General features: G+C 73.4%; 54 protein-coding genes (2 of these 54 running past the window's edge). 26 read left to right on the top strand and 28 right to left on the bottom strand.

Annotation, left to right across the window (positions count from 1 at the left end; all coding sequences use genetic code 11):
- The 5 genes from ACFYUV_RS40590 to ACFYUV_RS40570 form a co-directional block, all read left to right on the top strand.
- Positions 1-373, top strand: the end of a protein-coding gene (locus ACFYUV_RS40590) for a phospholipase D family protein (RefSeq protein WP_387678856.1). The gene continues 1187 nt to the left of window position 1, outside the view; only the last 373 of its 1560 coding nucleotides appear in the window; the start codon falls outside the window, past its left edge; it ends in the stop codon at positions 371-373.
- Entirely contained in the window at positions 373-1098 is a 726-nt protein-coding gene (locus tag ACFYUV_RS40585) for a phosphatase PAP2 family protein (RefSeq protein ID WP_357980818.1), read from the top strand. The genes ACFYUV_RS40590 and ACFYUV_RS40585 overlap by 1 nt, the downstream gene beginning before the upstream one ends.
- Positions 1085-1783: a phosphatase PAP2 family protein gene (locus ACFYUV_RS40580; protein ID WP_387678853.1), complete on the top strand. Its 699-nt coding sequence runs from the start codon at positions 1085-1087 to the stop codon at positions 1781-1783. The genes ACFYUV_RS40585 and ACFYUV_RS40580 overlap by 14 nt, the downstream gene beginning before the upstream one ends.
- A gap of 110 nt (positions 1784-1893) precedes the next feature.
- Positions 1894-2775 carry a DNA-3-methyladenine glycosylase family protein gene (locus ACFYUV_RS40575; protein WP_387678852.1) on the top strand — a complete coding sequence of 294 codons (882 nt, stop codon included), beginning with the start codon at positions 1894-1896 and terminating at the stop codon, positions 2773-2775.
- A gap of 49 nt (positions 2776-2824) precedes the next feature.
- Positions 2825-3388 (top strand): DUF1707 domain-containing protein, encoded by a 564-nt coding sequence (locus tag ACFYUV_RS40570; protein WP_387678849.1) that lies wholly within the window; start codon positions 2825-2827, stop codon positions 3386-3388.
- A 233-nt stretch (positions 3389-3621) separates the two neighbouring features.
- Here the strand turns inward: ACFYUV_RS40570 and ACFYUV_RS40565 are convergent, their stop codons facing one another.
- Positions 3622-4530 (bottom strand): TIGR03620 family F420-dependent LLM class oxidoreductase, encoded by a 909-nt coding sequence (locus ACFYUV_RS40565; protein ID WP_387678846.1) that lies wholly within the window; start codon positions 4528-4530, stop codon positions 3622-3624.
- 92 nt (positions 4531-4622) lie between these two features.
- On the opposite strand from ACFYUV_RS40565, the gene ACFYUV_RS40560 reads away from it, so the two are divergent.
- Positions 4623-5168, top strand: a complete 546-nt coding sequence (locus ACFYUV_RS40560; protein ID WP_387678844.1) for a TetR/AcrR family transcriptional regulator — start codon at positions 4623-4625, stop codon at positions 5166-5168.
- 14 nt (positions 5169-5182) lie between these two features.
- Here ACFYUV_RS40560 and ACFYUV_RS40555 read toward each other — a convergent pair whose 3' ends face one another.
- Together ACFYUV_RS40555 and ACFYUV_RS40550 are read right to left on the bottom strand one after the other, a co-directional pair.
- Positions 5183-5710, bottom strand: a complete 528-nt coding sequence (locus tag ACFYUV_RS40555) for a TetR/AcrR family transcriptional regulator (protein WP_387678841.1) — start codon at positions 5708-5710, stop codon at positions 5183-5185.
- A complete protein-coding gene (locus tag ACFYUV_RS40550) occupies positions 5703-6041 on the bottom strand; it encodes a hypothetical protein (RefSeq protein ID WP_387678838.1) in 339 nt (112 codons plus the stop codon). Before ACFYUV_RS40550 ends, ACFYUV_RS40555 begins: the two co-directional genes overlap by 8 nt.
- Positions 6042-6125: 84 nt before the next feature.
- Here ACFYUV_RS40550 and ACFYUV_RS40545 point away from each other — a divergent pair, with 84 nt between their 5' ends.
- Positions 6126-6590 (top strand): AAA family ATPase, encoded by a 465-nt coding sequence (locus tag ACFYUV_RS40545; RefSeq protein WP_352360690.1) that lies wholly within the window; start codon positions 6126-6128, stop codon positions 6588-6590.
- Positions 6591-6602: 12 nt separating this feature from the next.
- On the opposite strand, the gene ACFYUV_RS40540 is transcribed toward ACFYUV_RS40545, so the two are convergent.
- Both ACFYUV_RS40540 and ACFYUV_RS40535 read right to left on the bottom strand, forming a co-directional pair.
- A complete protein-coding gene (locus ACFYUV_RS40540) occupies positions 6603-7352 on the bottom strand; it encodes an SDR family oxidoreductase (RefSeq protein WP_387678835.1) in 750 nt (249 codons plus the stop codon).
- Positions 7349-7801 (bottom strand): MarR family transcriptional regulator, encoded by a 453-nt coding sequence (locus ACFYUV_RS40535; protein WP_358294878.1) that lies wholly within the window; start codon positions 7799-7801, stop codon positions 7349-7351. The genes ACFYUV_RS40540 and ACFYUV_RS40535 overlap by 4 nt, the downstream gene beginning before the upstream one ends.
- 21 nt (positions 7802-7822) lie before the next feature.
- On the opposite strand from ACFYUV_RS40535, the gene ACFYUV_RS40530 reads away from it, so the two are divergent.
- Complete coding sequence (locus ACFYUV_RS40530; RefSeq protein ID WP_387678831.1) at positions 7823-8866, top strand: hypothetical protein; 1044 nt, start codon at positions 7823-7825, stop codon at positions 8864-8866.
- Here ACFYUV_RS40530 and ACFYUV_RS40525 read toward each other — a convergent pair.
- The 5 genes from ACFYUV_RS40525 to ACFYUV_RS40505 all read right to left on the bottom strand — a co-directional run bounded on the left by ACFYUV_RS40525 (position 8823) and on the right by ACFYUV_RS40505 (position 16396).
- Complete coding sequence (locus ACFYUV_RS40525) at positions 8823-9950, bottom strand: HupE/UreJ family protein (RefSeq protein WP_387678828.1); 1128 nt, start codon at positions 9948-9950, stop codon at positions 8823-8825. The genes ACFYUV_RS40530 and ACFYUV_RS40525 overlap by 44 nt on opposite strands.
- A 71-nt stretch (positions 9951-10021) precedes the next feature.
- Positions 10022-13975: a metallophosphoesterase gene (locus ACFYUV_RS40520; RefSeq protein ID WP_387678825.1), complete on the bottom strand. Its 3954-nt coding sequence runs from the start codon at positions 13973-13975 to the stop codon at positions 10022-10024.
- Between the two features lie 231 nt (positions 13976-14206).
- Entirely contained in the window at positions 14207-14359 is a 153-nt protein-coding gene (locus ACFYUV_RS40515; RefSeq protein WP_387678823.1) for a hypothetical protein, read from the bottom strand.
- Positions 14360-14500: 141 nt separating this feature from the next.
- Positions 14501-15409: an NADP-dependent oxidoreductase gene (locus tag ACFYUV_RS40510; RefSeq protein WP_387678820.1), complete on the bottom strand. Its 909-nt coding sequence runs from the start codon at positions 15407-15409 to the stop codon at positions 14501-14503.
- 78 nt (positions 15410-15487) lie between these two features.
- Positions 15488-16396, bottom strand: a complete 909-nt coding sequence (locus tag ACFYUV_RS40505; RefSeq protein ID WP_358294890.1) for a hypothetical protein — start codon at positions 16394-16396, stop codon at positions 15488-15490.
- A 161-nt stretch (positions 16397-16557) separates the two neighbouring features.
- Between ACFYUV_RS40505 and ACFYUV_RS40500 the strand changes: the two genes are divergently transcribed.
- The 4 genes from ACFYUV_RS40500 to ACFYUV_RS40485 all read left to right on the top strand — a co-directional run bounded on the left by ACFYUV_RS40500 (position 16558) and on the right by ACFYUV_RS40485 (position 21546).
- A complete protein-coding gene (locus ACFYUV_RS40500; protein ID WP_352360710.1) occupies positions 16558-17112 on the top strand; it encodes a papain-like cysteine protease family protein in 555 nt (184 codons plus the stop codon).
- A gap of 14 nt (positions 17113-17126) precedes the next feature.
- Positions 17127-17843 (top strand): hypothetical protein, encoded by a 717-nt coding sequence (locus ACFYUV_RS40495; RefSeq protein WP_387678817.1) that lies wholly within the window; start codon positions 17127-17129, stop codon positions 17841-17843.
- 147 nt (positions 17844-17990) lie between these two features.
- Positions 17991-20651, top strand: coding sequence for a hypothetical protein (locus ACFYUV_RS40490; protein ID WP_387678814.1), 2661 nt, complete (start codon positions 17991-17993; stop codon positions 20649-20651).
- Positions 20652-20667: 16 nt separating this feature from the next.
- Positions 20668-21546 (top strand): hypothetical protein, encoded by an 879-nt coding sequence (locus ACFYUV_RS40485; RefSeq protein ID WP_387678811.1) that lies wholly within the window; start codon positions 20668-20670, stop codon positions 21544-21546.
- Between the two features lie 22 nt (positions 21547-21568).
- On the opposite strand, the gene ACFYUV_RS40480 is transcribed toward ACFYUV_RS40485, so the two are convergent.
- The 3 genes from ACFYUV_RS40480 to ACFYUV_RS40470 all read right to left on the bottom strand — a co-directional run bounded on the left by ACFYUV_RS40480 (position 21569) and on the right by ACFYUV_RS40470 (position 24675).
- Positions 21569-23236, bottom strand: a complete 1668-nt coding sequence (locus tag ACFYUV_RS40480; protein ID WP_387678809.1) for a serine/threonine-protein kinase — start codon at positions 23234-23236, stop codon at positions 21569-21571.
- Between the two features lie 147 nt (positions 23237-23383).
- A complete protein-coding gene (locus ACFYUV_RS40475) occupies positions 23384-23809 on the bottom strand; it encodes a carboxymuconolactone decarboxylase family protein (RefSeq protein ID WP_358294901.1) in 426 nt (141 codons plus the stop codon).
- A gap of 335 nt (positions 23810-24144) precedes the next feature.
- Entirely contained in the window at positions 24145-24675 is a 531-nt protein-coding gene (locus ACFYUV_RS40470) for a GNAT family N-acetyltransferase (RefSeq protein ID WP_387678805.1), read from the bottom strand.
- A gap of 360 nt (positions 24676-25035) precedes the next feature.
- Here ACFYUV_RS40470 and ACFYUV_RS40465 point away from each other — a divergent pair, with 360 nt between their 5' ends.
- The 7 genes from ACFYUV_RS40465 to ACFYUV_RS40435 all read left to right on the top strand — a co-directional run bounded on the left by ACFYUV_RS40465 (position 25036) and on the right by ACFYUV_RS40435 (position 31111).
- Positions 25036-25464 (top strand): hypothetical protein, encoded by a 429-nt coding sequence (locus ACFYUV_RS40465; RefSeq protein ID WP_387678803.1) that lies wholly within the window; start codon positions 25036-25038, stop codon positions 25462-25464.
- Positions 25465-25852: 388 nt separating this feature from the next.
- The gene (locus ACFYUV_RS40460) at positions 25853-26173 is read left to right on the top strand and encodes a hypothetical protein (RefSeq protein WP_387678800.1); all 321 of its coding nucleotides are present in this window, start codon (positions 25853-25855) and stop codon (positions 26171-26173) included.
- Positions 26174-26491: 318 nt separating this feature from the next.
- Positions 26492-27250, top strand: coding sequence for a rod shape-determining protein (locus tag ACFYUV_RS40455; RefSeq protein WP_387678798.1), 759 nt, complete (start codon positions 26492-26494; stop codon positions 27248-27250).
- Between the two features lie 34 nt (positions 27251-27284).
- Positions 27285-27611 carry a TraR/DksA family transcriptional regulator gene (locus ACFYUV_RS40450; RefSeq protein ID WP_387678795.1) on the top strand — a complete coding sequence of 109 codons (327 nt, stop codon included), beginning with the start codon at positions 27285-27287 and terminating at the stop codon, positions 27609-27611.
- 95 nt (positions 27612-27706) lie between these two features.
- Positions 27707-28339, top strand: coding sequence for a TetR/AcrR family transcriptional regulator (locus ACFYUV_RS40445; RefSeq protein ID WP_387678792.1), 633 nt, complete (start codon positions 27707-27709; stop codon positions 28337-28339).
- A 55-nt stretch (positions 28340-28394) separates the two neighbouring features.
- A complete protein-coding gene (locus ACFYUV_RS40440) occupies positions 28395-30266 on the top strand; it encodes an alpha/beta fold hydrolase (RefSeq protein WP_387678789.1) in 1872 nt (623 codons plus the stop codon).
- Entirely contained in the window at positions 30263-31111 is an 849-nt protein-coding gene (locus ACFYUV_RS40435) for a phosphotransferase (RefSeq protein ID WP_387678786.1), read from the top strand. The genes ACFYUV_RS40440 and ACFYUV_RS40435 overlap by 4 nt, the downstream gene beginning before the upstream one ends.
- A 28-nt stretch (positions 31112-31139) precedes the next feature.
- Here ACFYUV_RS40435 and ACFYUV_RS40430 read toward each other — a convergent pair whose 3' ends face one another.
- The 6 genes from ACFYUV_RS40430 to ACFYUV_RS40405 form a co-directional block, all read right to left on the bottom strand.
- A complete protein-coding gene (locus ACFYUV_RS40430; protein WP_387678783.1) occupies positions 31140-32888 on the bottom strand; it encodes a SpoIIE family protein phosphatase in 1749 nt (582 codons plus the stop codon).
- Positions 32889-32964: 76 nt separating this feature from the next.
- Complete coding sequence (locus ACFYUV_RS40425) at positions 32965-33420, bottom strand: ATP-binding protein (protein WP_358294920.1); 456 nt, start codon at positions 33418-33420, stop codon at positions 32965-32967.
- A 110-nt stretch (positions 33421-33530) separates the two neighbouring features.
- A complete protein-coding gene (gene crcB / locus ACFYUV_RS40420) occupies positions 33531-33896 on the bottom strand; it encodes a fluoride efflux transporter CrcB (protein ID WP_387678780.1) in 366 nt (121 codons plus the stop codon).
- Entirely contained in the window at positions 33893-34630 is a 738-nt protein-coding gene (locus ACFYUV_RS40415; RefSeq protein ID WP_387678777.1) for a fluoride efflux transporter FluC, read from the bottom strand. The genes crcB and ACFYUV_RS40415 overlap by 4 nt, the downstream gene beginning before the upstream one ends.
- A 203-nt stretch (positions 34631-34833) precedes the next feature.
- Entirely contained in the window at positions 34834-35412 is a 579-nt protein-coding gene (locus tag ACFYUV_RS40410) for a TetR/AcrR family transcriptional regulator (RefSeq protein ID WP_387678774.1), read from the bottom strand.
- On the bottom strand, positions 35409-36197 hold the full coding sequence (locus tag ACFYUV_RS40405) for an SDR family NAD(P)-dependent oxidoreductase (RefSeq protein ID WP_387678772.1): 789 nt from the start codon (positions 36195-36197) through the stop codon (positions 35409-35411). Before ACFYUV_RS40405 ends, ACFYUV_RS40410 begins: the two co-directional genes overlap by 4 nt.
- Positions 36198-36329: 132 nt before the next feature.
- Here ACFYUV_RS40405 and ACFYUV_RS40400 point away from each other — a divergent pair, with 132 nt between their 5' ends.
- From ACFYUV_RS40400 to ACFYUV_RS40390, 3 genes are all read left to right on the top strand, one after another.
- The gene (locus ACFYUV_RS40400; protein WP_387678770.1) at positions 36330-37316 is read left to right on the top strand and encodes an aldo/keto reductase; all 987 of its coding nucleotides are present in this window, start codon (positions 36330-36332) and stop codon (positions 37314-37316) included.
- Between the two features lie 88 nt (positions 37317-37404).
- Complete coding sequence (locus ACFYUV_RS40395) at positions 37405-38142, top strand: 3-keto-5-aminohexanoate cleavage protein (RefSeq protein WP_387678767.1); 738 nt, start codon at positions 37405-37407, stop codon at positions 38140-38142.
- A gap of 122 nt (positions 38143-38264) precedes the next feature.
- A complete protein-coding gene (locus tag ACFYUV_RS40390) occupies positions 38265-39353 on the top strand; it encodes a serine hydrolase domain-containing protein (protein ID WP_387678764.1) in 1089 nt (362 codons plus the stop codon).
- 17 nt (positions 39354-39370) lie between these two features.
- Here ACFYUV_RS40390 and ACFYUV_RS40385 read toward each other — a convergent pair whose 3' ends face one another.
- The 3 genes from ACFYUV_RS40385 to ACFYUV_RS40375 form a co-directional block, all read right to left on the bottom strand.
- Entirely contained in the window at positions 39371-39736 is a 366-nt protein-coding gene (locus ACFYUV_RS40385; protein ID WP_387678762.1) for a hypothetical protein, read from the bottom strand.
- A 66-nt stretch (positions 39737-39802) separates the two neighbouring features.
- Positions 39803-40924 carry a CU044_5270 family protein gene (locus ACFYUV_RS40380; protein ID WP_387678760.1) on the bottom strand — a complete coding sequence of 374 codons (1122 nt, stop codon included), beginning with the start codon at positions 40922-40924 and terminating at the stop codon, positions 39803-39805.
- Positions 40917-41501 (bottom strand): RNA polymerase sigma factor, encoded by a 585-nt coding sequence (locus ACFYUV_RS40375; protein ID WP_387678758.1) that lies wholly within the window; start codon positions 41499-41501, stop codon positions 40917-40919. The genes ACFYUV_RS40380 and ACFYUV_RS40375 overlap by 8 nt, the downstream gene beginning before the upstream one ends.
- Positions 41502-41623: 122 nt before the next feature.
- Here ACFYUV_RS40375 and ACFYUV_RS40370 point away from each other — a divergent pair, with 122 nt between their 5' ends.
- The 3 genes from ACFYUV_RS40370 (at position 41624) to ACFYUV_RS40360 (ending at position 46915) form a co-directional block, all read left to right on the top strand.
- Entirely contained in the window at positions 41624-44734 is a 3111-nt protein-coding gene (locus ACFYUV_RS40370; RefSeq protein ID WP_387678755.1) for a S8 family serine peptidase, read from the top strand.
- Between the two features lie 154 nt (positions 44735-44888).
- A complete protein-coding gene (locus ACFYUV_RS40365) occupies positions 44889-46427 on the top strand; it encodes an alpha/beta fold hydrolase (protein WP_387678752.1) in 1539 nt (512 codons plus the stop codon).
- 125 nt (positions 46428-46552) lie between these two features.
- A complete protein-coding gene (locus ACFYUV_RS40360) occupies positions 46553-46915 on the top strand; it encodes a cupin domain-containing protein (RefSeq protein WP_352360762.1) in 363 nt (120 codons plus the stop codon).
- 27 nt (positions 46916-46942) lie between these two features.
- Here ACFYUV_RS40360 and ACFYUV_RS40355 read toward each other — a convergent pair whose 3' ends face one another.
- Positions 46943-47314 carry an STAS domain-containing protein gene (locus ACFYUV_RS40355; RefSeq protein WP_352330347.1) on the bottom strand — a complete coding sequence of 124 codons (372 nt, stop codon included), beginning with the start codon at positions 47312-47314 and terminating at the stop codon, positions 46943-46945.
- A gap of 250 nt (positions 47315-47564) precedes the next feature.
- Between ACFYUV_RS40355 and ACFYUV_RS40350 the strand changes: the two genes are divergently transcribed.
- Positions 47565-47939 carry a hypothetical protein gene (locus ACFYUV_RS40350; protein ID WP_387678749.1) on the top strand — a complete coding sequence of 125 codons (375 nt, stop codon included), beginning with the start codon at positions 47565-47567 and terminating at the stop codon, positions 47937-47939.
- Positions 47940-47974: 35 nt separating this feature from the next.
- On the opposite strand, the gene ACFYUV_RS40345 is transcribed toward ACFYUV_RS40350, so the two are convergent.
- The 5 genes from ACFYUV_RS40345 to ACFYUV_RS40325 form a co-directional block, all read right to left on the bottom strand.
- Entirely contained in the window at positions 47975-48583 is a 609-nt protein-coding gene (locus ACFYUV_RS40345) for a cysteine hydrolase family protein (protein ID WP_387678746.1), read from the bottom strand.
- Between the two features lie 70 nt (positions 48584-48653).
- Positions 48654-49637: a GlxA family transcriptional regulator gene (locus ACFYUV_RS40340; RefSeq protein WP_387678743.1), complete on the bottom strand. Its 984-nt coding sequence runs from the start codon at positions 49635-49637 to the stop codon at positions 48654-48656.
- Positions 49638-49719: 82 nt separating this feature from the next.
- Entirely contained in the window at positions 49720-51057 is a 1338-nt protein-coding gene (locus tag ACFYUV_RS40335; RefSeq protein ID WP_387678740.1) for a PP2C family protein-serine/threonine phosphatase, read from the bottom strand.
- A gap of 107 nt (positions 51058-51164) precedes the next feature.
- Positions 51165-53465, bottom strand: coding sequence for a penicillin acylase family protein (locus ACFYUV_RS40330; RefSeq protein ID WP_387678737.1), 2301 nt, complete (start codon positions 53463-53465; stop codon positions 51165-51167).
- Between the two features lie 7 nt (positions 53466-53472).
- Positions 53473-55635, bottom strand: the 3' portion of a protein-coding gene (locus tag ACFYUV_RS40325; RefSeq protein ID WP_387678734.1) for an FtsX-like permease family protein. The gene runs 57 nt beyond the window's last position; only the last 2163 of its 2220 coding nucleotides appear in the window; its start codon lies off the right edge, out of view; its stop codon occupies positions 53473-53475.

Below are 55635 nucleotides of genomic sequence, written 5' to 3'. Positions count from 1 at the left end.
GACCTACGACTCGGAGCTGAGCTGCGCCGTCCTGGACGAGCGGGAGGACCCGAGGCCGCCGCACGGCGCCCTGCGGTTCGCCCGCGACCTGCGGCTGGCGCTCATGGCCGAGCACCTGGACGAGGAGTCGGAGTCCGGCCGGGACGAGCTGTGCGACCCGGTCGCCGCGTTCGACGCGTTCGCCGAGTCGGCGGCCCGGCTGGAGGGTTGGCACTCGGCCGGCTGCCGGGGCCCGCGCCCGTCCGGCCGGTTACGCCCGCACCCGGCCCCCACGCTGTCCCGGGTGCGCAGGGCGATGGCCATGCCGCTCTACCGGTTCGCCGTCGACCCCGACGGCCGGCCGCCGGAGCTGCGGAGATCGCGGAGGTTCTGATGAAGACATTCCTGCTCGACAGGCTGGGACCACGGATGACGGTCGCGGCGTTCGCCGTCGCGCTCATCATGATCCCGTTCTCCCTGCTGCTCGTCGTGGCCAAGATGCCGCTCAACCGGCTGGACGCCGGGGTGGCCCATGAACTGCACGAGTACGCGCTCGCCCATCCCGGCGTGACCAGGGTGCTCATCGTCTGGACCGACCTGTTCGGGCCGTGGCCGTGGCGCGTCGCGGTGGCGGCGTTCACCGTCTGGCTGCTGATGCACGGCAGGCGCCGGCTGGCCCTGTGGGCGATCACGACCGTGACCGCGGGCGGCCTGATCGGGCTCGGCCTGAAGATCCTCGTCGCGCGGGTGCGGCCGCACCTGCCCGACCCCGTCGCGCTGGCGCCCGGCGACTCCTTCCCCTCCGGCCACGCGGTCAACGTGACGCTCGGGGCCGGGGTCGTCACCCTGCTCCTGCTGCCGATGCTGCCCCGGTGGGGGCGCCGGCTCGCCTGGGTGCTGGCCTGTTTCGTGGTGGTCTCGGTGGGCTTCACCAGGATCGCCCTCGGCGTGCACTGGGTGAGCGACGTCGTGGCGGGGGTCGTGCTGGGCGTGGCGGTGATCGCCGCGACCGCGGCGGCGTTCGAGACGTGGCGGCGCGACACGGGCCGCCGGCCCACCGCGCCGCTGACCGAAGGTATGGAACCCGAACCGGTGAAGGTGCCCGATGAGCAAAGCTGAGCATGTCCGGTACTACGCGCTGTCGCTGGTGTTACCTCTGGTGCTGATGGGCGCCGTCACGTACGGCATGGGGCTGCTCATCGTCGGCGTCCCGCAGCCCGGCGACGTGGCGGTGAGCAAGGACTTCGCCTCCATCCGCACGTCGCTGTGGAACACGCTCACCGACTACGGCACCAGCCTGTCGGACACGCCCTACGTCGTGGCGTTCACGGCGGTGGCGGTGATCCTGTTCCGGCTGGTCTACAAGCGCTGGCGGGAGTCGATCTTCATGATCGCGGCGGTCTGGGGCCAGTCGCTGGTCTTCCTGGCCACCACCGAGCCCGTCGGCCGCAGCCGTCCGCCGGTGCCCCACCTCGACCCCGCGCCGCCCACCTCCAGCTTCCCCTCGGGGCACGTCAGCGCCGCCGTCGCCTTCTACTGCGGGCTGGCGCTGGTGCTGACGACGCACGTGCGCAACCGGGCGCTGCAGGTGGTGATCTGGACGATCGGGATCGCCGCCCCGCTGATCGTCGCCTTCTCCCGGCTCTACCGCGGCATGCACTTCTTCTCGGACGTGACGTGGGGGCTGCTGCTCGGGGTGTTCTGCGTGGTGGTGGCCGCGCGGTCCATCCTCTACCGCACCTGGGACAGACGCCCGGCGGCCGCGGAGGGCGACCGCCGGCGTCCCGCCTCCGTGCGGGACTAGCGGCGGTGGTGGGCGGGCCCGCGGCCCGCCCGCTGCCCCCGCCGGGCCCCATGATGCGCAGGCCCGGCCCCACCAGGGACCATGCCGCCGCGGCGCCTACCATACGGCCCATGACCACGCACGGATTCACGCTCACCGCGAGGGGCCCGTTCGACTTCGGCGCCGCGCTGCGCTTCGTCGAGGACTGGCCGGCCACCAGCGCGCTGCCCTCCGACGGCCGGACGCTGCGCTTCGCCTACTGCGCCGAGTCCGACTGGCTGCCGATCGGCGTGAGCGTCACCGCCGCCCCCGGCGGCGTCGCCGTCACCACCACCCGCGCGGCCGGCCCGGCGATCCGGGGCGAGATCGCGCGCATCCTCTCCCTCGACGTGGACGCCACCGGCTTCGCCGAGCTCGGCGAAGCCGACCCGGTGCTCGGCGACGTGCAGCGGGACCGCCCCGGGCTGCGGCCGGTGTGCTTCTGGAGCCCGTGGGAGGCGGCCTGCTGGGCGGTGATCGTGCAGCGCTCGTCGATGCTGATCGCCTCGCGCGTCAAGCAGCGCATCGCCGACCGGTACGGCGCCGCCGTCACCGTGGACGGGCAGGCGTACCAGGCGTTCCCGCCGCCCGTGAGCCTGGTGGACGCGGGCGGTCTCGGCCTGCCCGCGCAGAAGGAGGAGTGGCTGCGCGGCCTGGCGCGGGCGGCGCTCGACGGCGTGCTCACCACCGAGCACCTGCGCTCGCTCACCCCCGAGGACGCCCTGGCCGAACTGCGCGCGCTGCCCGGCGTGGGACCGTTCTCGGCCGGGCTGATCCTGATCCGCGGAGCCGGCGCGCCCGACGCGTTCCCCGGCGACGAACCCCGGCTGTTCGGCATCCTGCGCGAGGCGTACGGGCTGCCCGAGGACGCCCCCGCGAGCGCCTACCGCAAGCTCGCCGAGTCGTGGCGGCCCTACCGGTCGTGGGCGTCGTTCCTGTTCCGCGCCACCGGCTACCGGGCCGCCGCAGACTGACCGAGCCCGCGCATGGCCCGCGCGCCCGATGATCCTTAGAGTGGTCGCCATGACGGACGACGCCGACATCCGGGCCGGCGACCACGACCGCGACCAGGTGGCCGACAGGCTGCGGCAGGCGGTCGCCGAAGGCCGCATCAGCCTCGACGAGTTACGCGAACGCATCGACCGCACGTACGCCGCCAGGACCGTAGGCGAGCTCAGTGCCCTCGTCGCCGACCTGCCCGCCCTCTCCCCCGTCCCCGCCTCCCCCTCCGACGTGCTGAGGATGCACACCGCGCACTGGCGGGTGAGCCGGACCGGGCGGTGGGTGGTGCCGCCGCGCATCGACGTCCGGCTGGGCGTCTGGGGGACCGCGAAGCTCGACTTCCTCGCCGCCGAGTGTCCCCATCCCGAGGTGCTGGTGCAGGTGACGATCACCTCGTGGTTCGGCGACCTGCATCTGAAGGTGCCGCACGGCTGGCGGGTGCGCGCAGACGAGGTGGTCTCCCCCGGGCTCGGCCGGGTCCACAACAAACCAGTCGAACCGCCCGCCGCCGACGCTGTGGTGCTCCGCCTCTCCGGCCACAGCCAGGGCGACATCTGGATCCGCTACCAGGCCCCGACAACTTGACGGCTTCTCACCTGACCACTCAGCTTCCGATCATCTGATCGTTTCGTGTTGATCACTTCGCGGTCCGCCCCGTCTGAACAGGCTCTCCCGCCGTCCGGTTTTTTTCGGGAACCCCCTCGGGCCGCCGCCGTCATGCGTGCCGGAGGCCCGCGGCGCTCGCCGCAGCCCACGCACCCGTCCCCGCCGCACCGACGGCGGGCCGCCGCCCGTGCCGGGGCGTGGTCGTCACGTCGTCACAGGGAGGTCAGGGCGGCGAGTTCGCGCCACTCCGGGAGGGGCACGTCGCCGGGGCGGTCGGTGAGGACCTGGAGGCACACGTGGTCGGCGCCCGCGTCGAGGTGGGCCCGTACGCGCTTCTCGATCGCCGCCGCGTCGCCGTGGGCCACGATCGCGTCCACCAGCCTGTCGCTGCCGTGCTCGATCTCGTCCTCGCCGAAGCCGAGCCTGCGCAGGCTGGCGGCCTGGTGGGGCGCCGCCGTCCGGTAGAAGGAGACGTGCTCCGCGGCCACCTCGCGGGCCCTGGCCGGGTCGCGGTGCAGCACGACGGCCTGCTCGACGGCCAGCAACGCGCCCGGCCCCATCGCCTCCCTGGCCCGCGCGGTGTGCTCGACGGGCACGAAGTACGTGTGGGCGCCGAGCGTACGCCGGGCCGCCAGGCCCAGCATCTTCGGGCCGAGCGCGGCCAGCATGCGGCGCGGCGCGTGCGCCGGGGCCGCCGATTCCAGCGGGACGGCGTCCATGGCGTCGAGGTAGCCGCCCATCGTGGTCACCGCCCGGCCCAGGCTGGGGATCTTGTAGCCGTCCATCTGGATCGGCTCGTCGCTGATGCGGTGGCCGCCGAGGCCGAGGAGGTACCGGCCGGGATGGGCCTCGTTGAGCGCCCGTTCGGCGGCGGCCATGGTGATCGGGTCGCGCAGGGCGATGTTGGCGATGCCGGCGGCCACCGTGATCCGCCTGGTCGCCGAGAGCAGCAGCCACGACTGGCTCACCGAGTCGCGGCCGAACCCCTCGCCGAACCACAGGGCGCCGTACCCCAGCTCCTCGATCTCCGCCGCGGCCTCTTGCGCCACCCCGGCGGGGTGGGCCTCGAGGGCGAACGTCCACAGGCCCACCTTGCCCAGGCGGGGTCCGTCGTCGGTCATGGGTCACCGTCCCGTCTATGCGGAGAACTTCTCCGGTTACGTCGGGGACTATAATCGGAGACGTTCTCCGATTCAACCCGCGGGAGGGTCCAGTGCCGGCACGGACCATGCGCGCCGACGCGCGCCGCAACTACGAGCAGCTGGTGGCGGCGGCCATCGCCGTGGTCGCCGAGGAGGGGCCCGACGCCTCGCTCAACGAGATCGCCAGACGGGCCGGCGTCGGGGCGGGCACGCTCTACCGGCACTTCCCCACCCGCGAGGCGCTGCTCGCGGCCGTGTTCGAGGGGCGGCTGACCCGGCTGTGCGCACGGGCGGAGGAGGCGGGCGAGACGCTGCCGCCCGGCGAGGCGCTGGTGGCCTGGCTGCGGTCGCTGGTCGCGCACGCCATGACCGACCGGGGGCTCGGGGCACGGATGATGCTCACGCAGGACGGGGCGGGGGTCGACTGCTGGGCGATGTTGCGCGCCGCCGCCACCCGGCTGCTGCTGCCCGCCCAGGAGGCGGGGGCCGTGCGCGCGGACGTCGAGGTCGCCGACCTGGTCGAGCTGGCGGCGGGCATCGCCCAGGCCACCCCCGACCCGGCCCGCGCCGACCGCCTCCTCACCCTCACCCTGGACGGCCTCCACCCCCGCCCCTGACCCCATGCGGCCCCTCAGCGGGCCGCCGTCGCGAACGCCGACATCCCGGCGGTCCAGGCGGCCTCGATGTCGGCGCCGGGCGGGAAGCGGCCGTCGAGTTCGAGCATGACCAGGCCGTGGGCCAGCCCCCAGACCGCGCGGGCGGCGGCCTCGCCCCGCACGATCCGGACCAGCGGCAGCGCCGCCCGCTCCTCCACCCCGGCGGGCAGCAGGTCACGCGGCAGCGGCCCCGCGCTCATCAGCCGGTACAGATGCGGATGGCCCAGCGCGTACGCCCGGTAGGCCCGTCCGAGCGCCGCCAGCCCGCCCCCGCCACCGTCGTGCTCGGCGCATTCCAGGGCGGCGGCCAGTTCGGCGAGGGCGATGGCGATGAGTTCGGCCTCCACGGCGGACTTGTCGGGAAAGTGCTTGTAGAGCGACGGCGCGCGGATCCCCAGCCGCGCGGCCAGCGCGCGCATGGTCAGCGCGTCCGCCCCGCCCGCTTCGACCAACTCCCGCGCCGCCTCGACGATCTGCCCCGCGCGCGGCGACAGCTCAGCCACGGGCGCTCCTCGGACCGTGGCCGAGGAGCCGGGCGACGGCGACGTACGTCAGCCAGGCCAGCCCCGCCGTGAAGACCGGCACCCAGCCCAGCGGCGAGACCGAGTAACCGACCAGGGCGGCCAGCGGGATCCACGGACGGTGGGCGAGGTCGTGCACCACCGCAGGCCCGCCGAACCTGGTCGCGTACGGCGCCAGCACGAACAACGCCGAGCTGACCGGCGTGGCGCCCCCGTGCTTGACCACCTCGAAGACGAGGAACGCCAGACAGAAGGCGGCCAGCACGGCCCACCCGGAACGGCCGGCCACCCGCCTGACGGTCACCGCGGTCATGATGCCCTCCCTCAGAAGCCAACGCTGTTGGCCAGACTCTAGGCTAACGACGTTAGCCTGTCCAGGAGCAAATAGGGTGGAACCATGATCGATCGGGAGGTGGCCGTGCTCATCGGCCTGCAGGCCTCCGGCAAGTCCACCTTCTACCGGCGCTGCCTGGCCACCACGCACGCGCACGTGAGCAAGGACGACTTCCCCAACGCGCGCCGCCGTCAGCACCGCCAGCTCCGGCTGATCCGCGAGGCGCTGGAGGAGGACCGGAACGTGGCCGTGGACAACACCAACGCCTCGCCCGAGGAGTGGCAGCCGCTCATCGTGGCCGGCCGCGAGCACGGCGCGCGGGTGGTGGCCTACTGGTTCCCGCCCAACGTCAAAGCCTCGCTCCAGCGCAACGCCGAACGGACGGGCCGGGCCAGGGTCCCCGAGGTGGGCGTCTTCGCCACCCTCAGACGGCTGCGCCGGCCCCGCGCCTCCGACGGCTTCGACGCGGTGTACGCGGTGGAGTTCGACGGCCGCGGCGGCTTCCTCGTCCGCAGGCAGGACGGCTGAACCGAGGCCGCGTCAGGGGCGGCGGGTGGCGAAGCGGTAGGCGATCTTGGCGGGGGTCAGCCAGCGCACGTGGGCGCCGTTCCGCGCCCGGCTGACCAGCCGCTCGGCCAGCCACGGCGCCACCGTCTCCACCGGGTCGGCCAGGATCGCGAAGATGCGGGCCGACCGTTCCCGCTCGGCCGCCGAGTAGCCGTGCGTCAGCAGGTCGGTGACCACCATGCCGGGGCTGAGCAGGCCCGCCGTCACCCCGTCGGGGGCCTCCTTGGCCAGCGCCCTGGTCAGGTACGTCACGGCCCGCTTGGTGGCGCCGTAGACGGCGAGTCCGGGCACCGTCCGGCCGTCGCCGCCCAGCCCCTCCATGTTCCAGACGTGGCCGCCGCCATCCTGCGCCGCCATGCCCGCCACCGCCACCGCGCAGCCGTTGACCGTGCCCAGCAGGTTGACCTCGGTCACCGCGCGGGCCTCGGCGGCCGGCAGCCGCCACAGCGGGAGGCGGTCGTGGGAGATCCCGGCGTTGTTGACCCAGATGTCCACCCGGCCGTGCCGCCGTACGGCCTCGTCCCACAGGTCCTGGAGGCGGGCGCGGTCGGTGACGTCGGCCACGACGGCCGGCACGCCGAGCTCGGCCCCCGCCGCGGCCACGCGGTCCGGGTCGGTGCCGCACACGGTGACCCGGTGGCCGCGGGCGGTCAGCGAGCGGGCGAGGCCGAACCCGAGGCCGCGGGTGCCGCCGGTGATCACGATCGACCGGGACGCGCTCACGCCTCGTGCTCCTTCCTGGCCGCCACGGTCGCCTCGATCGCGTCCGCGAGGAACCTGCCGACGACCTCCCGCTCCGCCGGGGTGAACGCGTCGATCGCCGCGGTGAGCCGCCGGACCAGCGGCGCGAAGAAGGCGCCCGCCAGCTCCACGGCCTGCTCGTTCAGAACGACCTCGACCTTGCGGCGGTCGCCCTCGTCGCGCCGCCGCACGACGTGGCCGGCCTGCTCCAGCCGGCCGAGGAGGGCGGTCGTGGCGGGGGCGGAGAGGTTCAGCGCGGCCCCCAGCCCGCCGGGCGAGAGCGGCCGGCCGGCGAGGTGGGCGTCGAGGATGACCACCAGGGCGTTCATGTCGGTCCTGTGCAGCCGGTGCCCGACCGCGAAGCCCTCCACGAACCGGTCGCTCTCCACGTTGAGCCGGCGGATGAGGACCATCAGGTCATAGGCCGTCATGTCACCCCTTATATTTCTATCGTGGAAGTATTCCATCGCGGAAAGAAAACGTTAGCCGCGATCCGTCCCGAGACGGTACTCGTCGCCGGGGTGGTCGCGAGCGCCGTCCTGACCGGGCTGATCTGGTTCCTGGGCCGGTGGCTGGACGACGTCGTGCTGCTGCCCGACCAGGGCGCGTCCTGGTACTACTGGAAGCTGCCCGAGCCCACCGTGTGGACCAGGCTGTCGGCCTGGGCCGGTTACGCCGCCCACCAGCTCGTGTTCTGGCGGCTCATCCACCACGCCCAGACCCGGGTCCGGCGCTACTCCGCCGGCCTCCACCGGGTCAACGTCGTCGCGCTGGCGGCGAACGCCGGGTTCGTCGCCCTGCACACCGTGCAGACCCACCTGTTCTACGACGGCCTGGCCCAGGACGTGTCGATCTACAGCTCCCAGGGCTCGGTCGTCCTCCTGCTGGTGGTCGTCCTGATCATGGAGAACCGGCGGCGCGGCCTGTTCCTCGGCCGGCCCGCGCCCATCAGGCGGGAGATCGTCGACTTCGCCCGCCGGTACCACGGCTACCTGTTCAGCTGGGCGGCGGTCTACACCTTCTGGTACCACCCGGCCGAGTCCACGCCCGGCCACCTGATCGGCTTCTTCTACATGTTCCTGCTGCTGCTCCAGGGCAGCCTCTTCCTCACCAGGGCGCACACCAACCGCTACTGGACGGTGACGCTGGAGCTGGCCGTCGTGGTCCACGGCACCCTGGTGGCCGTCATGACCTCGGGCCCGGACGGATTGTGGCCGATGTTCCTGTTCGGCTTCCTCGGCGTCTTCGTGATCACCCAGATGCACGGCCTGGGCCTGTCCCGCGCCGCCCGCTGGGCGCTGACCGGCTGCTACGCGGCGGCCCTGCTCGCCGTGTACGCCCTGCGCGGCGACCTGGCCGGCACGAACGAGGCGATCAGGATCCCGGCCATCGAATACCTGCTGGTCGGCGTGCTGGCCCTGCTCGCCTGGGGAGCCGGCCGCCTGTGGGCGCTCAGAGCGGGAGCGGGATCCGGCCGAGGAACCAGTACAGGCTGACCGCCACGATGGACAGCGACACCGCGGCCACCGTCCAGCGGGCCGCGGCCGTCCGCCGCAGCAGCACCAGCAGCGGGAAGAGCACGGCGATGATCGCGAGCTGGGTCACCTCGATCCCGACGTTGAAGCTCAGCAGCGACAGCAGCAGCTCCCACGACCCGCTCTCGCGGATGTCGAGCGCGCCCGCGAACCCCAGCCCGTGCATCAGGCCGAAGGCGAAGACGACGGGCAGCCGCCAGGCCCCCGGCCGGTCGCGGCCCAGCAGGTTCGCCAGCGCGACGACGACGATCGAGGCGGCGATCACCGGCTCGACCACCGCCGCCGGCACGTTCACCACGCCCATGGCGGCCAGCAGGAACGTGATGCTGTGGGCGACCGTGAAGGCCGAGGCGGTGACCACGACGTCACGCGCGCCGCGGGCGCCGATGATCAGGGTGAGCAGGAAGAAGACGTGGTCCAGCCCGAACACGAGGTGCTCGACGCCGAGCAGGAAGAACTCCCCGATCTGGCCGGCCGCCGCCCGTTCGGCCAGGCGCAGGGTCGGGCTCGCGGCGGTCAGGACAGCCGAGCCCCGCTCGCCGGCGAGGTCGTAGCGCAGGAGCGTCTGGGTGCTGTGGACGAACGTCTCGGCGTCGGGGAACAGGGCGCTGGAAATCGTGTGCTCGCCCCCGTCCACCGCCGGGCAGGCGTAGGCGAGGGTCAGCGTCGCGAAGGCGGCCTTGCCGCGCGGGTGCACGTCCGCCCCGCCCACCTGCCGGGGGACGCACGGCCGGTCGGCGCGGGCGACGGCGAAGCGGCGGGTGACGTAGCCGAACACGGCGTCGCGGTTGGCCGCGAGCTGCCGCAGCTGCTCGGCCCGCTCCTTGGCCTCATACGCCTCGGCGTAGAGCCAGGCGGACTTCATCAGCAGGTCGTACTCCAGGTCGAGCACGACCCTGACGTCGGTGGCCGTGCCGGTCACCTCGGCGTGGGCCTTCGTGGTCGCGTCGTGCGCCGCCGCGGGGGCGGGATGCAGCAGGTCGGCCAGCGCCGCGCAGAGGATGACGGCCAGGACGACGGCGTACGGCCAGCGCCAGCGAGGCATGTCTCGGGTCTCCAGGATCAGGGGAAAGGGCGCCGCCCCGGGCGCGGGCCCGGGGCGGCTTGGGGGGCGGATCAGCGGGTGAACCAGCGGTACATGGGCGAGTCCTTGTCCCACTTGCCGGGACGGCCGTGCTCGTCCTTGGTGACGAAGACACTGGGCTCGGACGCGGTGACGCCGCCGCCCGCGGAACGGGCCGTGACGAACCAGGCGTAGGCCGTGTCGTCCTTGAGGTGCTGCCACGTCACCGAGGCGACCTGGCCGGAGGCCGCGGTGCTCGTGCCGATGATCTTCGTCGGCTTGTAGAGCGCCAGGGAGTCGGTCCTGAAGCTCGTCGTGCGGGTGGTGAGGTCGACGGGCAGGACCATGTTGTCCTCGCGCCCGTCGTAGCGGCGCAGCGGGTCGAACTCGCCGGCGCCGAAGTCGCCGAGCAGCGGCGAGTAGGTGTCCACGCTCAGCTCGGCCCGCTTGACGTCGAACTGCAGCAGCCGGAAGTAGCTGGCCCCGAACTGGAGCTGGTCCTCCGGCTTGTAGCCGCCGACCTCGGTGAGCCCGAGCCGGTCGGCCGAGACCGTGTAGAACTGGTAGTCGGCCAGCAGCTCGACCACGCCGTTGCCGACCTGGCCGACCTTCGGCTTCACGTTGGTGCCCACGCCGTGCTCATGACCGGCCAGGATGAGGAAGACGTTCGGGTTCTTCTCCACCACCGTCTTGTAGAGCATCGAGCCGTCGGGGGCGGAGAAGGCGGCGCCGCGGCCGTCGGGGCTGGCGCTCGGCACGAGGTAGTCGTGGGAGAGCAGGATGCCGTTGCGGTCCGGGAACTTCTTGAAGACCGAGTCGGCCCACTCGGCCTCCTCCCTGGTCACGCCGTACGACAGGCCGACGACCACGAAGTCCAGGCCGCCCGCGGAGAACAGGTCGTAGTGGTTCTGGTTGTCGCCCTCCTTCCACGGGCCGCCGTACTTCGCGTGCCGCCAGCCCTGGGAGGCGTCCTGGTAGCGGGACGGGCCGTAGTACTTGTTGTAGATCGCGCCGGGACCGTCCTCGGTGCCCGACTGGTTGTCGTGGTTGCCGGCGATGACGCCGTTCGGGATGTTCGCCTGGTCCAGCACGCGCTGCTGCTTCGACGACACCTCGAACTCGCCGACGACCTCGCGCTGCGTGGCCTCGTCGGCGGGCTTGCGGATGTTGTTCTCGATGATGTCGCCGGTGTGGGCGACGTAGGAGATCTTGCGCTGGTCCTTGTTGGCGGTGATCCAGTTGACGATGCCGGCGTAGGCCGACTCCCACACCGCGCGCTCCTGCGGGGTCTCCTGCTCCACCGCGCCCTCGGAGATGTACTGGGTGTCGGTGAAGTGCACGATCGAGAAGTCGTACGTGGCGGGGTCGGCGAAGCCGTTCGGGTCACCGGGGTCGATGTCGTCGGCGAACGGGTCCTCGCCGGTCACCATGACGTGCACCTGCTGCCGGTCCACGTACTCGGGGCCGACGACGGCGGTCAGGACGGTCCTGCCGTCGGCCCCGCCGCGGGCGCTGGTCAGCAGGTCCCACGCCTTGGCCTCGGTGTTCCAGGCCCGCAGCGAGGCCAGCCGCTCGGGGTCGACGACGCCCTCCCAGCGCAGCACGGGCGCGTCCACGTGGCCCTGCACCTTGACGTCGAAGCGCTGGTAGACGAGGTCGCGGCCGGTGGGGGCGTCGAGCGTGCGGCCGTCGCCGGGTTCGAGCCCGTCGGCCGTGATCCGCTGCTCGCCCCGCACCTTGAGCGTCGTGGGCAGCGTCGTGGCCGTGCCCTGGTACGCCTCGTCCGGGGTGAGGATCCTGGCCTCGGAGAACGTGGCCGTCACCGGGCCGCCGCCGGGCTCGCCGACCTTGGCCGACAGCGTGACGGGGTCGGTCACGTCGGCCGTCCCGGAGGCCGGGGTGAGCTCGGCGGGGGCGTCCGGGATGCCGGCCGACTCGAAGACGATCTCCCGGACCGCGGTGTTGCCGAGCCCGTCGGCGCCGGTGACCGACAGCGTGTGCCGGCCCGCCTTGAGCCCGGGGCCGATCCGGGCGCCCAGCTCCACGGCCTGGCCGTCGAGCTTGACGTCCGGCCCGGACACCACGCCGGAGGCGTCTTCGAGCTTGACGTCCAGGACGACCGTCGCGGTGATCTTCTCGTCCGCGGCGGGGACGCTCCGGGCGACCTTCGGCGCGGAGTTGTCGGTGATCAGGACGCGTTCGGCGGTCTGGCCGGAGGTGGACCTGGCCGCCAGGGTGTGCCGGCCGTCCTTGATCGCGGTGGTGTCCAGGTCGGCGCGCAGACCGCGAGCCGGAGCGTCCACCAGGAACTCCAGGTCGATCTCGGTCAGCGGGTTCGCCGTGTCGCCGCAGTTGCCGTCGCCCATGCCGTAGGACGGCTTGATCATCTGTCCGGCCGCGGTGCCCTGCGCCGGGGTGAGGACGATGTTCGAGATCGCGAAGTCGTCCCGGTTGGCGCCGCAGGACGTGGGGTACGTGCCGGCCACGAAGTCGATCGTGTTCCAGCCGGGCACGAGGTACTCGTTCGGGATCGGCAGGTCCACCCGGCGGCTTGCGAAGTCGCCGTCGAGCACCACCTTCTGGCCGTTGACCAGCACGAAGTTCTGGTAGCGGGCCTCGATCGAGTTGCTGCCCACGGTGAACCCGAGCGTCGCCTGGCCCGCCCCGAGCGTCTCGGTGACGTGCACGGCGGGGGCGTCGATCGTGTAGCGCAGCTCGGCCTCGCGCGGGAGGGCCTGGTCGCTGCCGCAGTCGCCGTCGCCCAGCGCGTACGAGGGCTTGACGTCCGTCCCGGTCACCGTGGCGCCGTCGAGGGTCAGGGCGAGGTTCGCGATCGTGAAGTCGTCGCGGTTGACGCCGCAGGCGTCCTTGTAGTCGCCGGTGACGACCTTGATCGTGTTCTCGCCCGGCGTCAGGAACCTGGCCGGGACCGCGACGGTCACGCGCCGGCTCGCATAGGTGCCGCCCAGGTCGATGCGCTTGCCGTTGACCAGCAGGAAGTCGTCGTACTTGTCGTCGATCGAGTCCGCGCCGACGTCGAAGGCGAGCATGGCGGCGCCGTTGCCGAGCGTGGCCCTGGTGACCGGCTTGCCGCCGTCCACGGTCAGCGACTCGACGCCGCCCGCGCCGGCCGCCGGGACGGTCGCGTTCACCGTCCTGACGCCGGCCACGAGGGTGCCGTCGGTGGGCAGCAGCCGCGGCGCGCCGGCCGGGGCGTTGTTCACCGTCACGGTGTTCCGGACGGTCGCCCCCGCCGCGGTGGCGGCGCTGAGGACGTGCTCGCCGTTGGCCAGCCCGGTGGTGTCCAGGTCGGCGGCGAGGCCGGTCGTGCCGCGCGGGTCGGACTGGGTGAAGAACTTGAGCGTGGCGCGCTTGAGCAGCGTGCTGTTGCTGCCGCAGTTGCCGTCGCCGAAGTTGAGCGTGTACGGGTTGTCCTCGCCGTCGGCCACCTCGCCGAGCAGTTCGAGGCCCACGTCCGAGAGCACGAAGTCGTCGTGGTTCTGCCCGCAGGACGACTGGATCGTGCCGACCACGATCTCGACCGTGTTCTCGCCCTTGACCAGGTGCTCGTTCGGGATCTCGATGATGGCCCGCTGGTTGGCGAAGTTGCCGATCTCGGCCTTGTAAGCGCCGTTGACCTGCACATAGCTGTGGTACTGCGCCTCGGTGGAGTTCGAGCCGACGTCGAAGGCCAGCTTGGAGACGCCCACCGTCGCGGTGGCGGTGACGGGGTTGCCGTCGAGGTCGAGCTTCGTGACGCTGTCGCCGGCCGTGACCGGGACGGCGGCGACCTTCGCGGTGCCCTCCAGGTAGGAGCCGGTGGCGGGGGTGAGGGCGGGCGGGGCGGGGGTGCTCGTGGGGGTGGGGGTCGGCCGTCCGCGGCCCTGCTCACCCGGGTCGGCGTGCGCCGCCGTCACGAAGCCGCCCACCAGCACCGCCGCGAGCGCGGTGGTGACGGCGAGCCGTCCCCTGCTCCTCGAACCGCCTGATAACTGTCGTGCTGCCATCGGCTGCATCGGGTCCTTCCATGACGTTCACGGGGCAGCCGATGAGGCGGCGTGCCCTTCGAGCGGACACGTTGGAGCGCACGGGTGAACGTTGTGCATGGAGAGGCTGAAGGGGCGGGGAACTGTCTCCTCATTCTGGTCATCTGTCCACAGACAGGAACAACCCCGACAAGAGAGACGGCGTGACCCGCGGCCCGAAGGCCGGGTGTCACGCCGTCGTGCCGGTCAGGCTCAGCTCTGGTGCCCCGGGAGGTTCTTGCCTTCCTGGGACTTGTTGCCGGAGGACTTCTTGTCGGCGCCGGTGCGGCTCTGGGTCGAGGAGCTCCGGCTCTTGTCCTTGTCCTTGTCGCCCGTCTTCGTCTTGCGGGCCTTGCTCTGCGCCATGACGGTTCCTTTCTTCGATACGCGGAGTCAGCGGGTCGCTTGGCTCCGTAACTGCGCGTGCCCGTGGCCCGGACGGTCATACGGCAGGCCGGTCAAGGTTTCCTCAATAGGCCGAAATATCCATACATGTGCCGCCGGTCGTCAGATCTCGATCACGGCCTTCCCCGGCACGCCGCCGCGCTTGTCACGGAACGCCCGACCGGTCTCGGCCAGCGGGTACACCGCGCCGACGTGGGCGCGCAGCAGCCCCGCCCCGGCCCGCGCGGCCAGCTCGGCGAGCTGGGCGCGGTCGGGCTCGACGATGAAGAACACCGCCCGCCCGCCCTCCGGCACGACCGGCGGCGGCGCGGTGATCGAGACCAGCGCGCCGCCCGGCTTGACCTTGGCCGCCGAGCGGGCGAGCAGGTCGCCGCCGATCGTGTCGAAGACCAGGTCCACCGGCTCGACCGCCTCCTCGAACGGCTGCCGCTCCAGGTCGACGAACTCGTGCGCCCCCAGCTCCACCACCAGGCCCGCGACCCGTCCCCGTCCGGTGGCGATGACGTGCGCGCCGGCCCGGCGGGCGAGCTGGACGGCGAGCGTGCCCGTGCCGCCGCCCGCGCCGTGGATCACGACCGTCCGGCCCGCCTCCAGGCCGCCGTGCGTGAACAGGCCCTGCCAGGCGGTCAGCCCGGCGAGGGGCAGCGCGGCCGCCTCGGTGAAGGTGACGTTCGTGGGGATCGGGGCCAGGTCGCGCGCCTCGACCGCGACGTACTCCGCCGCGCCGCCGTCGCGGTGCCAGTCGGTCAGGCCGAAGACGCGGTCGCCCACGGACAGGCCGGTGGTGCCGTAGGCGACCTCGGACACCACGCCGGCCACCTCGTGGGCGGGCACGGACGGCGCCCGGTCCCGTCCGGCCCGGTCGGTCCAGGTGCCCGGCCAGTCCAGCTCGTCGGGCACGAAACCGGCCGCGTGCACGCGCACCACCACGTCGCCGGTGGCCGGGCGCGGCACGGGCGCCTCCTCCAGGAGCAGGTCGCCGCCGGGCCGGTGAACGCGTATCGCTCTCATGGTCATCGCCTCTCCGTTCATCGTCATTGTCGGCGACAGGACGGGACGGCGGCCCGGAGTGTGACAGCGACGCGCCGGTCAGGGCCAGGCCCACCGGATGCCGACCAGGCCCGGCTGGAGGGCGGCGGCCATCAGGTGGACGGCGTGCTGGGCGTTCAGCGTCAGCTCGGAGGCGGTCAGCTCGCCACCGCCCGGACCGCGGCGGGCGAAGCGGTGGATGCGCACCGGCAGCTCGACCGGGTCGAAGGCGACGCGCAGCACGTACTGGCCGGCCGGGAAGCGGAAGCCGCGCTCGTAGAAGCAGGACTCGGCGCCGCTGAGGTCGGCGATCTCGTACCGCAGCACGTGGGTGTCGCCGACCCGCAGCGACCGGTCGAACAGCAGCTCGGCGACCACCGTGGCGGTCTCGCCGTCCCTGGTGACGCGGCCGACGCGGCAGTCCTCCAGGGCGGCGACGGTGACCCGGTCCACGTCGCAGCCGGCGTCGCCGCGGTAGATCATGATGTAGCGGTCGGCGCCCTCCTCGTGGGCCTGCACCACCTGCGTGGTCTCGCGGCTGGTGAGGCTGCGGTCGGGGCCGATGCGCAGCGACTCGTACATCACGGCGATGTGCAGGCGACGGTCGTCGGCCACCGCGTCCAGCTCGTCCAGCATGGCGGAGACCACCTGGGCGGGCCGGAACAGGGTCGAGTACGCCACCCCGGGCGCGCGGCCGCGCGGCTTCGGCGGCCCGAGCAGCCCGATCAGCGAGCGCGGCGGCAGGTCGAGGATCTCCTCCAGGGCTCCCACGGCCCGCAACGACTCCTCGCGCTCCGGCCGGCGCAGGCCCTGCTGCCAGTAGCTCAGCGTGCTCACCCCGACGTGCAGGCCGCGCTGCGCCAGCCGGTGGCGCAGCCGTTCGAGGGTCAGCCCCCGCGCTCCGACCGCGGCCCGCAGGGCGACGTGAAAGGGGCCGGCGCGCAGCGCGGCCTGGAGCTCATCCGCCACGTTGTGAATGTTCACAGATTTCCACAGATTCGTCATCACTTCATGAACGTCATGAAATGTCACCTTCCACAGTGATCTGTCAGGGAAATCCGCTCCCCCTTGTACGGCCATCTCCGCAGGTCGAACATCCTTCGCAGCACCCCCCAGCAGAAGGAGCGCCTATGTTCCGCCTGGCCGTGGCCCTCGCCCTAGCGGCGGCCACCTGGATCGCGAGCAGCCCCCCGGCCGAGGCCGCGACCTGGTACAAGCTGAACTTCACCCAGCAGTCGCAGCAGTACTCCAACTGGTGCTGGGCCGCGACGGGCAACTCCGTCGCCGCCTACTACGGGTACTCCTACAGCCAGAACCAGTTCTGCAACCTGGCCTTCAACCGCGGCGTCAACACCAGCTGCCCGAACAACCAGGCCACCCTCGGCAACGACCAGACCGCCTTCCGTCAGATCGGCATCAACCCCGGCGTGTACGTCTACGACTACCTGACCTACGCCGCCATCGTCCGGGAGATCGACGCCAACCGCCCGATCATGGCCCGCATCCAGTGGACCAGCGGCGGCGGCCACATGGAGGTCATCTACGGCTACGACCAGAGCTCGTCGTACGTGTACTGGAGCAACCCCTGGCCGTCCAGCACCCGCTACAACTGGTCCACCTACAACTACTACGTCTCGAACTCCTCGTTCTTCTGGACCCACTCGCTCGACTACATCGGCGCGTGAAGGAGGCCATCGACATGAAGCTCTTCGCAGCGGTCGCGGCCCTGACCGCGCTGTTCCTGTGGGTCCCGAGCCCGGCGCTGGCCGACCCCGGCGCGCCTACCCAGGCCGACGTCGAGGCCGCCAGGGCCGCCGCCGCGGGCGCCGGCGACACGGTCGGCCGCTTCTTCGCCGGCCAGGGCAGGAAGACCAGCCTGGCGCCGGTGGCGGCGCGGGTCGACGGCCCCACGGTCGCCGTCAACGACCTCAACCCGGACTTCGTCGCCGGACGGTCGGCGGAGATCGCCCGCTTCGCCTTCCTCGCCACCGGCGCCACCGCGCCGGACGGGCAGACCGCCTCCGTCTGGACCACCCGCGACCGCCGGGGGACGTGGGTGGTCAGCAACATCGCCAGCGGCGGCGACGAACAGCGGTACGCGGGCCAGACCGGCACCGTGTTCCGCGAGCCGCAGCTCAACGCCTGGTACGCCCTGCGCGACGGCACGGTCGTGCCGCTCAACGACGAGGCAGCGCAGTCGGTGGGCCGGGCGGGCGTCCCCGTGGCCGACTACCGGCGGCTGGCGCAACAGCGCTACGCCGCCAAGCTCCCCGGCAGCTCCTACGCCAGGGACGGCTACGCGGGCGGCTACGGCGTCCCCGGCCCGGGAAGCACCCCCTTGCCCTGGGTCGTGGGCGCCGTGGTCCTGCTCGGCGCGGCGATCACCATTCGCCTGCTGCGCGGGCGCCGCACCTGACAAGATCCGGTGCACGGCCCGCGCCTCCGACGGCCATCTCGGCGGAGGCGCGGGCCGCCTTTTTCTGAGTAGCCCCTACTCATGCCCTCACCCGCCGCCCGCCCGCACCATGGCGGCACAGCTGCTCATCCACGAGGGGGGACGACCATGGCAGACATCCACAGCGCGGCGGCCGCGGGGCCGCCGTCCCCGCCGGCCGCGCCGGTGCTGGACAACTCGGCGCGGGAGGTGCTGAAGGGCACGCTCGTTCCGCTGCGGGTGCCCAGCGCGCACGACGACCCGCAGGACGGCGCGGGCGGCGGCATCGTCAAGCTGGGGGCGGTCCGGCAGCTCGCGCTGGCCCCCGGCGACACCGACGCGGTCCGTGACCGCCTCCGGGCCGGGAACGACCCGGAAGGCGTCTCCGGCGAGGCGTTCGACCTGCTCAGGCGCTTCGAGGAGCAGCCCGTCGCGGCGCTGCGCCCCGATCCCGCCGCGCTGGCGCGGGTGCCGGCCGCCGAGCTGGCGCTGTTCGCCGGGACGCTCGTCGAGCTGCGCGCCGAACGGCTGCGCGAGGCGGAGGGCGCGGGCGCCCGGGAGGCGGCCGGCCGGGCCGCGCAGGCGCTCAACACCGCCGCGGTGGCCCTGCGCGGCCTGGCGGTCAACACCGCGGCGCCGCCCATCGGCATGCTCAACCTGGAACGCATCGAGATGGTGCCGGTCGGGATCCAGCGCGGCGAGCTCGTCTCGACCATCCCGCTCGCGCCCGGCGAGGTGACCGCGGTCACGCACAAGGAGTGGTCGGTCACCTCGAAGGAGTTCACCACCATCGTCACCGACTCGCTGGAGGAGGTCAGCGAGACGGGCGTGACCGACAACACCGACCTGTCGCAGTCGACGGCGTCGCAGAGCCAGCACTCCAACCAGTTCAACATCACCGGGACGGTCCAGGGCGGCATTCCGATCATCTCCGGTTCGAGCACCACCGGGTTCACCGCGCAGGGCTCGGAGTCGGCCTCGGCCGCCGAGAGCATCAAGCACGCCCGCGCCACCACGCAGAAGGCGTCCTCGCGCTCCCGCCGCGAGCACAAGGTGACCATCTCCACCACCACCGTGACCGGGTCGGAGGAGACCTCGACCCGGGTGCTGAGGAACACCGGCAACGACCCCGTCCGGATCGACTACTTCAGCCTGATGCGCAAGTGGCGGGTCCGGCTCTACCGGTACGGGCTGCGCCTGACGTACGACATCGCGGTCCCCGAGCCGGGGGCGTCGATGCGGCGGGCGTACGCGGAGCTGGAACTGCTGCGCTCGCAGCAGGGCCCCTTCGAGTTCCCGGTCAAGCACGCCGACATCACCACCGAGCCGGTCGACCAGGACGGCCACCCGTCGCCGACCGGCGTCCCGAAGTACCAGTGGCTGGCCGACCGGCACGGCGTGACCGTCCGGCCGCACCCCGAGGAGCCGACGCCGCTGACCGTCAGCTCGCACGTCAACACCGACGGGAACTGGTGGTTCCTGGACCTGGAGTTCGACGTGCCCGGCGGCACGCACATCCGGGAGATCATGCTGGACGCCCAGGTCGGCAAGGACGACTCCGACGACAAGATGAACTTCGACGTCATCGGGGCTCGTTCGGAGCCGACGTGGCGCAACCTGTCGGACGCCCTCATCATCCGCGACCACCGGATCATGTCCTTCGACGGCGCCACGCCCTACATGCGCGGGTTCACCGGCCGCCACAAGATCACGTTTTTCTTCCACCACTCCGAGCGGGTGTTCGTCGGCCTCGGCGTGCGGCTCGACCTCACGGACGAGGCCGTCGAGCAGTGGCGCACCGACGTCTGGAACACGCTCTACAACGCCGCCCAGACCAGGTACTTCGCCGAGCAGGAGGACATCGCCGCGCGCATCGCGGCCATCGAGGACAAGCTGGCGAACGTCGACACCCTGACGCTGCGGCGCGAGGAGAGCGACGAGATCATGAAGTGCGTCCTGCGGTTCGTCCTCGGCAGCGACTTCGACTTCATGCCCGCCGACGTCCTGGCCGCCTTCCTGGCCGCGCGCGTCGACCTCCAGCACGGCATCGGCTTCGACGGGCCCAGCCTCGGGCTCAGCGCCGAGCAGTGGACGCTGCTGCGCCGGCACGAGGACCTGGTGCGCTTCATCAACCAGGCGATCGAGTGGGAGAACGTGGTGACGTTCCTCTACTCCTACTTCTGGGACGTCCCGCCGAGCTGGCCGTTCATCCGGCAGTTGCGGCACCCGGACCCGACCAGGCAGGCGTTCCTGCGGGCCGGCAGCGCGCGGATCGTCCTGACCGTGCGCAAGGGCTGGGAGGAGGAGTGGATGCGCTTCGCCGAGGGAGGCGCGGTCGGCGCGCCGATCCCGGCGCCCTACCTGACGATCGCGCAGGAGATCGCGGCCTACGACGACCGCAACTATCCCGGCATCCCGCCCGCCAACCCCGAACGGGCGGCCGCCCGGCTCCAGGACGCCGCCTTCACCACGTCCTCGTCGGACCTGGCGCCGAGCCCGAACCCGGTGAACATCAAGGTCGGCAACAGCTCGGCGTTCGTCGTCGGGCTGCCGGTCGTGCTGGACGCCGAGGACGACCGCCGCGTCCAGGAGGCCCAGCTCGTCGTCGCCGTCCCGGACGCCACCCACCTCACGGTCGAGCGCCTGAGCTTCACCCACCGCGGCACGCAGGCTCCCGTGCCGATCCTGCAACCGGGCGAGAAGGGGGCGCTCATCGCCGAGTGGCACGAGTACACGCCGTCGTCCGGCACCGACATCGCGCTCACGTCCAACCTCGCGACGATCTCGTAGGGCGGCGGACGGCCCGATGACGTACTTCTGCTTCCAGAGAAGCCAGAACGACCGGGTCTCCCGGATCTCCCTCACCGTCGGCGAGGAGACCCAGCCGATGATGTGGAAGGGCGAGCGGCCCGACGACAACGTGCACGGCGTGCTCTTCCACCACACCGCCGGCCTGGTGTTCCTGGAGGAGACCCGGGCCTCCTACGGCCCGCAGGGCTCCTACCGGCTGTTCGCGCTGACCGGCAGGACGCCCGGATCGGGCCGGTTCGAGGCCATAGAGGTACCCCGGACGGGCGCGCTGCGCACGCTCGGCCGGTTCGACCTCGACGTCCGCGACGCCACCGACGACCAGGCCGACCTGGTCTACACCGGCAAGTTCCTGTACTGGCGCCGATCCATGCCCGCCTCCCTCCAGGGCTCCGGCACGCTGCTGTACGCGGCCACGTCCGGCCTGGTGGGACACCAGATCGGCGCCATGCAGAACAGCAAGGACCACGGCCCGCTGCCGGAGGGCCTGTACACGTTCCTCACCCACGTCGATCCCCGGCAGAACTCCGTCGAGGCGGCGAACCAGCGAGGCGACAAGGCCGTCTCCAACCCCGGGGAGGGCATCCAGTTCCTGCCCGTGGGCGGCAACGGCCCGGTCTTCCCCGACTGGGGCACCTTCCGCGTCCGGCTCACCCCGATCCAGGGGAACATGTACGGGCGTGGCGGCTTCTACCTGCACAACTCGCACAAGGGGTACAGCCACGGCTGCGTCGAGGTCGGGGTGAACGCCGACGGCCTCGACTTCTTCTCGGGCCTGCTGGCCTACGCCGGCAGCCAGCCGCGCAAGGCCAAGCTCGTGCTGCGCGTCCGGTACTCCTACCCCGAGCAGGGCACCCTGGGCAGAACCCTGCGCTGACCCCTCAGGCCGCGCCGCCGGGTCACCAGCGGCAACGGGCGCGGGCGGCGGAGACCGTCACCTCGTGGGTGTCGTCGGCCGTGACGGGCTGGTTGCCGACCAGGACGGTGAGCCGGCCCGGGGCGGGCACCCGCCAGGTGCCGAGCGGGGCCCAGCGTCCCCGGAAGGCGCGCTGGTCCACGGTCACCGGCGGGCCGAGGTGCGGCGGGTCGGTGTCGTTGTCGTCCAGGTAGTAGAAGGCCAGGCCGGTCGAGCGGGGGTCGTCGGGGATGTGCACGTCGATCGTGCAGCGTGCGCCGCCGCGGGTGTCGAAGTACCAGTTGACCGCCTGGTTGAAGTGGGCCGGCTCGTTGCCGACGCGCAGCGCCAGCGCCGTGCCCGTGCAGCCGTCGTCCTTCCACCCGCCCCCGCCGGTGATGGGACGCCAGGCGGGGTCGGCGTAGAACCACTCGGCCGCGCACCGGGGGCCGTGCACGGCCTGCCACCGTACGGGGCCTGTGGGGGTGGGGCCGGGCGGCGGCTGGGTGACCACCACGGTCCCGGGATCGTCCGCCACCGTCGCCCGGACGGCCGCCGGGCCGCCCGTCGCGGGGCCCGCCGTGGGGCCCGTCGTGGGGCCCGTCGTGGGGCCCGTCGCGGGGCCCGTCGTGGGCGTGGTGAGCCGGGGGAACAGGACGGCGGCCGTCGCGCCCAGGGCCAGCAGGACGGCTCCGGCCGCCAGCGCCCGGCCCGGCCAGGACGTCCGCGCGGGCTGGGTCGTCCCGGTGGGGCCGTCGTCGGCCAGGTCGTCCTTGGCAGGGCCGCCCTCGACCGGGTCGCCCTCGGTGGGGCCGGTCTCGGCGATGAGTGCCTGGTACTCCGTGTCCGAGGCCCAGGACAGCGGGCCGGCGGCGCTCCCGGCGAGGGCCGCCGCGCGATCGGACGTGATCCGCTCCGCCGGGTCGCGCGCGGCGCACGAGCGGATCAGCTCGGCGAGCGCGGGCTCGACGCCGTCCACGTCGATGTCGGCGTTCAGGCTGCTGTAGAGCACCGCCATAGGCTCGCCGCGCCCGAACGGCGGGCGGCCGGTGGCGGCGTAGGCGATCGTGCCGGCCAGCGCGAAGACGTCCGCCGCCGCCGTGACCGGCTCCTGACGTACGGCCTCGGGCGCGATGTAGCCGGGGGTGCCGACGATCTCCCCCGACGTCGTGATCGTGCTCTGGCCGGGAGCCCGCGCGATGCCGAAGTCGATCAGCCGCGGGCCCTGCGGCGACAGGATGACGTTGTGCGGCTTGAGGTCGCGGTGCTGCACACCGTGCCGGTGCACGTCGGCCATGGCGGCGGCCAGCCCTGCGAGCAACCGCCGGCACAGCTCCGGCGGCAACGGCCCACGTTCCGCCACCGCCCGCAACAGCGTCGGCCCCCGAACGTACGCCGTCGCCAGCCAGTACGGCGGCGCTGTCACCCGGGCGTCCACCAGCGGCGCCACGTACGGGCTGCGCAGGCCGCGCAGGGTGGCCGCCTCGCGGCGGAAGCGTTCCATGGCCTCGGGGTCGGCCGGGTCGTGCTTGATGACCTTGATGGCCACCAGGCCCAGGCGGCGGCTCCTGGCCAGGTACACCACGCCCATGCCGCCCGCGCCGAGGCGCCCGAGCAGCCGGTGGCCGCCGATCTCGGGTGGGTCCGTCGCCTGTAACGCCTGCACGCTCATCCCAGTCGATCATGACAGACCGAGCGCTCGGGAGGCAGCCCCCACCACGGCCGGATCGGACCGGGCCGAGCGGGCCGCCTCCTGCCGCGGCCGGATCGAGCGGGCCGCCCGCTGTCACGGCCGGATCGGGCGAGCGGGGGCCCGGGGTCAGACCGTGCCGTCCGGCACGGGGAGCAGGCCGCGTTCGGCGAAGACCTTCTTGGCGACGAACGTCGCGTTGAGCGCACGTGGCATGCCGCAGTAGACGGCCGAGTGCAACAGGGACTCCGTGATCTCATCGGGCGTCAGGCCGACATTCAGGGCGGCGTTGATGTGCACGTCGAGCTGCGGTTCGCAGCCGCCGAGCGCGGTGAGCGCGCCCAGGGTCACCAACTGGCGGTCGCGGGGGGCCAGGCCGGGACGGTCGTAGATCTCACCGAAGGCCCAGGCCACCACCTGGTGGGCCAGTTCGGGCGAGATGTCGGCAAGGGCGTCCACAACCCGCTGCCCGGCCTCGCCGTCGACCTTCCGCAGCACCTCCAGGCCATGCTCGTAGCGCTGTTCACGGTCGGATCCTTCAGCAATGTTCGTCATGTCCGAAACGGTAGAACTTCGAGCGCACTCAAACGCAAATCCCCTCACAGCGACGGCGGGAGGCGCGCCGCGGCGGACGCGACGGCGGGGGCAGCGAGGGGCGAGCGGGCGCGCAGCGCCATGAGGGCTAGCACGGGGGCGCAGCGCGAAGACGCGGCACGGGGACGCGGCACGGGGGCTTTTGGGGGGGCTTTTGGGGGGGCTTTTGGGGGGTTATGTCTTTGGTTTGGGGGATTCGCCTGGGGTTCTTGGGGGTAATGTCTGGCTTATTCGATTTTCGTGGGGATTTGTTCTGGATATTGGTACTAGTCTAGAGATTGCGTGAAAGTTCGTGGTTATTCGGGGTTGATGAATACTACAATTCCCTCGTTCTCGCCCACACGTCGCCACCCCAAGCGCTCGTACAGGCGAATGGCGTCGGGGGCGTTCACGGAGGTCAGCAGCCAGCTTCGGTTTTCGCCGCACAGAAGGTTCAGAATGCGCCCGGCCAGACCCCGGCCCCGGGCACGCGGAGCGACCGCCAGTTCGTCCACCTGGAGCGCGCCGGCCAGCATCCGGGACACCCCGTCCGGGCCGAGCGCCGCGAGCACCTTGCCGTAGCTGCGGGTGCGCGGCAGCGGGGTCGCGGTCGGCCAGGCCGTCCCGAACCCACACGGACCCGCGCCATCGGCGGCCAGCACCGCGCGGAAGCCGGGCCGGGCCGCGTCGGCGGCGAACCGCACGCCGAACTCGGCGACCTCGCCCTCCCCCTCGTTCCACGGCGGCCCGGTGAACACCTCGCGGTAGAGGTCGATCAACTCCGCCCGGCGCGCGAGCGCCTGCTCGCCGGTCAGCAGTTCCAGCCGTACGTCCAAACGTTCCGTCACCCTCAACCTCACTGTCTAGTCGTGGTACGGCAGTGACGATAGCGGACGTCCAGCCAAACCGGCACCCCCGCGCCCGCGGCGCCGGCCGCCCGGAGCGCATGTTCCCGGCAGCGCCGCATTTTCGGGGCGACAGTGCTAGGGAATTATCGAGTCACAGTAAAGCGACACCACCACTTCTTGTCGCAATAAAACTGGACAAGTCGGCTGTAAGGGCCTGGTAAATCTGGTCAAGCTTTAGGAGCTCATGCCTGTCTTGTCAGAACTCCGAACTCAATGCGCGGGTAAGACTGCTCATGCCGGAGACCGACGGCAGTCGAGAAGTCCCGCGGCGGTTCTGGAAACTTCTGAACGGAAAGCGCGATGAAATCAATGATGAAGAAGCCGGCGGCCGTGCTCGCCACGAGCGCGTGCCTGCTGCTGGGTGGCGGCCAGATGCCGGCCGCCCAGGCCAGCACGGCCGGCACGGCGTCGTATCAGAGCCCAGCCGATGAGAAGCCGGTCCTCCGGGGCGGCTGCGGCTGGCGTCACTGCGGTCCTCGCTGGTGGGGCCCGCGCTGGGGCGGCTGGTGGGGCGGCGGTCACCACCACGACCACGACCACGACCACCACCACCGCGTAGGCCCGCGTGGTCCCCAGGGCCCGCGTGGTCCGGAAGGCCCTCCCGGCCGGTCGGTCCACAAGCCGGACCGCCACGACGACGACGACCACGGCCGCGAGGACAATGGCCGCGACGACCACAACGAGGACGACGACTGGGGCGAGTGGGGCGAGAACTTCGACGGGTTCTAAATGACCCGCGGCGAAGTTCCCGCTGACACACCAGCACGCTGAACGGCGGGGTTCCCGGCGACATGCGCACACCGGCCGTCCGGACGAAGACCGGCTCCCGGTCCGGCGACCGGCCACGCGCCCATGTCCCGGCGAACCCCGCCCTGCTGCCCCGCCCCCACGCCTCCGTCCCGCACACCCGCACCTCTGCCTGCCACGCCCGCACGCCCCCGCCCCCACCAGCACCGGAAGCCCCTTCGGACGCCCCTCCCCCGCCTTCCCGCCGACCGAGCGCCAAACCGCCGGAACGGGAAACCGGACGGTAATGCCTTTTCTCACCGGCTGGGCTATGGTCGGCCTTATGACGGGACCGTGCAGAGCGCCACGAGGCCCCATCGCGCTGTGTTGCGTGGTGGGCCTGGTTCTGCTGTCCCTGCTGGTCGCCGGCCCTTCCTACGCCGACGACCAGGTGACCCCGCGCCCCCTGTCCGCCGGCCACGAATGGACCCCGGACAAGAGCGGCGACCGGATGCCCAGCCTGCCGCCCCAGGCGTCCAGCGGCCGTGAGCACCACGTGCTGTCGTTGTGGCCGCCGCTGCGCGGCGCGCGGCACGCCGAGGCCGCCCACCTCGCGCTGCTCCCGGCGCCCGGTTCCGACGCGGCCGCGATCCGCGACCCGCAGCAGGTCGGGCACCGCACCGCGGGCTCGCGCAGCCCGCCGCTGATCTAGCTCCCTCCCTCTTCACGAGTCGCCGCCTCCCGGCCCGCCGAGCGCGCCGCGGGGCCGGTCGTCGCGCCCGGCCTTCGCACGGCCGGGTCCACGCGTTGCCCGGTCGCCCGCGGGTTCCGCGCTCGTCCTCGCGCGTGCCGCACGTCCTTGACGTGCGTTCCCGTACGGCCGGAGGTCGCCGTCGTGGCGTGCCCGCGTGCGGGACGCGCCCGTTTCTCTCGTCTTTCGCGTACGAGTTCTCCGCGTCAGAGCAAGGAGCCGATCATCGTCATGTCCGACGCCGGATCAGTCCACCGACACTCACCGCGAACATCCGCGGTGCACCGCGCCCACGTGGTGCTCGACCTGGGCACCTCACGCACCCGTTCGCTGTCCCTGGACGGGTTCGCCATCGCCGACCGTCCCTCGGCGGTCGTCGTCCCGTCACCGGAGAGCACGGCCGGGATCCCGGTCCGCCCGATCCGCCGGGGCATGGTCGTCGACCCGGGCGCCTGCCTGCGGCTGGTGCATCTCGTACTGCAGGACGCCTGGCTGGCCGGCGGCCGGCCGCTGGAGCACGTGATGGCCGCGGTGCCGAGGGCCGCGACGGGCAGCGACCGTCAGGCGGTGCGCGCGGCCGTCGCCGAGGCGGCCGGCTGCCAGGTGACGCTGGTCGAGGCGCCGCTGGCCGCCGCCGCGGGCTCCGGTCTGGACGTCGCGGGGCCGGGACCGTACCTGCTGCTGGACGTGGGGGCGGGCATCGTCGAGGCCGTCGTCGTCAGCGGCGGCGCGGTCAGCGACGCGGCGGCGCTCCAGCTCAGCGCCACGACGAGCACGGGCCTGCTGCCGGACGCGCTGGACGGCGTCGTGGAGATGACCGCGGGCCTGCTGCGCCGCCAGCCGGCCCACCTCCGTCCGGCCGTCCGCGACAACGGCCTGACCGTCACCGGCGGGGGCGCGCTCCAGGCACGACTGCTGGACCGCCTGCACACCGCCCTTCGCACGCGGATCAACGCCGCGCCGGAGCCGCAGCACGCCACCGTCCGCGGCCTGCTGCGCCTGTGCCTGCGCCCCGCGGCGCCCGTCATCGCCCTCTGAACCCCCGCAATCACAGCGCGGAAAGGAAACCCCCATGACCGACCACCTCAGCACCGTGCAGCTCCAGTCCCTGCGCCAGGACATCGACGAGCAGCTGGAGCGGCGCAGCCGCCACCTGCTGGGCCTGCAGGCCGCGGCCCAGGACGGCAACGGCGCGGACGACACCTGGCAGGAGCTGCTGGCCTCCCTCGCCACCGCCGACCGGGCCATCGCCGAGCTCACCCAGGCCCGCGACCGGCTGACGGCCGGCTCGTACGGCCGCTGCTCGCACTGCGAGGCGGGCATCCCGTTCGAACGGCTCAAGATCCGGCCGCTGGCCCGGTTCTGCATCAACTGCCAGCGCCAGCACGAAGCCGCCTGACCTCCGGACCGGCCGCCCCTCACGATGTCGGGCGGCCGGTCCACCGCCGGCGGCCGTGTGGACAGGAATATGCAGACCGGTCTAGTGTGTGCCGCATGGCGGTCAAGGGGGACGAGACGCGGGCGCGCATCATCGCGGCGGCCCGCGCACTGGTGGAGGCCCAGGGCAGTCACGGCACCGGCCTCAACGAGGTGCTGGCGGTGGCCGGCGCGCCTCGCGGGTCGCTCTACCACCACTTCCCCGGCGGCAAGGACCAACTGGTGGGCGAGGCGCTCGCCGCCGCCGGGCGCGAGGTCGACGCCATGATCGACGATCTGGCCGGCACGCTGCCGGCCGCCCGGGACCTCGTGCCGGCCGTCCTCGACGCGCTGGCCGACAGGATGGTGGCGGCCGGGTACGCCAAGGGCTGCCCCGTGGCGACCGTGGCCCTGGAGGTCGCCTCCTCCAACGAGCAGCTGCGGCGCGTCTGCGCCGGCATCTACGAAGGCTGGCAGCGCAGGCTGGCCGACGCCCTGCGCGCCGACGGGCACGCCGCGGCCGACGTCCTGCACGCAGAGAAGCACGACGCGCCCGGCGACACAGGCAACGACACGGGCAACGACACAGCCGACGAGCTGGCGGCGACCGTGCTCGCGATGATCGAGGGCGCGCTCGTGCTGGCCCGCGCCGGCCGTTCCCGGCTGCCGGTCGAACGGGTCCGCCGCCAGGTCGTCAGGCTGCTGGCCTGAGCCGGCGGTTTTTCGTGCCCATAGAATATGCAGATCGGTCTAGAGAGGAATTGTCATGGAAGACGCCGTGGTGTTCGGCGCGACCGGCTTCATCGGCAGATGGACGGTCCTGCACCTGCTGGAACAGGGCCGCGCCGTGACGGCCGTCGTCCGCCGCGCGGACGACGGGCTGGGCCGCTGGCTGCGCGAGCGCGGCGTGCCCGGCACGCGGCTCACCGTCGTCGAGGGCGACGTCACGGCCGGGCCCGGCCTGGGGCTGAGCGCGGCCGTCGAAGGGGCGGCGGACGTGCGGGACGTGTTCAACGCCGCCGGCGTCTACCGCTTCGGCATGGGACGCGAGGAGGCCAGGGCGGTCAACGTCGAAGGCGCGCTCAACGTGCTGAACTGGGCCGCCGCCCGTCCCGCGCTGCGCCGGCTGGTGCACGTGTCGGGCTACCGCGTCGGGCTGGACCCGCGACCGCGCCATCCGCTCCCCGAGGCCGAGCTGGCGGCCCTGTACCGGGACAAAGGGGCGTACGAGGGCTCCAAGGCCGAGGGGGACGCCGCCGTACGGGTCGCCGCGGCGCGGCTCGGCGTGCCGCTGACCGTGGTGAACCCGAGCAGCGTCATCGGCCATTCGCTGACCGGCGAGGCCGGCCAGTACCTCGGGCTGGCCTCGCTGGTCCGCGACCTGTGGGCGGGGCGGCTGCCCGCGCTGCCGGGCGGCGCCCGTACGTTCGTCCCGGTGGTGACGGTGGACCATTTCGCCCGGTTCATGGCCGCCGTGCCCGAGCACGACCCCGAGCCCGGCGGCCTGCACTGGGTGCTCGATCCCGCCACGCCCCACCTGCCCGACCTGATCCGGCTGCTCGCGGACCACCTCGGCGTACCCGCGCCGCGCATTCGCGTGCCGGTGGGCGTGGTCCGCCGGCTGCCGTCCGCGCTGACCGGCGCCGAGCCCGAGACGCTGGGCTTCCTGACCGAGGACCGGTACGACACGGGCTCGGCCGACCGGGTCGCCGCGTCCGCGGGGCTCCGGCGGCCACCCGTGGAGGAGGCGTTGCGCCGCTGGGCCGACCGGCTGGTCGCCGACCGCTTCGGGGCCGCTCCGGCCGCACGTCCCGGTGGTTTCCAGAGCGTGGCGGGGTCGCGTACGTACGTGGCGGGTGAGCGTACGTCGCCGCGGCTGGTCCTGCTGCACGGGCTTCCGCTCGACGGCGACTCCTGGCACGGCGTGCTCGACGATCTCGACAGCACCGCCGCGGGCCGGTTTCCCGCGCTTGTCGCCGATCTGCCGGGGCTGGGGCGTTCCTCGCCGGCCGGGGGCGCGGCGGCGGACTGGCTGGCCGAGTTGCTGGAGCCCGTGCGCACCCGTCCGGTGATCGTCGCGCACTCGGCCGCCGCCGCCCCGGCGCTCCGGTACGCCGCCGCCCATCCTGACCGGATCGCCGCCCTGATCCTGCTGTCGCCGTACTTCCTCCAGCGCCGGCCGTCCGCGCTCACGCTGCTGCTCGCGGCCCCTGCCCTCGGCAGGATGGACCCCGACCGGCTCGCATCCACCCTCCTCGGCCCGGCGTCCCCGTCCGAGGACGCGCGGCGGGCGGTCACGAGCGCCGCGGCCGGGCTCCGCCGTCCCGGGGTCGCCCGGCGCACCGCCCGCGTGCTGCGCGCCGCGCACCGCCCCGCCGAGCGCGCCGCCCTCCGCACGCTGCTCGGCGGCCCCGTCCCCGTGCACCTCGTGGCCGGCGAGCTGGACCCGCTGACCGACAGCCCCGTCCCAGTGACGGTCATCCCGGGGGCCGGGCACCACCCGCACCTCACCCACCCGGCCGCCGTCGCAGAGATCGTGCGCCAGGTCCTCCTCCGGCCCGTCGTGGACGATTGCCCTCCGCCGCCCACGCCTGAGACCATGACCGGCCCACTTCCTCACCACCTCAGGGAATCATGAGCTCCGTCACCTACACCGAGCCCGCCGAGCACCAACCCGAGATCCCGCTCGTCGGCGGCGACGTCACCGAAGGCGTCGTACGCGTCGGCGACACCGTGCGCCGCCCCGTCGGGCCCAACTCCCCGCTGGTCCACGCGCTGCTGGGGCACCTGGAGGAGGCCGGGTTCGCGGGCGCGCCGCGGTTCCTCGGCATCGACGCCGCCGGCCGCGAGGTGCTGACCTTCGTGCCCGGTGAGGTCGCCGGGCAGCCGCGGCCCGCGTGGCTGGCCGACGAGGAGCGGCTGGCCTCCGTGGGCCGGCTGATCCGGGCCTACCACGAGGCGGTGGCGGGGTTCGTCCCGCCCGACGGCGTGCGGGCGGACTTCGGGTTCACCGAGCCGCCGGGCATGCCGCCCGCGCCGCCGTACCCGACGGAGCTGGTCGGGCACCTGGACTACACGCCGGACAACATCGTGTTCCGCGACGGCGTGGCGGCCGGGCTGATCGACTTCGACATCGCCAGGCCGGCCACCCGGGTCGAGGAGCTGATGAGCGCGATGTTGTACTGGGCGCCGCTGGCCGACCCGGCCGACGCCGACCCGCCCCTGCGCGGGCTGGACGTGCCGCGCCGCTGCCGCCTGCTCGCCGACGCGTACGGGATGTCCGGCGTCGACCGTTCGCGCCTGGTCGAGGTGGCCGTGCTGCGTACCCGGCGGTCGTGGTTCTCGATGCGGCAGATCGCCGAGGAGCAGGGCGGCGGCTGGGCCCGGATGTGGGAGGAGGGCGTCGGCGACCTGATCAAGCGGCGCGAGGCGTGGCTGGAGCGCCACGGCCCGGCGATCGACGCCGCGCTCACCGCCCCCTGACCGCCCCTGCCCCGGAGGCGGCGTCCGCCTACTGCCCGGGCGGCGGCAGGCGCAGGGCGAGCAGCGCGATGTCGTCGGTACGCGGCGACGGCGCCAGCGCGAGCACCTGCTCGCAGAAGTCCTGGAGCGGGCGCCGGGCCAGCGTCGCGGCGTGCCGGCGCAGCCGGGCCAGGCTGTTGTCCAGGTTGACGCCGGGCACCTCGACCAGCCCGTCGGTGTAGAGCAGCAGCGTGCTGCCCGGCGGCAGCGGCGCCAGGGCGTCGTGGCGGGTCACGTCGTCGAGATGCACGCCCAGCAGCAGCGACTGTCCCTCCTCCAGGTAGCGGGCCTGCCCGTGCGCGGTGACCAGCAGCGGCGGCAGGTGGCCGGCGCTGGTCCAGCGCAGGATCCGCGTGTCGGGGTCGCTCTCCGGCTGGGGCGGCTCGATCCTGGCCAGGATGGCCGAGGCCGTGTGGGCGTCGCTGGCCACGGCCATGACCTTGTTGAGCCGGTCGAGGATCAGGCTGGGCGACTCCTTGTGGTCGCAGGCCAGGGCGCGCAGCATGTTGCGGAGCTGGGCCATCTGCCCGGCGGCCTCCAGGTCGTGGCCGGCGACGTCGCCGATGGCCAGCGCGGTGACGCCGTCGGGGAGCACGAACGCGTCGTACCAGTCGCCGCCCACCTGGGAGCCGGCCGGAGCCGCCAGGTAGCGGGCGGCGAGCTGCAGGTGATCGACCTGGGGCAGCGCGGTCAGCAGGTGGCGCTGCATGGTGTCGACGATGTCGCGCTGCTGGCCGAACAGGCAGGCGTTGTCGGCGGCCAGCGCCGCGGTGCGGGCGATGTCGGCCACCAGCTCCACGTCGGCCTCCGTGTACGGCCGCGCCGGGTCGGTGCGCGCCACCGTCAGAGCGCCCAGCACGCGGCGCGGCGTGCGCAGCGGCGCCACGATCGCCGACGAGCCGCCCAGCACGTTGAACAGGGAGTCGTGGGCGGCGGCCAGCGGCCCGTCGGGCGGCGCGGCGATCTGCTCGGGCCCCAGCAGCAGAGCCTGCTCCCCGCGCAGCACCCGGACCAGCGCCGACCGCGACGGGCCCTTCGGCAACGACGGCAGCTCGGCGAACCACGAGGGGTCCACCGGCGCGGCCCCGGCGCAGGCCATGGCCAGGCGGCGCAGCTCGCGCGGCCCGAGGAACATGTCCACCGCCGCCCAGTCGGCCAGGCGCGGCACCAGCAGCCGGCCGAGCCGCGTCATCGCCTCGCGCACGTCCAGCGTCTGGGTGAGGACGGTGCTGATCTCGGTCAGCAGGCGGAACTGCTCGGTCAGCTTCTGGGCGCGGACGAGCTCTTCGGCCTGCCGGCCGGCCGCGTCGAGGCGTTCGACGACGTCGATGAAGACCACGACGACGCCGGCCGGCTCGCCGTCGTGGTGGATGGGCGAGGCCAGCCAGGCGACCGGGAGCAGCCGGCCGCCGGCGGTGGCGAAGGTGGCGAACTCGCTGCGTACGGACCGGTCCTGCCGGCACACCGTCACCAGCTCGCAGCCGGAGCGGGGCGGGAGGCTGCCGTCGAGGCGGCGGTGCAGCTTCTGGTGCGCGTCGGCGCCGCGCAGCTCGTCGGCGGGAAAGCCGAGCAGGGCCGTCGCCCCCGGGTTGGCCCACGTGATGCGGCCGGCGAGATCGGTGAGGTAGATGCCCATGCCCGTGCCGTCGAAGGCCGCCCGCAGCAGCCACTCCGCCGGCTGGGCGCCGGAACCGGAGCCGTCCGGCCGGTGTCCGGCGTCGCCCCCATCAGCCATCATCACACTACGTTATCGGATGATTACTGACATGCCGACTGCGTGTACCCCGGAACGTGCCGGGCCGGCACCGGCCGGGCTAGGACCAGGGGAAGGCGCCGCCGGCCATGGTGCTGCTGAGGCGGCGATCGGCGGCGCCGGGGGTCTCCGAGGGCACCAGCATGCGCAGCCGCAGCCGCGAGCCGAGGCCGGTCCGCTCCAGCGCGACCGAGTCGCACAGCTGCTGGATCACCCACAGGCCGAAGCCGTGGGACGCGGTCGGGTCGACGCCCGCGGTGTCGAGGTGGTCGGGGGTCAGGCGGCCCGCGGTGTCCAGGATCTCCACGCAGACGCCGATCGGGTCCCGGGTCGCGGTGACCAGGCCGGCCGAGCCGCCATGGTCGAGGACGTTGGTGACGGCCTCGTTCACCGCGAGCACCAGGTCCTCCAGCCGCTCGCCGGACAGTCCGCTGTGGTGGCCGTGGATGCGCACCAGGTCGCGAATGAACGCCAGATCGGCGCTGATGGGACAGCGCAGCTCGAACTCCACAAGCATGATCGTCTCGTCTGTCGGAGGTCGGGAAGGGGTACGCCGGCCCCTTTCAGCTTTCCCGTCGAGTGATCGTCAAACGCGCCGGCCGCTCGCCGTCGAGCGCCCGGGACGGCTCACGGGATGACGGCCTGGGCGAGGGCGATGCCGCACCAGGCCGCTCCGAGGCCGGCCGCGATGCCGGCCACGGCGTTGAGCGCGGCGTAGGTGCGGGCGCCGTTCTGCAGCAGCCGCAGGGTCTCGTAACCGAAGGTCGAGTACGTGGTCAGCGCCCCGCACAGGCCCGTGCCCAGCAGGGCCTGCGCCGCGCCGGTGGCGGGCAGCGCCAGCAGGAAGCCGAGCAGCGCCGAGCCCGTCACGTTCACGGTGAAGGTGCCCCACGGGAACAGGCTGTCGTGCCGGGCCTGGACGGCGCGGTCGATCAGGTAGCGGGCGGGCGCGCCCACGGCGGCCCCCAGCACCACCAGCAGCAACGTCGTCACGGACGCCTCCCGCCGCGCGGAGCCCGCGGGGTCCGGTCGGGCACGGTCTCGGCGGGAATGGTTTCCACGGGACCGGTCTCGGCGGGAGTGGCGAACCGGCCGAACAGCCCGCGGCCGAGCACCTGGCCCAGGAAGACCGCGGCCAGCGCCATGACCAGCGTGACCGCCAGGTAGGCGAGCGCCGTGCGCGGCTGCCCCGCCGCCAGCGCCCCGTGGGCGTCGGCGATGGAGGTGGAGAACGTGGTGAACCCCCCCAGCACCCCCACCCCCAGGAACGGCCGGGTCAGCGGGTGAGCTTGCCAGACCTCGGTGATGGCCACCATCAGCAGCCCGATCAGCAGGCAGCCGGTGACGTTGACGGCCAGCGTCGGCCAGGCGAACCCGCCGGGCGGCACCGGGAAGGCGGTCAGGACGGCGTAGCGGGCGAGCGCGCCCAGCACGCCGCCGGCCGCGATGACGGCCAGCGTGGCGACCGGGGCGCGGGCCAGCTCGCCGCGCTGGGCGGGCACATGGAGGTCGACGTCGGGATCGACCGCGGCCCGCGGATCGACCTGCGCGCCGGCGCCTCCGGCGGCATGCGCGCCACCGACCTCCACCCTTTCGGCGGCGTGCGGGGACCCGGCCTCCGCCCCTGCGGCGGCGTGCGGGGATCCGACCTTCGCCCCTTCGTCGGCGGCGGGCGCGCGGCCGGGTTCGGGTTCGGGTTCGGGTTCGGGGGGACGAGCTTGGGTCATGAGGCATCTCCTACCAGCACATGAGCGTGGCACATCTCTGGCAGGGACCGTTGGCGGCGACACCGCGGTTACCCCCGGACGGTCGGGAGGCGGCGGGCCCCACCGCCGCGGCTCCCGGCACGGGAAGCCGCCCCCATCATACCGGCGACCACCCCGCACCCCACCGCCGAGAGGTGCCCCCCACAGGCCGCCGGCCCCCGGCGTCAACCGCTGAGCGACAACCAGACGCGGTCGGGCAGGACGCGGGCCGCCTCGTCCAGGTCGATGTCCGGCGCGCCCGCCAGCCACCGTCTGCTCACCTCGGCCACCGGCCCGATCAGCAGCATCTCCACCTGCGCCGCCGGCAGCCGCGCCACCGTCCCCTCCGCCATGCGCGCCCCGATCCAGGCGTTCAGCCTGCCCAGCCGGGACGCCTTGGCCGCGGCGATGCGCTCGGCGTACGGGCCGAGGTCCAGCGCGTACGGCGCCGCGTGGATGAAGCGGGCCTTGTCCGGGTGCGAAGCGGTGAAGCCGAGGTAGGCCGTCACGGCGCGGCGCACGCCGTCACGGGCGTCGGCGGTCTGCTCGGTGACGGCGACCAGCGTGTCGAGCAGCTCGTCCATGCACCGGCTGTACAGCGCGGCGGCCAGCCCTTCCAGGCTGCCGAAGTGGTGGTAGACGCTGCCCATGCTGACGCCGCTGCGCGTGGTCACCGCCCGGAGGGTGAAGTCGGCGGGGTAGACCTCCAGGGCGGTGTCCAGGAGCCTGCGCACGGTCTCCTCGCTGCGCCGGTGCCGGGTCATCGCGCCGCGGCCAGCGCCTCGGCCTCGTCCCAGACGCGCCGGGCCAGGTCGGCGTCCAGCGCCGGGCCCTGCAACGGGACCTGGCGGTCCTGGTCGAAGTACCGGCCGGTGCCGGCGGCCCCGGTCAGGGAGACGACGTGCCGCGCGCCTTCCTCGGGCGCGGCCCAGCTGCGCTTGGCGGCCCTGAGCAGCCAGCCGAGCGGGCCGCGGCGGTCGCCGAGCCCGGTGCGGATGACGCCGGGGTGCACGGCGTCGATCGTGATCCCGGCCGTCCGCCAGCGTTCGGCGAACAGGGGCACGGTCAGCAGGTTGCACAGCTTGGTGTCGGCGTACGTGCGCATCGGCGAGAAGGCGGCGCCCACGGCCGTGCGTCCGGGTTCGGCCCGGCCCTTGACGTACAGGCCGGCGGTGACCTGCACCACGCGTCCGAGCCGGTCCTCCAGCAGGTGGTTGAGCAGGAACGGCGCCAGGTGGTTGACCGCGAACGACTCCTCCAGCCCGTCCTCGGTCAGGACGCGGCGGGCGGGCCAGAGGCCGGCGTTGTGGACGAGCACGTCGATGCGCGGGCAGCGGTCCAGCAGGTCGGCGGCCAGCCGCCGGACCGACTCGGCCGTGGTGAGGTCGCCCGCCACGGCCTGGACGTCGCCCCCGATCCGCGCGGCTGCCTGCCGGCCCCGCTCCGCGTCCCGCGCGACCAGCAGCACCGTGTGCCCGTCGCCGGCCAGCCGTTCGCACACCGCGTACCCGATGCCCCGGTTGCCGCCGGTCACCACCATGATCGACATATCAGAGCATTTTTCTAGAGAAATGATCTAATTTCAAGAAGATGACCGGCCCGGCTTGACCTGGAGTTCGCTCCAGCCCCCAGACTCCCGTTCCGGGGCCTCGTACAGAACGTGACGAACTGGGGAGACAGCATGAAGTACCGGACGATCGGCACGAACCCGGACACCCGCCGCGAGGTGAGCGCGCTCGCCCTCGGGGCGATGTTGTTCGGCTCGGTGACCGACGAGAAGACGTCCTTCGCCATCCTCGACCGCTACGCCGAGGCCGGCGGGACGTTCATCGACACGTCCGACAACTACGCCTTCTGGGTGGACGGCGGCCAGGGCGGGCAGAGCGAGGAGCTGCTCGGCCGCTGGCGGCGCAGCAGCGGCGCCGGGGACGAGATCGTGATCGCCACCAAGCTGGGCGCGCGGCCGCTCGCGCCGGGCACCAGCTACGTCGACAACGCCGAGGGCCTGTCCGCCAAGATCATCAGGGAGTCGGCCGAGCGCAGCCGCGAACGCCTCGGCGTGGACCGCATCGACCTGCTCTACGCCCACATCGAGGACCGCACGGTGGAGGTGGCCGAGACCGTCGAGGGCTTCGGCGCCCTGGTGGCCGAGGGCACGGTCGGCCTGCTCGGGGCGAGCAACCACGCGATCTGGCGGGTGGAGCGGGCCCGCGCCCTGGCCGCCGCGTCGGGGGTGGCCGGGTACGAGGTGCTGCAGTACCAGCACAGCCTGCTGCGCCCGCGCTTCGACGTGCCGGAGTCGATCTTCCAGGACGGCAGCCTCGGCCACGCCGGAGCCGAGCTGCTGAGCTACCTGCGCGCCGAGCCCGCCCTCACCCTGGTCGCCTACTCGCCGCTGCTCGGCGGGGCCTACACCCGGCAGGACAAGCAGGTGCCGCCGGACTACGACCACCCCGGCACCCCGGCCCGCATGGCGGTGCTGCGCGAGGTCGCGAAGGAGTGCGGGGCGAGCCTGAACCAGGTCGTCCTGGCCTGGCAGATCGGCTCGGCGTTCCCGGTGATCCCGCTGGTCGGGGCGTCGTCGGTGGCCCAGCTTGAGGAGAGCCTGGCCGCCGTGGACCTGGAGCTGACCGACGACCAGCGCGCCCGCCTGGACGCCGCCCACTGAAACCCGCCCGCCCGATGCCGCGGAGTGCTCGGGGCAGCGGCCGGGACGCCGCGCCTGAGCCCGATTCGCCCGGGTAAGGATGGGGCTCATGTTCATCAAAGCGTGTCTGAACGGAAGCCGGGCGGCAGGCGAGCACCCCCGGCTGCCCCTGACGCCCGCCGAGCTGGCCGCCGACGCCGTGGCCGTGCGGCGGGCGGGGGCGGGGGCGGTGCACGTCCATCCGCGGGACGCGGCGGGGCGCGAGTCACTGGCCGCCGCCGACGTCGGGGCGGCGACGTCGGCCGTCAGGGCGGCGGCGCCTGGGCTGCCCGTGGGCGTGTCCACCGGCCTGTGGATCACGGGCGGCGACGCCGCGGCCCGCCTGGACGCGGTGACCGCCTGGGCGGAGCTGCCCGCCGGCGCCCGTCCGGACTTCGCCTCGGTGAACCTGTCGGAGCCGGGGTTCGGCGAGCTGGCGCGGACGTTGCTGGCGGCCGGGATCGGGGTCGAGGCGGGGGTGTGGACGCCGGCCGACGCCGCGACGCTGACCGCCTCGGGCCTGGCCGGACGCATGACGCGCATCCTCGTCGAGGTGATCGACGCGCCGTCCGAGGAGGCCGTCCCCCGGGCTGCGGCCATTCTGGACCGCCTGGACGGGTCGCCCGCCCCCCGCCTGCTGCACGGCGAGGGGCCGGCGACGTGGCCGCTCGTGGCGGAGGCCGTACGGCGGGGCCTCGCCACCCGGATCGGCCTGGAGGACACGCTGCTCGACCCGGACGGCGACCCGGCCGAGGACAACGCCGCCCTCGTCGGCCACGTCCTGGCCATCGCCCGCCCCCGCGGGTAGAAGGCAGCGCGCCGGGTGGTAGGGACAGCCCCCGCATGAGGGTGGGTGGTGCCGTGACTGTGGCGAAGCCGCCGATTCGCCACAGTCGGGACATAGCTTGATCGACGCGACAAGGAGTCCCGATGCCTTCCTCCGCCGCCCGGCGCGCACTCGCCCTGCTCGTGATCGTCCCGCTGGCGCTCGCACCGATGGCTCCGGCGTTCGCCGCCGAGCGGGCGCCGTCGGTGCAGTCGCGGCTGGACGCCCTCACCGCCTCCCCCGACGTGCCCGGCGCCGTGGCCTACATCCGCCACCCGGACGGCCGGACCACGACGGTCGTCTCCGGCACCGCGCGGCGCGGCACGAAGCGGCCCATGCCCGGCGCCGACGGCCGGTTCAGGATCGCCAGCGTGAGCAAGTCGATCATCGCGGCCACCGTGCTGAAGCTGGCCGACCAGGGCAAGGTGAACCTGGACGAGCCGGTCGAGACGTACCTGCCGGGGGTCATCCGCGGCAAGGGCATCGACGGACGGGACATCACCGTGAAGGTGCTCCTGCAGCAGACCAGCGGCCTGCCGGACTTCACCCCCGTCGCCGACTGGTCGAAGATCGGCAAGCAGGACCTGCTCAAGCTGGCCCTCTCCCTCGAACCGACGCCCCGCGGCCGGTTCGCCTACTCCAACACCAACTACATGGTCCTCGGCCTGGTCGCGCAGGCGGTGACCGGGCGCGACTTCCGCGTGGTCAGCCGCGACCTGGTGCTGAAGCCGCTGGGCATGCGGGACACGTACTGGCCGGCCGAGGGCGAGACCGGCATCCGCGGCCCCCACGCGCACACCTACGGCGTGCACCCGCTGCACCCGAAGGACGGCGTCGTCGACGTGACCCGGCTGCCGAGCCACGCGTTCGGCGCCAGCGGCGGGCTGGTCTCGACGCCGCGCGACCTGAGCACGTTCTGGCGGGCGCAGTCCGTCAGATCCGGTTCGTACGTCGACGTCGACCGGCCCGGCTGGCCCAAGGGCGCCCGCTACGGCTACGGCGTCATGGAGATCCCGCTGAGCTGCGGCGGGAAGTTGTGGGGGCACGGCGGCGACGTCCCGGGCGTGTCCACCTTCAGCGGCCGCGATCGCGACGGCCGCACGGTCACCGTCTACGCCACGGGCTCGGCCAACGGCGGCAAGGCCCGCGATCTCCTGATCGCCGCCTTCGACACCGCCCTGTGCACCCGCTGACCGGCCCCGCGCGCCGGCTAGGCGGACCGCCGGCTCAGCACCGGATCGGCGACCAGCCGGGCCGCCGGGCACAACGTCTGGCCGTGCTCCCGGAACAGCTCGTCCCGGGAGCCGAAGTACCCCAGGTCCGCGCGGACCCGGGCGGACAGGTCGCACTGGGGCGAGGACGTGCCGTCCCAGTCCACGACCGTCCGGGTGACGGCGTCGAAGAGGGTCTCGGGGCCGTCGTTGCCGAAGCGTGAAGTGACGCACAGGCCGTCGAACAGCTCGGAGATCGGCACCCACCCCCCGTCGAGCAGGAACTCCGGCCAGGCCAGGATGACGTCGTCGGGGACCAGCGCCCGCATCCGGGGGAAGCGCGAGTGCCAGAACGCGCCCTCCACCACCCGGCCCCTGACGCGGGTGGCGATCCCCCTTCGGGAACGTGCCGCCCCCCGTCGCGACGGGGGTCAGCGGTTCATGTCACGGCGCAGGGCCGGGAGCTGGGGCTCCTCGTCGGTCCAGGCGGCCGTCCTGATCGCCTCGTACGAGCGGTCCTGGCCGACCGTCGACTCCAGGGCCAGCGGCAGGCCGGTGGCGGTGTCCACGACGAACCGGTATCGCTCGCCCGGCCCGCCCGGCCGGCTGACCGCCTGGCCCTTGCGGCCGAGCGGGTCGGTGGCCTCGCTCTCCGCGCTCGCCCCCGGGAGCGCGGCCAGCATCCGGTACGTCGCCGCCCGCACCTCCGGCGAGGTCGGGAAGTTCATGACGAGCCGCACGCCGGTCTCGAAGAGCTGGGCGTTCATGTCCACCCGCTCCTTGCCGTACCCCTTGGACACGACGCGTTCGAGGGTGTCGCGCAGCCCTTCCGGGGTGGTCGGCAGGGCGTTCAGGGTGGCGGGCGTCATGGGTGTGCCCAGCAGGGTGAGCGTCTTGCCGGTGTCGTCGCGTACGGCGTCGCGCTCGCCGGGGCCGGTCTGCAGCTTCACCGGGGGCGTGCCCCCGCTCAGGGTCCAGGTCCGGGGGGAGCCGGCGGCGCGCCAGGCCGTCTCGTCCTCGGGCGTCGCCGGCTTGGCGCCGAGGTCCTGGCGGATCACCCAGGTGGGGCGGTCGGCCGCCTTGGGGAGCCAGAGCTCGATCGAGCGGGTGGTCTTGAGGGTGTAGTGGCCGCCGGGCGCGCGTTCGTACCGGCCGACGACGCCGTCGCGCCTCCAGTACGCGCCGTCGCCCGCGACGGGGGTGACCGAGCCGGCGGCGGCCAGCAGGATCTCACCGGCCGAGAGCCGGGCGGGCGCCGCGGATGCCGAGGGTGTCGAAGGCGTCGAGGGGGCGGTGAGGAAGGTGGCGGCCACGGTGACGGCGGCCGCCCCGGCCAGGCTCGCCCCCACGAGCGGCCAGCGCCGCCGGCCCCTCCCGCCGTCCGGCAGCGCCCGCAGCGCCGGCCGCCGCTCCTCCCCGCGGACGCCGGCGTCCATGGGTGAGGCGTAGGCGTCGGCGAGGCGGGCGCGGCCGTCGGCCAGCACCTCGGGGGTGGGAGGCGGGGCCGCGTAAAGGTCGCGGATCAGGGTCAGGTCCTGGTTCAGGTCATCCACGGGAGTCTCCAAGCAGGGGATTGACGCCGCCCAGGGCGGCGCGAAGCTTCCTTCTGATGCGGTTCAGCCGGGAACCGACCGTTCCCGACGGGATGTCGAGGGCCTGGCCGATCTCCTGGTAGCTCAGGTCGGCCAGCGCCAGGAGCAGCAGGACGTCGCGGTCGGCGTCCGGCATCTCCTGCAGGGCCGCCACCAGGTCGTCCTTGACGCCCGCCGCCGCCAGCCGCCCGGCGACCAGGTCCTCGTGCCCGTCCTCGGCCTGTTCGCCGGTGAGCGTCCCTTCCGGCGCCCGTTGCATCGCCTGCAACCGGCGCAGCTCGCTCCGGCGGTGCTGGGCGACGACGTTGGTGGCGATGCCGTACAACCAGCCGCGGACCACGCCACGGCCGGAGTCGAAGCCGGCCCGGCCGTGGAAGGCGGCCAGGAAGATCTCCGCGGTGAGGTCGTCGGCGGCCTGGGTGCCGAGGCGGCCGGCGACGTACCGGTGGATCTCGGGAAAGTAGCGGTCGTAGAGCACCCCGAACCTCTCGGGGAGGCGCAGGGACTCGGCGATCGCCTGCTCGTCCTCGACCGTCATGGTTTGTGTCACACCCCTACTTGGCGGGAGCGCCCGTCCTTCTTCACGCCCTCTCAGCCCGTGAAGAGGGGGCGGGCATTCCGCCAAGAAGACATGTGATCCTCAGAACGACAGCGGTCTCAGTGACCATCGCGCTCCTCGGAGCCGTCCCTTCCGGCCTGCCGGCCCCGCCGGGCGGCCCCGCCCGTACCGTGACGCTGATCACGGGAGACCGGGTGAGCCTCGTCGCCGACGGCGTGCGCGTCGCGCCGGGCAAGGGCCGTACGGGCGTCGTCTTCAGCACGGAGAAGATCGGCGACCGGCTCCGCGTCGTCCCCGGCGACGCCGTCCCCCTGCTGGCCGCCGGCCGGCTCGACCCCCGCCTGTTCGACGTGACGACCCTGCTGGAGTACGCCCCCGGCGCCCTGCCCCTCATCGTCGCGGGCCCGGACGCCGCCCGCCGGCCGGGCCTGGCCGCCCATGGCATGGCGGTGACCCGCGACCTGCCCGCCGTGAACGGCGCCGCCGTACGGTTCGACGCCGCCGCCGGCTCCTGGCCGGACCTCAGGGCCTCGCTCACCTCCGGCACGGGAAAGATCTGGCTCGACGGCCGGGCGACCCTGTCGCTGGACGCCAGCGTCAAGCAGATCGGCGCCCCCTCCGCCTGGGAGAAGGGCTACACGGGCGCCGGGGTGAAGATCGCCGTCCTGGACTCCGGCATCGACGACACCCACCCCGACCTGGCCGGCAAGGTGGCGGCCCGCCGGAACTTCACCGGCACGGACACCGCGGCCGACCTCACCGGGCACGGCACCCATGTGGCCTCGACCATCGCCGGGACCGGCGAGCGTTACCGCGGTGTCGCGCCGGGCGCCACCCTGCTGGACGCCAAGGTGTGCGCCGACCGCTGGTGCGCGGAGTCCGCGATCCTGGCCGGCATGCAGTGGGCCGCCGAGCAGGGGGCCAAGGTGGCCAACCTCAGCCTCGGCTCACCGGACGCCCCCGGCCTGGACCCGCTGGAGGAGGCCGTCCGGACCCTGACCGAGCGGTACGGCGTGCTGTTCGTCGTGGCCGCCGGCAACTACGGCAAGCCGGGCACCGTCGCCTCGCCCTCCACCGCGGACGCGGCCCTGTCGGTCGGCGCGGTGGACCGTGCCGACCGCCTGGCCGTCTTCTCCAGCGCCGGTCCCCGCGCAGGCGACTCGGCGTTGAAGCCCGACATCACCGCGCCGGGCGTCGCCATCCGCGCCGCGCGTGGCAAGGACTCCCCCGGCGACGGCCCGCACGTCGAGATGTCGGGCACCTCCATGGCGGCCCCGCACGCCGCCGGATCGGCCGCGATCCTGGCCGGGCTGCGCCCGGACTGGACGCCCGAGCAGCTCAAGGCCGCCCTCATGGCCACCGCCCGGCCGCAGCCCGGCACCGGGATCTACGCCCAGGGCGCGGGCCGCCTCGACGTGGGCCGCGCGATCGGCCAGACGGTGACCGCCTCCCCCGCGTCGGTCAGCTTCGGCGTGCTCGCCTGGCCGCACGACGACGACGAGCCGGTCACCAGGAAGCTGGCCTACCGCAACGACGGTCCTGAGCCGGTGACGCTGCGCCTGTCGGCGCGGGCCGGCGCGGACGTGTTCGAGGTGTCGCCCGGCACGCTGACCGTCCCCGCGGGCGGCCGGGCGGAGGCGACCGTCACCGCCGACACCCGGGGCGACGTGGCCGACGGGCCGCTCGGCGGCTACCTGGAGGCCACCGCCGAGGACGGCACGACCGTGAGCACGCCGCTCGCCGTGGTCAAGGAGGTCGAGAGCTACGACCTGACCCTCGACCGGCCGGGCGCCGCGGACGCGCTGACCACCCTCTACCGGACCGACGTCGACCGGAAGGACTGGAACCCGGTCACCGTCCAGCCTGGCGGGAGCGTCACGCTGCGGCTGGCCAAGGGCACCTACGTCGTCGACAGCCGAACCGCCGACGGCGAAGGTCTGACCGTGCTCGTCCATCCCGGCCTGCGCCTGGACCGGGATCAGTCCCTGCGGCTGGACCCGGCTCAGGCGCGGCCGGTGTCCATCGCGCCGCCCGACCCGGCGGCCAGGCACCTGATGACCGAGGTGACCTACAGCGGGCGCACGCGGGACGGTTCCCCCTACTACCTGGGCGCGGAGGCCACCATGTTCGACGCCGCGCCGGGCATCCGCACCGCGCAGGTGGGGTCCGGCCGGTACGACCTGCTGACCAAGGTCGCCGGCCAGTGGGCGGTGCCGGGCCCGGACGGCGACCTGGCGGGCAGCGCTCAGGCGTACCGGCTGGCGTGGTTCGTCCAGGGCCAGGTGCCGACCGGCTTCAGCCGCCGGGTCGGGCGCGCGGACCTGGCCACGATCCGCAGGGACTACGGCGCGCCGGCGGCCGGCGCGGACGCGAGCGCCGCGAGCGCCGCCTGGCCCGCGGAGGGACGGTTCTTCAGCATCATGTTCGTGACCGACTTCCGGCCCCCCTTCACGCACACCGAGTACGTCAACACCGGCGGCGGCCTCCGCTGGCGGAACATGTACACGGAGACGGGCCCGACCTGGGGAGCCGACCTGATCTCGACCGCCCGCAGGTACGAGGCGGGACACGCCTACGACGAGACCTGGAACCGCGGCGTCTTCGGTCCCGCGCCGGTCACCGAGGAGGGCGCTCCTCCCGTCTCCCGCGCGGGCGACGTGATCTCCGCGTTCCCCTTGCTGTACGCCGACGGGGCCGGTCATCCGGGGATGTCGAGCGTGTCCGGGGCGCGGATCGCCCTCTACCGGGACGGCGAGCTGGTGGCGGAGGAGCCCGCTCCGGGGGCGCGGTTCGGCGTGCCGGCCGGGGAGGCGGCCTACCGGCTGGAGGTGACGGCCGAGCGCGGCCCGGGGCTGCTCTCCACCCGTACGGCGGTCGCCTGGACGTTCCGCTCGGCCGGTGGCCGGGACGGCGCGCTGCCGCTGCCGGTCGTCGTCTTCTCGCCCCCGCTGGACCCGGCGAGCGGCGCGCCCGCCGGCCGGGCGTTCGCGGTGCCGGTGTCCGTGCGCGGGCAGGCGGGGGCGGTGCGGGAGCCGGCCGTGGAGGTCTCCTACGACGACGGCCGCACCTGGCGGGCGGCGAAGGTCGCGGGCGGCGCCGTACGGCTGCGCCATCCGGCCGGGGCGGGCTTCGTCTCCCTGCGCGCCCGCGCCGCCGACACCGGGGGCAACACCGTGGAGCAGACGGTGATCCGCGCCTACCGGATCGGGTGACCCGCCGGCCGATGGAGTGGCCGGGGCGCGCAGAGCGCTTGGGTGACTTTGGGGAAATTTCCGATTTTGCCGTCATTTCCAACCCCAAACCGCGATGATCTAGGTCGGCCGGATGCCCACGGGGGGCGCACCGGCCGTTGATTGGAGCCCCATTTTGCGGAGAACACTCCCACTGTTCGCCACCGCCTTCGTGGCGCTGGCGGCGTTGATCCCGGTTCCGGCGGCGAACGCGGCGACGACCGCGACACCCGCCACCACCACGACGAACGCCATCACCTGGGCGCCCTGCGAGGAGGAGCCCAGCGCCGAGTGCGGCAAGCTGACCGTGCCCATCGACTGGGCGCAGCCGAGCGGGCCCTCGATCGACCTCGCGGTCGCGCGGCGCAAGGCCACCGACCCGGCCGCCAGGGTCGGCTCGCTGGTGATCAACCCCGGCGGTCCGGGCGGGTCCGGCGTGGAGGCCGTCTACGGCGCTCCCGGGTCCTACACCGAGGAACTGCAGCAGCGGTTCGACATCGTCGGTTTCGACCCGCGCGGCGTGGGCCGCAGCCACCCGGTCATCTGCTCGGCGTCGGTCTACAACCAGATGCCGCCGACCGTCATGCGCAGCCAGGCCGACTTCGACGCCTGGAACGCCTTCACCAAGAAGCTGCACCCGGACTGCCGGGCCCGTACCGGCCCGCTCTACGACCACGTGGACTCCGTCTCCGTGGCCCGTGACATGGACGCCCTCCGCGCCGCCCTCGGCGAGGAGAAGCTCACCTACTACGGCATCTCGTACGGCACGCTGATCGGCCAGATGTACGCCGAGCTGTTCCCCGGCCGCATCCGGGCGCTCGCCCTCGACAGCAACATGGACCACAGCCTCGGCGTGAAGGGCTTCTTCGCCACCGAGGCCCTGGCCGTCGAGGACGGCTTCGACCAGTTCGTCGGCTGGTGCGAGCAGGACACCAGTTGCGTGCTGAACGGTCGCGACATCCGCGCGATCTGGAAGAGCCTGCTGGACAAGGCCCGCCGCGGCGAGCTGGTCTACCCCAGCACCGGTCAGCGGATGACCGAGCTGCAGGTCATCTACAACGCCGCGCTGGGCAACGAGGGACCCGACTGGCGCACGCTGAGCGAAGTGATCAACTGGCTGAACGGCGGCCCGGCCCCCGAGTGGGTGCCGCCGCTGCCCGGCCGGGGCCCGGTGGAGGGCGACGTCGCCGAACTGCCGACCCGGATCCTCTGCCAGGACTACAACCTCAAGGTGAACAGCTACGCCGAGTACGCCGACCTCATGCGTACCGCCGGCCTGCTGGCGCCGGACACGAAGTACCACCCGTACCCGACCGACGACCTGCCCATCTGCCTCAACTCGGGCACCCCCGCCAACCCGCCGCACTCGCTGCGGTACACCGGCCAGGCCCCGCTGCTGCTCGGCAACTCGATCCACGACCCGGCCACGCCGTGGATCTGGGCGGCCAACGCCACCCGTCAGCTCGGCCCGAAGGCCGTGCTGCTCACGTACGAGGGCTGGGGTCACCGCATCTACGGCAAGGACAAGTGCCAGACCGACATCATCGACCAGTACCTCATCGACCTGAAGGTGCCGCCGCAGGGCACCCGCTGCGCCGTGGGCACGCCTGAGGAGACGCTCAAGAAGCAGACGAAGCGGGCGTGGCCGTCCGACTCGCTGCCCTGGGCCGGATAGTCCGCACGTCATGGGTACGGCCCCAACCGCGGGCCGTACCCATCCCCACAAAGGGATATTTGCCCTGGCCAACCCCTCGGTATGGACAATTCAGCGTAAGAAGGTAGCTGACGAGGGGGTGAGCCATGATTGAGGTCAAGAGCATCGACAAGCCCGACGAGCGGCGCGACTTCCCCAAGGGCCACCTGGAGATCTGCGAGCTGAGCGGCCTGACCTTCGGGGTCGCCACGTTCGAGCCGGGATGGCGTTGGTCGGAGTCCGTCAGGCCGATCGCCGGCACGTCGTCCTGCCAGGTGCATCACAACGGGTTCGTGGTCTCGGGCCGGATGCGCCTGCGCATGGACGACGGCACCGAGGCCGAGGCGGGACCGGGCGAGGTCTTCGTCTGCCCGCCCGGACACGACGCCTGGGTGGTCGGGGACGAACAGGTCGTCCTGTACGACTTCGCGGGCGGCGCCGCCGACTACGCCAAGGCGAGGAACGGCTGACGCCGCGCGCGCTCCGGACGGGCGCCGCTAGGCGGGCGCGTGCGTCCGTCTGGGAATGATCTCCTCCAGGGCCTCGGCGACGGTGGCGCGTACGCCGAGACGTCCTTCCAGGCCGGTGATGCGCATCAGTCTGGCCGGTTGCGGGGTCGGCGCGGCGACCATCACCGTCCGTCCCGTGGCGGTGATGCGTTTCCACGCGCCGATCAGCGCGCCGAGTCCGGCCGAATCCATGAAGCCGACGTCGGACAGGTCGATCAAGGTGACGGCGGCCGGCGTGCCGTCGAGATAGCCGGTCGCCCAATCCTCGATGGCGCCGGCGGTGTGCAGGTCAAGGTCCCCGGCCGGATGCAGCACGACCGTTTCTCCTGCGGAGTTGGCCAGGAGCCGGAAAGTGTCCACTTTCACTGCTATCACTTCCCTCCTTGCTCCGCTCTCCCCTGGTCATCGGCCGACAAACCCCGTGACCTGCCCGCCGGACGCAGCGCCGCTGCTCAATGCGGATTTTTTCGCGAAGCAATTAGCGGTGCTCCGCGCGGCCATTCCCGGCGCGAATGCGCGGCCATTTCTTCGACGCCCGGCGCACGCCCATACATAAGTAAAGAAATGCTGGGCAGCGGCAATGAAACGTGATCGCCGACGTTCGAGGAGAGTGAGAACCATGGTCCTGCTCGGCCTGCTGCTCATGGTCGCCGGGTCGGCCGCCGTCGTCGTCCTGTTCACCCAGACGACGACCACCGCCACCGCCGCGCTGACGCTGATGGGCGTCACCTTCCGGGTGGGCGACCTGGAGCTGTTCGCCGCGGGAGCCGCCACCGCGGCCGCGTTCATCTTCGGCGCCTTCCTGGTCGCCGCCGGGACGGGCCGCAGGCTGGCCCGCCGCCGCGAGCTGCGCCGCCTGCTGGCCGAGCGCACCGACGACCGGCCCGCCACCGAACAGCCCGCCACGGACCAGGACGAGCGCCGCACGGCGGACCGGCCCGCCGACCGTCTGGTGGCCGGCCGCCGCCGCCCGGCCACCGGCTGACCCCCGGCCCCCGGCCCCGGACGGGTGGACTCAGGTCAGGCAGGCAGGGCGTCGCTCGTGGGGACCACCAGGCCGAACAGGTCGCCGATGGTCGTCAGGGCGGCCTCGTGCAGCACGTCGGCGGGCAGCGGCGCGCCGCCGGGGCCGGCCAGTGTGCGGGTGGCGCAGGCGTCGGCGACGACCGTGGGCCGGTATCCCAGCCGGAAGGCCCCCTGGGCGGTGAAGGTGACGCACATGTGGGTCATGAACCCCGCCAGGACCAGGTCGGGCCCGGCCTCCATGCCCGCCAGGACGTCCTGGAGCTCGGTCTGGTGGAAGGCGTCGGGGAACGTCTTGACCACCACCGGCTCCCCGTCGCGCGGCGCGACCGGCGCGCTGATCGCCCCGATCTCGGCGCGGACGTCGTACGGGCTGCCGGGGCCGCCGTCGTTGACGACGTGCACGACGCGGGCCCCGGCGGCGCGGGCGCGCTCCAGCAGGCGGGCGCCGGCCGCGAGGGCCTGTCCGGCGTCCGGCAGGGCCATGACGCCGGTGCTGTAGGTGTTCTGGTAGTCGATCAGCACGAGGGTCGAGTCGGCCAGCCGGGCGGGCTCGGCCGGCAGGCCGACGACCTGGCGCAGGGTGGGCGAGACGGTGCTGCTCATGGCAGGGGATTCCTTTCGGCAGGCTCGCGCCGCCGCCCGGCTCGGACGGCGTACGCGGGGAGAGAGGGGATCAGGCCACCGTGCGGAAACGGCGGCGGTAGGTGCCGGGGCCGGTGCCCAGACGGCGGCGGAAGGCCCGGTGCAGGGTCTCCACCGAGCCGAGCCCGCTGTCGGCGGCCACCCGGGGCAGCGGCAGGTCGGTGGTCTCCAGCAGCCGGCGCGCCATCTCGACGCGCGCCGACTCGACGTACGCGGCCGGGGTGAAGCCGGTCTGCTGCCGGAACACCCGGGTGAACTGACGCTGGCTCAGCCCCATCCGCGCCGCCAGCTCGACCGTGGTCAGCTCCTCGGCGAGGTGCTCGGCGATCCACAGGCGCAGGTCGTCGATGTCGCGGCGGCCCGAGGCGGCCCGGGTCAGCGGGACGCTGAACTGGCTCTGGCCGCCCTGGCGCTTGAGATAGACGACCAGTTCGCGGGCCACCGCGAGGGCCGTCTCCTCGCCGTGGTCCTCGGCCACCAGCGCGAGGGTCAGGTCGAGGCAGGCGCTGATGCCCGCGCCTGTCCAGATCCGGCCGCTGGAGCGCAGGAAGATCGGGTCGGGGTCCACGGTGACCCTGGGGTGGTCGGCGGCCAGTTGCCCGGCCGTGGACCAGTGGGTGGTGGCGGTCAGGCCGTCCAGCAGGCCGGCCTCGGCCAGGATGTGCGCGCCGACGCACACCGAGGCCACCCGGCGGGCGCCCGGAGCGGTCCGCCGTACCCAGGCGACCACCTCGGCGTCCGTCAGGGCGCGGGGCCCGTCGGGCGTGACGGTCACCGCGCCGGGCACCACCAGGGTGTCCACCTGGTCGCCGACCTGGTCGAACGTCAGATCGGCGACCAGCCGCACCCCGGCGGACGTGGTGACCTGGCCGCCCTGGGGCCCGGCCAGCCGCACGTCGTACAGAGCGCGACCGGCGACCCGGTTGGCCAGGGCGAACACCTCGGCCGGGCCGGTGACGTCGAGCAGGTCGACGTCCGGGAAGAGCGCGATGACGACGCGGTGGGCAGCGGGCATGACCCGATTCTCACCGAACTGGCGGAATGTCCGCAACGACAGTTATCTGGCACATCTGGCCATCGGCAGGCGACGAGGCCGGTCAGCCGGCGTGCAGGTCTGCCGGTTCGCCGAGCCGCAGGGCCAGCAGCGCGACGTCGTCGGTGAAGCGGTCGCCCCGGTGGACGAGCAGCAGCTCGCACATCTCCTCCAGGGGCAGGTGGCGCAGCCGGGAGGCGGTGCGGACCAGGCTCTCCATGCCCCGGTCGAGGCCGTGCGCGGGGTCCTCGACGAGCCCGTCGGTGTAGAGCAGCAGCGTGGACCCGGCCGGGATGACCTGCTCGTGGTCGGGCCGCGGCAGATCGGGGGTGACGCCGAGCGGGTGGCCGCCCTCGGCCCGCAGGTAGCGGGCGGGACCGTCGACGGGGAGCAGCAGCGGGGGCAGGTGCCCGGCGGTGGCCCACCTCAGCCGCCAGTCGGTGCCGCCGTACTCCTCCAGGCGGGCCAGCAGCACCGTCGCCATCGGGCCGCCGTGCAGGGCGTGCAGGATCTCGTCGAGGCGGCGCAGGATGCGGGACGGCGGCTCGCAGTGCTCGTAGGCGAGCACCCGCAGCATGTTGCTGATCTGGCTCATGACGGTGGCCGAGCGCAGGTCGTGGCCCATCACGTCGCCGACCATCAGGCAGGGCACGCCGTCGGGCAGGACGATCGCGTCGTACCAGTCGCCGCCGATGCGCGGGACGGTGCTGGAGGGCAGGTAGCGGGCGCAGGCCCACAGGCCGTTCAGGTCGGGCAGCGACGGGAGCAGGCTGCGCTGGAACTCCTCGGTGTTGCGGCGGATGCGCTCGTAGAGGCGGGCGTTCTCGATGGCGACGCCGGCCGCGCTGGCCAGCGCCGCGACGATCCGCTCGTCGTCGCCGGTGAACGGCAGGCCCGACCGTTTGTCGGCGAAGTACAGGTTGCCGTACACGGTGCCGCGGACCAGGATCGGCGTGCCCAGCAGGGTGCGCATCACCGGATGGCCGGCAGGGTATTCGCGGAAGCTGGGGTGGGCGAGCACGTCGTCCACGCGCAGCGGCCTCGGCCGGGCCATCAGCTCCTGGAGCAGGCCGTGGCTGGTCGGCAGGCGGCCGATGGCCTCGTACACGTCTTCGGAGACGCCGTAGGTGAACAGGTCGGCGAACTCGCCCTCGTCGTTGAGCACGCCGAGGGCGCCGTACCGGGCGTCCACCAGGTCGGCCGAGACCTCCACGATCGTGCGGAGGGCGGCGTTCAGCTCCAGCTCGGAACTGATCGCGAGGACCGCCTCCAGCAGCCGCGCCATCCGGCCGTGCAGATCCTCGATCTGCGTCAGGCTCGCCTGCAGCCGCCGGAGCTTCTCGGCGCCGAACGGCCCCAGGTCCCCGCCGTACGCGCCGCCCTCCGGCCGCTGTCCGCCCACCCCACCCCCCGAGATGCCCTCGCCCAGGTCATGCCCCCGGTCACCGGCATGACACCTGGTCACGGGCAGGGCGGGAGACGGCTCAACGCGCCTCGGCGGGCTGGGCGTCAGCCGCTCACGGTGGTGACGTTCAGCTGCGGGGCGCTGCGGAGCTCGGCGTCGGTGAAGCGTTCCGTGACCCAGCCTCCCCGGGAGAACAGGGCGGTCTGGTCGGTGTGGTGGGGGGAGTTCGGGTTGGCGGACAGGGAGTAGGTCAGGACGGTGCGGGTGCGCGGCCCGTCCGGGGTGAGCTCGACGGCCATCATGAAGCTGGAGCCGGTGTTCACATCGGGGTAGCGCCCGTCCTTGCCGAGCGGGCCGGAGTTGCGGACGCGGTCGAAGCAGCCCTCCCCCTCGGTGCAGCCGGGGATCGGGACCGACGCGTAGTGCTGGGCCTGGCCGGTGGTCAGGGTCAGGGGCAGGCGGTTGTCGCGGAAGAACAGCACGGCGTCGGCCAGGGCGCGCCGCACGCCGGGGTCGTCCCGCTTGAGGCCGCGCGGCGTGGTGAGGGGCTGAGCCGGGTCGAACGGCACCCGCCACCAGCTCTGCGGCGGCTCCCCGGGCTTGACCGGGGCCTGGAGCCCGTCGAAGAACCGCCGCCACAGCACGGCCCCCTCGCCGTCCAGGGTGGCGCGTCCGTCCCAGCGGGTCAGGGTCCGGCAGGCGTCCCGTACGTCGACCCGCTCCCCCGAGGAGGCCCGCAGCTCGCGATGCTCCCGGCACAGCGCCTTCAGGTCCGGACGCATGAGCTCGAAGCCGTAGTTGCGCTTGCTCCGCGCGGTGGCCTGGAGCGTCTCCAGGGTGAAGCCGGGTGCGCCGAGCCCGTCGGCGCCCTTGAGCCGCCGGTCGATCATGTCCAGGCCGACCCGCGGCCGCAGCTCCACGTCGGTCCGTACGGCGCCCCAGACCTGGTCGTAGCCGGTCAGCGGCGCGGCCGGGTTCGTCATCCACGGGCTGTTGTTGGAGTTGGCGACGTAGTCGGCGCGGGTCAGGCGGGGCTGGTTGCGGGGGCCGAAGATGCCCGGCACGACCGCGTCGGCGTCCTTGCCCCACAGGCACGCCGAGGTAGAGCCGTCCAGGACGAACGCGTCGATCGACGGGTCGGGCGACGGCTTGGCGCACCGGCGGGCCTGGGCGTCGGTGACGTGCGGGACGACGGAGGCGTCGGCGAAGGACGCCGTCCCCCCGACGTCCGTGGCCAGCGTGTAGACGAACGGCAGGCCCTGGTGGGCGTCCTGGGCGGCGCGCAGCCCGCGCAGGTCGCCGGCCTTGGCCATCGCCAGCCACTCGTCGGCCGCCCGCAGGTTGGCGGCGTTGACGTCGGCCAGCGCGTACGCGTACTCGGCGCCGCGCCCGGCGGCCAGCACCGGGCCGTAGCGGGAGGTGAACAGGGTGCGCGAGACGAGGGTGCCGTCCTGGAGCGGCACCACGACCTCCTGGCGGCCCATCGGCTCGGGCCGGCCGTCGACCAGGTAGGTGGTGGGGTCGCCCTGGGCCAGTTCGAGCCGGTAGAGGGTGAACCGCTGGGCGTGGGAGACGGTGTGGGTCCAGGCGACGGTCCTGTTGTGGCCGATCTGCACGACGGGGGTGCCGTACAGGCTGCCGCCGGCGACGTCGAGCACGCCGGGGATGGTGAGCTGCACCTGGTAGAAGCGGCGGACGCCGTTCCACGGGAAGTGCGGGTCGGCCAGCAGCATGCCGTGGCCGTCGCGGGTGGCCTCGCGGCCCAGCGCCCAGCCGTTGCTGCCGGGGGCGCGGCGCGGGCCGTCGTCCCCGTCGTCGCCGCCGACGATGGCCTCCTTGAGCGCGGAGCTGCCCGACATGCGGCCGAGGTCGAGGAGGTTGGCCCAGACGTCCTCGGCGGTGATCGGGCCGACCCACGACTTTCCGCGGCAGGTGGGGTCGGGCAGGTTGGCCACGCCGGTGTCGTCGAGGTAGCGGTTGTAGCCGGCTACGTACCCGTCGACCAGTTCGCGCAGCTCCGCGCTCGGCCCGATGGGGGCGGGCCGGGCCAGCAGCCGCCGGACGACGCCGGAGTCGGCGACGCTGCGGTGGTAGAGGTCGCTGGTGAGGTTGGCGACCGGGCGCACCGGGTCGTCGGACCGGGCCTGCGGGCCGAAGTGGCGGGATCGTTCGCCGCGCAACGTCACCACCCACGAGGCCAGCACGCACAGGTTGTCCTGGGCGAAGGCGTACCCGTAGCCGAAGCCGAGGCCGCCGTGGTCCTTGGCGGACACGTGCGGGATGCCGTACTCGGTGCGCCGGATCTCGGCCGACCAGCGGCCTTCGGCGGCCACGGCCGGCGGGGCCGTGAGCAGGCCGGCGACCAGCGCGAGCACGATCGCCGCGCAGGGCTTTCGCAGCTTCATGTGGCTCCTATTCGAAACGCGCGTTGTCGGGCGAGGTCATGCGCCGCAGCAGCGGCAGGACGGTCGAGATCACCAGCAGGGACGCGACCAGCCCGCCGCCGACGCCGGCGAACCAGGCAGGCCCCGGCATCGCCAGGGAGGCCCCCTTCATGGCGAGGGCGTCGATGAACGGCGCCGCCACCCCGAACCCGGCCCCGGCCGCCACGACGGCCGCCAGGACGAGCGGCAACGCCGACTCCAGCAGCACGACCGCGCCCAGGGTGCGGCCGGGCGTGCCGGCCAGCCGCAGCAGCGTGAACGGCTGACGGCGTTCCACCAGCCCGCCGCCGACCGCCACCAGCAGGCTGCAGCCGCCGGCGAGCAGGGTCAGCGCGACCATGGCCAGCGCGATGTTCTCGGCCTGCGTGTAGAGCGCCGCCCGGACCTGGGCGACCTCGTCGAACGTCATCGGCGGGCCGGTGCTCCGCCCGGCCAGCAGGGTGCGGATCTCCTCCAGGGTCGCCGGGTCGGCCATGGTGACCAGCACGGAGGACAGGTTGAGCCCGTCGGCGGAGACGGGTTCGCTGTCCGGCCCGGCGAGGGGGATCAGCTTGTCGATGGTGAGCGGGTTGTCGGCCTCCACCACTCGGTCGAACCGTCCGGCGACCGCCCGCGCGCCCGGCGGGCACTGCCCGAGCGCCGGGAAGCGGGCCAGGTCGGCGCACTCGACGATCGCCCGGGGCGGCGGCGGCCGCTCGGGGTCGATCACCCGGTTCTCCTCCTCCTTCGCGGCGTGGATCGGCAGCACGGCGACGCCCGGGTAGGCGCGCAGCCGGGCCACCAGCTCGGCCCCGGCCCGCGGCGACAACCCGCCTCCGCCGAGGTCGCCGAGCGGGGCGCGCAACACGCCGGACAGCGTGCCGCCGGCCACCGCCCGCTGGCCGTCCACCACGGCGGGCACGATCCCGGCGATCGCCGTCCCGATGAACACCGCGAGGACGAGCCCGCTCACCGACCTGAAGGCGGCCTTCGGGTCGGCGGCCAGCCGCCGGGCGGCCAGCAGCGTCGCCGCTCCGCCGGTCAGCCGGGCGGCCAGGCGGGCGGCCAGCATCGTCAGCCAGGGGCCGGCCAGGATCAGCCCGATCATGATCAGCGCCAGGCCCGCCGAGGCCGGCCCGGCGTTCGGTTTGCGGTCGTCGGTCTGGAACATCGGCACCGCGAACAGCGCCAGCCCGGCCAGCAGCGGGATCGCCCGCCAGGCGCGCGGCGGCCGTGGGGCGCCCTTCCTGAGCGCGCCCAGCGGCGAGATCCGGACCCGGCGCAGCGACCACAGCGCGCTCGCCCCCGCCAGCAGCGGGACGCCGGCGAGCACGGCCGCGTACTGCCAGGCGGCCGGGGTCACCGTGTCGGGGAAGAACCGGGAGCCGGTGACGCGGACGGCGGCGACGGCCGGACGTACCAGGAGGAAGAGCACGATCCCGGCGAGGGCGCCGGTCAGCGCGCCGAGCGCGGAGTCCACCGCGGCGAACAGGTTGACCTGCCGGGACGTGCCGCCCACCAGCCGGATCGCGGCGAAGCGGGCCTCGCGGCGGGCGGCGGCCAGCCGGGTGGCGGTGTTGACCAGCACCAGCAGCGGCAGCAGCAGCCCGACGGCCGCGATCGCGAACCCGAAGTCGTAGATGTCGGCGTCGCCGTCGACGGCGGGCTCGTCGGCCGTCGTGTCGACCTGCCGGGTGCCGAGCAGGGCGGCGACCTGCTCGGGCGTGCGGCCGATCACGATGGTCAGGTCCTCGGGGCCGGTGAGCGCGGCGCGGCCGATCGTCCCGGCCCTCGTGCCGGGGAAACGGTCGGCGAGCTGCGCGCGCGGCGCCGAGTCCAGCAGTTCGGCCAGCGCCGGGGAGACGTAGTACTGGCCGGGCGCGGGCATGCGGGACAGCCCGGGGACGACGGGAGCCCGGCCGCCGAGCGCGGCGGCGTCGAGCCGCCTGATCGGGCGTCCGGCGTAGTAGTCCTCGTGGTAGTTCCACAGGGCGCCGGTGGCGGTGGCGTCGAGGGCCCAGCCGCTGGGCGCGGTGCCGCGGGTGCACTCCCAGCAGGTGCGCTCGCCGGCCGTCTGGAAGGCGTTGAACAGGGAGAGCGTGGCCAGCAGCACCGCCACGCCGACCGCCACGCCGGCGACGATCAGCGCGAG

The sequence above is a fragment of the Nonomuraea sp. NPDC003560 genome (genome assembly GCF_042878785.1).
GTDB lineage: Bacteria > Actinomycetota > Actinomycetes > Streptosporangiales > Streptosporangiaceae > Nonomuraea.
The sequence above is the reverse complement of the archived record's forward strand: the minus strand, read 5'-3'. Positions and strand labels throughout refer to the sequence as shown.

Excerpts from the sequence above, each read along its gene's own strand:
- ACFYUV_RS40585 (WP_357980818.1), top strand. The coding sequence starts at position 373 with ATGAAGACATTCCTGCTCGACAGGCTGGGACCACGGATGACGGTCGCG.
- ACFYUV_RS40580 (WP_387678853.1), top strand. The coding sequence starts at position 1,085 with ATGAGCAAAGCTGAGCATGTCCGGTACTACGCGCTGTCGCTGGTGTTA.
- ACFYUV_RS40575 (WP_387678852.1), top strand. The coding sequence starts at position 1,894 with ATGACCACGCACGGATTCACGCTCACCGCGAGGGGCCCGTTCGACTTC.
- ACFYUV_RS40570 (WP_387678849.1), top strand. The coding sequence starts at position 2,825 with ATGACGGACGACGCCGACATCCGGGCCGGCGACCACGACCGCGACCAG.
- ACFYUV_RS40565 (WP_387678846.1), bottom strand. The coding sequence starts at position 4,530 with ATGACCGACGACGGACCCCGCCTGGGCAAGGTGGGCCTGTGGACGTTC.
- ACFYUV_RS40550 (WP_387678838.1), bottom strand. The coding sequence starts at position 6,041 with ATGACCGCGGTGACCGTCAGGCGGGTGGCCGGCCGTTCCGGGTGGGCC.
- ACFYUV_RS40545 (WP_352360690.1), top strand. The coding sequence starts at position 6,126 with ATGATCGATCGGGAGGTGGCCGTGCTCATCGGCCTGCAGGCCTCCGGC.
- ACFYUV_RS40535 (WP_358294878.1), bottom strand. The coding sequence starts at position 7,801 with ATGACGGCCTATGACCTGATGGTCCTCATCCGCCGGCTCAACGTGGAG.
- ACFYUV_RS40525 (WP_387678828.1), bottom strand. The coding sequence starts at position 9,950 with ATGCCTCGCTGGCGCTGGCCGTACGCCGTCGTCCTGGCCGTCATCCTC.
- ACFYUV_RS40520 (WP_387678825.1), bottom strand. The coding sequence starts at position 13,975 with ATGGCAGCACGACAGTTATCAGGCGGTTCGAGGAGCAGGGGACGGCTC.
- ACFYUV_RS40515 (WP_387678823.1), bottom strand. The coding sequence starts at position 14,359 with ATGGCGCAGAGCAAGGCCCGCAAGACGAAGACGGGCGACAAGGACAAG.
- ACFYUV_RS40510 (WP_387678820.1), bottom strand. The coding sequence starts at position 15,409 with ATGAGAGCGATACGCGTTCACCGGCCCGGCGGCGACCTGCTCCTGGAG.
- ACFYUV_RS40500 (WP_352360710.1), top strand. The coding sequence starts at position 16,558 with ATGTTCCGCCTGGCCGTGGCCCTCGCCCTAGCGGCGGCCACCTGGATC.
- ACFYUV_RS40495 (WP_387678817.1), top strand. The coding sequence starts at position 17,127 with ATGAAGCTCTTCGCAGCGGTCGCGGCCCTGACCGCGCTGTTCCTGTGG.
- ACFYUV_RS40490 (WP_387678814.1), top strand. The coding sequence starts at position 17,991 with ATGGCAGACATCCACAGCGCGGCGGCCGCGGGGCCGCCGTCCCCGCCG.
- ACFYUV_RS40485 (WP_387678811.1), top strand. The coding sequence starts at position 20,668 with ATGACGTACTTCTGCTTCCAGAGAAGCCAGAACGACCGGGTCTCCCGG.
- ACFYUV_RS40480 (WP_387678809.1), bottom strand. The coding sequence starts at position 23,236 with ATGAGCGTGCAGGCGTTACAGGCGACGGACCCACCCGAGATCGGCGGC.
- ACFYUV_RS40475 (WP_358294901.1), bottom strand. The coding sequence starts at position 23,809 with ATGACGAACATTGCTGAAGGATCCGACCGTGAACAGCGCTACGAGCAT.
- ACFYUV_RS40465 (WP_387678803.1), top strand. The coding sequence starts at position 25,036 with ATGAAATCAATGATGAAGAAGCCGGCGGCCGTGCTCGCCACGAGCGCG.
- ACFYUV_RS40450 (WP_387678795.1), top strand. The coding sequence starts at position 27,285 with ATGACCGACCACCTCAGCACCGTGCAGCTCCAGTCCCTGCGCCAGGAC.
- ACFYUV_RS40445 (WP_387678792.1), top strand. The coding sequence starts at position 27,707 with ATGGCGGTCAAGGGGGACGAGACGCGGGCGCGCATCATCGCGGCGGCC.
- ACFYUV_RS40440 (WP_387678789.1), top strand. The coding sequence starts at position 28,395 with ATGGAAGACGCCGTGGTGTTCGGCGCGACCGGCTTCATCGGCAGATGG.
- ACFYUV_RS40435 (WP_387678786.1), top strand. The coding sequence starts at position 30,263 with ATGAGCTCCGTCACCTACACCGAGCCCGCCGAGCACCAACCCGAGATC.
- ACFYUV_RS40430 (WP_387678783.1), bottom strand. The coding sequence starts at position 32,888 with ATGATGGCTGATGGGGGCGACGCCGGACACCGGCCGGACGGCTCCGGT.
- ACFYUV_RS40425 (WP_358294920.1), bottom strand. The coding sequence starts at position 33,420 with ATGCTTGTGGAGTTCGAGCTGCGCTGTCCCATCAGCGCCGATCTGGCG.
- ACFYUV_RS40415 (WP_387678777.1), bottom strand. The coding sequence starts at position 34,630 with ATGACCCAAGCTCGTCCCCCCGAACCCGAACCCGAACCCGAACCCGGC.
- ACFYUV_RS40410 (WP_387678774.1), bottom strand. The coding sequence starts at position 35,412 with ATGACCCGGCACCGGCGCAGCGAGGAGACCGTGCGCAGGCTCCTGGAC.
- ACFYUV_RS40405 (WP_387678772.1), bottom strand. The coding sequence starts at position 36,197 with ATGTCGATCATGGTGGTGACCGGCGGCAACCGGGGCATCGGGTACGCG.
- ACFYUV_RS40400 (WP_387678770.1), top strand. The coding sequence starts at position 36,330 with ATGAAGTACCGGACGATCGGCACGAACCCGGACACCCGCCGCGAGGTG.
- ACFYUV_RS40395 (WP_387678767.1), top strand. The coding sequence starts at position 37,405 with ATGTTCATCAAAGCGTGTCTGAACGGAAGCCGGGCGGCAGGCGAGCAC.
- ACFYUV_RS40390 (WP_387678764.1), top strand. The coding sequence starts at position 38,265 with ATGCCTTCCTCCGCCGCCCGGCGCGCACTCGCCCTGCTCGTGATCGTC.
- ACFYUV_RS40375 (WP_387678758.1), bottom strand. The coding sequence starts at position 41,501 with ATGACGGTCGAGGACGAGCAGGCGATCGCCGAGTCCCTGCGCCTCCCC.
- ACFYUV_RS40360 (WP_352360762.1), top strand. The coding sequence starts at position 46,553 with ATGATTGAGGTCAAGAGCATCGACAAGCCCGACGAGCGGCGCGACTTC.
- ACFYUV_RS40345 (WP_387678746.1), bottom strand. The coding sequence starts at position 48,583 with ATGAGCAGCACCGTCTCGCCCACCCTGCGCCAGGTCGTCGGCCTGCCG.
- ACFYUV_RS40340 (WP_387678743.1), bottom strand. The coding sequence starts at position 49,637 with ATGCCCGCTGCCCACCGCGTCGTCATCGCGCTCTTCCCGGACGTCGAC.
- ACFYUV_RS40330 (WP_387678737.1), bottom strand. The coding sequence starts at position 53,465 with ATGAAGCTGCGAAAGCCCTGCGCGGCGATCGTGCTCGCGCTGGTCGCC.